Annotated in this window: 49 protein-coding genes, 2 pseudogenes and 1 riboswitch (1 of these 52 only partly in view); of the genes and pseudogenes, 24 read left to right on the top strand and 27 right to left on the bottom strand. The window is 73.0% G+C overall.

All coding sequences use genetic code 11. The annotated features are described in order from the left end of the window. Together ACIRQH_RS24085 and ACIRQH_RS24080 are read left to right on the top strand one after the other, a co-directional pair. Positions 1-152, top strand: the 3' end of a protein-coding gene (locus ACIRQH_RS24085) for a hypothetical protein (protein WP_388864822.1). It extends 541 nt beyond the left edge of the window; 152 of the gene's 693 nt are visible here — the last part of the coding sequence; the start codon falls outside the window, past its left edge; its stop codon occupies positions 150-152. Positions 153-315: 163 nt separating this feature from the next. Continuing rightward, positions 316-1,284, top strand: a complete 969-nt coding sequence (locus tag ACIRQH_RS24080; RefSeq protein ID WP_404226972.1) for a hypothetical protein — start codon at positions 316-318, stop codon at positions 1,282-1,284. Positions 1,285-1,415: 131 nt separating this feature from the next. Here the strand turns inward: ACIRQH_RS24080 and ACIRQH_RS24075 are convergent, their stop codons facing one another. Then, on the bottom strand, positions 1,416-1,871 hold the full coding sequence (locus tag ACIRQH_RS24075; protein ID WP_404226971.1) for a DUF1992 domain-containing protein: 456 nt from the start codon (positions 1,869-1,871) through the stop codon (positions 1,416-1,418). Positions 1,872-1,992: 121 nt separating this feature from the next. On the opposite strand from ACIRQH_RS24075, the gene ACIRQH_RS24070 reads away from it, so the two are divergent. Next, positions 1,993-2,388, top strand: a complete 396-nt coding sequence (locus ACIRQH_RS24070) for a hypothetical protein (RefSeq protein ID WP_358822775.1) — start codon at positions 1,993-1,995, stop codon at positions 2,386-2,388. 45 nt (positions 2,389-2,433) lie between these two features. Here the strand turns inward: ACIRQH_RS24070 and ACIRQH_RS24065 are convergent, their stop codons facing one another. Beyond that, positions 2,434-3,105, bottom strand: a complete 672-nt coding sequence (locus ACIRQH_RS24065) for an O-methyltransferase (protein WP_358822774.1) — start codon at positions 3,103-3,105, stop codon at positions 2,434-2,436. A gap of 213 nt (positions 3,106-3,318) precedes the next feature. Next, entirely contained in the window at positions 3,319-4,710 is a 1,392-nt protein-coding gene (gene proP / locus ACIRQH_RS24060) for a glycine betaine/L-proline transporter ProP (RefSeq protein WP_358815339.1), read from the bottom strand. A 402-nt stretch (positions 4,711-5,112) separates the two neighbouring features. Between proP and ACIRQH_RS24055 the strand changes: the two genes are divergently transcribed. Next, positions 5,113-7,161, top strand: coding sequence for a bifunctional glycosyltransferase 87/phosphatase PAP2 family protein (locus tag ACIRQH_RS24055; RefSeq protein ID WP_404226970.1), 2,049 nt, complete (start codon positions 5,113-5,115; stop codon positions 7,159-7,161). A gap of 124 nt (positions 7,162-7,285) precedes the next feature. Here ACIRQH_RS24055 and ACIRQH_RS24050 read toward each other — a convergent pair whose 3' ends face one another. Continuing rightward, the gene (locus tag ACIRQH_RS24050) at positions 7,286-8,530 is read right to left on the bottom strand and encodes a cytochrome P450 (RefSeq protein ID WP_404226969.1); all 1,245 of its coding nucleotides are present in this window, start codon (positions 8,528-8,530) and stop codon (positions 7,286-7,288) included. A 329-nt stretch (positions 8,531-8,859) separates the two neighbouring features. On the opposite strand from ACIRQH_RS24050, the gene ACIRQH_RS24045 reads away from it, so the two are divergent. Beyond that, positions 8,860-10,029, top strand: coding sequence for a steroid 3-ketoacyl-CoA thiolase (locus tag ACIRQH_RS24045; RefSeq protein ID WP_388864835.1), 1,170 nt, complete (start codon positions 8,860-8,862; stop codon positions 10,027-10,029). A 104-nt stretch (positions 10,030-10,133) separates the two neighbouring features. Here the strand turns inward: ACIRQH_RS24045 and ACIRQH_RS24040 are convergent, their stop codons facing one another. The 6 genes from ACIRQH_RS24040 to ACIRQH_RS24015 form a co-directional block, all read right to left on the bottom strand. Next, a complete protein-coding gene (locus ACIRQH_RS24040) occupies positions 10,134-10,553 on the bottom strand; it encodes a transglycosylase SLT domain-containing protein (protein WP_358815335.1) in 420 nt (139 codons plus the stop codon). Between the two features lie 371 nt (positions 10,554-10,924). Further along, positions 10,925-11,776, bottom strand: coding sequence for an ECF transporter S component (locus tag ACIRQH_RS24035; RefSeq protein ID WP_358815334.1), 852 nt, complete (start codon positions 11,774-11,776; stop codon positions 10,925-10,927). Then, positions 11,773-13,518 carry an ABC transporter ATP-binding protein gene (locus tag ACIRQH_RS24030; protein ID WP_404226968.1) on the bottom strand — a complete coding sequence of 582 codons (1,746 nt, stop codon included), beginning with the start codon at positions 13,516-13,518 and terminating at the stop codon, positions 11,773-11,775. The genes ACIRQH_RS24035 and ACIRQH_RS24030 overlap by 4 nt, the downstream gene beginning before the upstream one ends. Continuing rightward, positions 13,515-14,765: an energy-coupling factor transporter transmembrane component T gene (locus ACIRQH_RS24025; protein WP_358815332.1), complete on the bottom strand. Its 1,251-nt coding sequence runs from the start codon at positions 14,763-14,765 to the stop codon at positions 13,515-13,517. Before ACIRQH_RS24025 ends, ACIRQH_RS24030 begins: the two co-directional genes overlap by 4 nt. A gap of 9 nt (positions 14,766-14,774) precedes the next feature. Continuing rightward, positions 14,775-15,431, bottom strand: coding sequence for an SCO2322 family protein (locus tag ACIRQH_RS24020; protein WP_388864842.1), 657 nt, complete (start codon positions 15,429-15,431; stop codon positions 14,775-14,777). Beyond that, the gene (locus tag ACIRQH_RS24015) at positions 15,428-16,663 is read right to left on the bottom strand and encodes a prenyltransferase/squalene oxidase repeat-containing protein (RefSeq protein WP_404226967.1); all 1,236 of its coding nucleotides are present in this window, start codon (positions 16,661-16,663) and stop codon (positions 15,428-15,430) included. Before ACIRQH_RS24015 ends, ACIRQH_RS24020 begins: the two co-directional genes overlap by 4 nt. 134 nt (positions 16,664-16,797) lie before the next feature. Continuing rightward, a riboswitch (cobalamin riboswitch) is annotated at positions 16,798-16,861 on the bottom strand. Between the two features lie 99 nt (positions 16,862-16,960). On the opposite strand from ACIRQH_RS24015, the gene ACIRQH_RS24010 reads away from it, so the two are divergent. After that, on the top strand, positions 16,961-17,629 hold the full coding sequence (locus ACIRQH_RS24010) for a phosphotransferase (protein WP_388864846.1): 669 nt from the start codon (positions 16,961-16,963) through the stop codon (positions 17,627-17,629). A 183-nt stretch (positions 17,630-17,812) separates the two neighbouring features. Here ACIRQH_RS24010 and ACIRQH_RS24005 read toward each other — a convergent pair whose 3' ends face one another. Further along, positions 17,813-18,955 carry a serine hydrolase domain-containing protein gene (locus ACIRQH_RS24005; RefSeq protein ID WP_388864848.1) on the bottom strand — a complete coding sequence of 381 codons (1,143 nt, stop codon included), beginning with the start codon at positions 18,953-18,955 and terminating at the stop codon, positions 17,813-17,815. A gap of 298 nt (positions 18,956-19,253) precedes the next feature. Here ACIRQH_RS24005 and ACIRQH_RS24000 point away from each other — a divergent pair, with 298 nt between their 5' ends. Continuing rightward, positions 19,254-21,326 carry an ATP-binding protein gene (locus ACIRQH_RS24000; protein ID WP_388929889.1) on the top strand — a complete coding sequence of 691 codons (2,073 nt, stop codon included), beginning with the start codon at positions 19,254-19,256 and terminating at the stop codon, positions 21,324-21,326. Positions 21,327-21,370: 44 nt separating this feature from the next. Here the strand turns inward: ACIRQH_RS24000 and ACIRQH_RS23995 are convergent, their stop codons facing one another. Next, positions 21,371-22,450 (bottom strand): MBL fold metallo-hydrolase, encoded by a 1,080-nt coding sequence (locus ACIRQH_RS23995; RefSeq protein WP_404226966.1) that lies wholly within the window; start codon positions 22,448-22,450, stop codon positions 21,371-21,373. 198 nt (positions 22,451-22,648) lie between these two features. Between ACIRQH_RS23995 and ACIRQH_RS23990 the strand changes: the two genes are divergently transcribed. Further along, on the top strand, positions 22,649-24,106 hold the full coding sequence (locus ACIRQH_RS23990) for an aldehyde dehydrogenase (protein WP_388864854.1): 1,458 nt from the start codon (positions 22,649-22,651) through the stop codon (positions 24,104-24,106). A gap of 2 nt (positions 24,107-24,108) precedes the next feature. Next, on the top strand, positions 24,109-24,342 hold the full coding sequence (locus tag ACIRQH_RS23985) for a ferredoxin (protein ID WP_358815324.1): 234 nt from the start codon (positions 24,109-24,111) through the stop codon (positions 24,340-24,342). 62 nt (positions 24,343-24,404) lie between these two features. Here the strand turns inward: ACIRQH_RS23985 and ACIRQH_RS23980 are convergent, their stop codons facing one another. Beyond that, on the bottom strand, positions 24,405-25,118 hold the full coding sequence (locus ACIRQH_RS23980; RefSeq protein WP_358815323.1) for a TetR family transcriptional regulator: 714 nt from the start codon (positions 25,116-25,118) through the stop codon (positions 24,405-24,407). A gap of 238 nt (positions 25,119-25,356) precedes the next feature. Here ACIRQH_RS23980 and ACIRQH_RS23975 point away from each other — a divergent pair, with 238 nt between their 5' ends. The 3 genes from ACIRQH_RS23975 to ACIRQH_RS23965 are packed head-to-tail and all read left to right on the top strand — an operon-like array spanning position 25,357 to position 28,678. Next, positions 25,357-26,838 (top strand): glycosyltransferase family 4 protein, encoded by a 1,482-nt coding sequence (locus ACIRQH_RS23975; protein ID WP_404226965.1) that lies wholly within the window; start codon positions 25,357-25,359, stop codon positions 26,836-26,838. After that, positions 26,832-27,605 (top strand): class I SAM-dependent methyltransferase, encoded by a 774-nt coding sequence (locus tag ACIRQH_RS23970; protein WP_388864859.1) that lies wholly within the window; start codon positions 26,832-26,834, stop codon positions 27,603-27,605. Before ACIRQH_RS23975 ends, ACIRQH_RS23970 begins: the two co-directional genes overlap by 7 nt. Further along, a complete protein-coding gene (locus ACIRQH_RS23965) occupies positions 27,602-28,678 on the top strand; it encodes a prenyltransferase/squalene oxidase repeat-containing protein (protein ID WP_358815320.1) in 1,077 nt (358 codons plus the stop codon). The genes ACIRQH_RS23970 and ACIRQH_RS23965 overlap by 4 nt, the downstream gene beginning before the upstream one ends. Positions 28,679-28,736: 58 nt before the next feature. Here the strand turns inward: ACIRQH_RS23965 and ACIRQH_RS23960 are convergent, their stop codons facing one another. After that, the gene (locus ACIRQH_RS23960; protein ID WP_081216966.1) at positions 28,737-29,030 is read right to left on the bottom strand and encodes a hypothetical protein; all 294 of its coding nucleotides are present in this window, start codon (positions 29,028-29,030) and stop codon (positions 28,737-28,739) included. A gap of 161 nt (positions 29,031-29,191) precedes the next feature. Between ACIRQH_RS23960 and ACIRQH_RS23955 the strand changes: the two genes are divergently transcribed. Then, positions 29,192-29,755, top strand: coding sequence for a hypothetical protein (locus ACIRQH_RS23955; protein ID WP_358815319.1), 564 nt, complete (start codon positions 29,192-29,194; stop codon positions 29,753-29,755). 30 nt (positions 29,756-29,785) lie between these two features. Here ACIRQH_RS23955 and ACIRQH_RS23950 read toward each other — a convergent pair whose 3' ends face one another. The 7 genes and pseudogenes from ACIRQH_RS23950 to ACIRQH_RS23920 all read right to left on the bottom strand — a co-directional run bounded on the left by ACIRQH_RS23950 (position 29,786) and on the right by ACIRQH_RS23920 (position 37,139). Next, positions 29,786-30,796: an LLM class F420-dependent oxidoreductase gene (locus tag ACIRQH_RS23950; protein WP_388929887.1), complete on the bottom strand. Its 1,011-nt coding sequence runs from the start codon at positions 30,794-30,796 to the stop codon at positions 29,786-29,788. A 113-nt stretch (positions 30,797-30,909) separates the two neighbouring features. Further along, positions 30,910-31,689, bottom strand: a complete 780-nt coding sequence (locus ACIRQH_RS23945) for a hypothetical protein (RefSeq protein ID WP_404226964.1) — start codon at positions 31,687-31,689, stop codon at positions 30,910-30,912. Between the two features lie 206 nt (positions 31,690-31,895). Next, positions 31,896-32,873, bottom strand: coding sequence for an N-acetylmuramoyl-L-alanine amidase (locus ACIRQH_RS23940; RefSeq protein WP_388864866.1), 978 nt, complete (start codon positions 32,871-32,873; stop codon positions 31,896-31,898). Between the two features lie 103 nt (positions 32,874-32,976). Continuing rightward, the gene (locus ACIRQH_RS23935; RefSeq protein WP_404226963.1) at positions 32,977-33,828 is read right to left on the bottom strand and encodes a helix-turn-helix domain-containing protein; all 852 of its coding nucleotides are present in this window, start codon (positions 33,826-33,828) and stop codon (positions 32,977-32,979) included. A 23-nt stretch (positions 33,829-33,851) separates the two neighbouring features. Continuing rightward, positions 33,852-34,181, bottom strand: a pseudogene (locus ACIRQH_RS23930) (DUF6879 family protein); the annotation flags it as partial. Between the two features lie 423 nt (positions 34,182-34,604). Then, entirely contained in the window at positions 34,605-35,255 is a 651-nt protein-coding gene (locus ACIRQH_RS23925; protein WP_404226962.1) for a class I SAM-dependent methyltransferase, read from the bottom strand. 138 nt (positions 35,256-35,393) lie between these two features. Beyond that, complete coding sequence (locus ACIRQH_RS23920; RefSeq protein WP_388864877.1) at positions 35,394-37,139, bottom strand: MFS transporter; 1,746 nt, start codon at positions 37,137-37,139, stop codon at positions 35,394-35,396. A gap of 303 nt (positions 37,140-37,442) precedes the next feature. Between ACIRQH_RS23920 and ACIRQH_RS23915 the strand changes: the two genes are divergently transcribed. From ACIRQH_RS23915 to ACIRQH_RS23895, 5 genes are all read left to right on the top strand, one after another. After that, entirely contained in the window at positions 37,443-39,734 is a 2,292-nt protein-coding gene (locus ACIRQH_RS23915) for an acyl-CoA dehydrogenase (RefSeq protein WP_404226961.1), read from the top strand. Positions 39,735-39,747: 13 nt separating this feature from the next. Beyond that, positions 39,748-40,968, top strand: a complete 1,221-nt coding sequence (locus tag ACIRQH_RS23910) for a lipid-transfer protein (RefSeq protein ID WP_404226960.1) — start codon at positions 39,748-39,750, stop codon at positions 40,966-40,968. Between the two features lie 95 nt (positions 40,969-41,063). Then, entirely contained in the window at positions 41,064-42,491 is a 1,428-nt protein-coding gene (locus tag ACIRQH_RS23905; protein ID WP_388864883.1) for an MFS transporter, read from the top strand. Between the two features lie 51 nt (positions 42,492-42,542). Beyond that, a complete protein-coding gene (locus ACIRQH_RS23900; protein WP_358815307.1) occupies positions 42,543-43,082 on the top strand; it encodes a SigE family RNA polymerase sigma factor in 540 nt (179 codons plus the stop codon). After that, entirely contained in the window at positions 43,082-43,930 is an 849-nt protein-coding gene (locus ACIRQH_RS23895; RefSeq protein WP_404227039.1) for a hypothetical protein, read from the top strand. The genes ACIRQH_RS23900 and ACIRQH_RS23895 overlap by 1 nt, the downstream gene beginning before the upstream one ends. Positions 43,931-43,958: 28 nt before the next feature. On the opposite strand, the gene ACIRQH_RS23890 is transcribed toward ACIRQH_RS23895, so the two are convergent. From ACIRQH_RS23890 to ACIRQH_RS23875, 4 genes are all read right to left on the bottom strand, one after another. After that, positions 43,959-44,591 carry a response regulator transcription factor gene (locus ACIRQH_RS23890; RefSeq protein WP_358815354.1) on the bottom strand — a complete coding sequence of 211 codons (633 nt, stop codon included), beginning with the start codon at positions 44,589-44,591 and terminating at the stop codon, positions 43,959-43,961. A gap of 297 nt (positions 44,592-44,888) precedes the next feature. Continuing rightward, the gene (locus ACIRQH_RS23885; protein ID WP_404226959.1) at positions 44,889-46,136 is read right to left on the bottom strand and encodes a sensor histidine kinase; all 1,248 of its coding nucleotides are present in this window, start codon (positions 46,134-46,136) and stop codon (positions 44,889-44,891) included. Positions 46,137-46,149: 13 nt separating this feature from the next. Continuing rightward, entirely contained in the window at positions 46,150-46,869 is a 720-nt protein-coding gene (locus ACIRQH_RS23880; protein ID WP_404226958.1) for an ABC transporter permease, read from the bottom strand. After that, entirely contained in the window at positions 46,869-47,780 is a 912-nt protein-coding gene (locus ACIRQH_RS23875; protein ID WP_404226957.1) for an ABC transporter ATP-binding protein, read from the bottom strand. Before ACIRQH_RS23875 ends, ACIRQH_RS23880 begins: the two co-directional genes overlap by 1 nt. A gap of 300 nt (positions 47,781-48,080) precedes the next feature. Between ACIRQH_RS23875 and ACIRQH_RS23870 the strand changes: the two genes are divergently transcribed. The 3 genes from ACIRQH_RS23870 to ACIRQH_RS23860 all read left to right on the top strand — a co-directional run bounded on the left by ACIRQH_RS23870 (position 48,081) and on the right by ACIRQH_RS23860 (position 51,125). After that, a complete protein-coding gene (locus tag ACIRQH_RS23870; protein WP_388929878.1) occupies positions 48,081-48,938 on the top strand; it encodes a MaoC/PaaZ C-terminal domain-containing protein in 858 nt (285 codons plus the stop codon). Between the two features lie 52 nt (positions 48,939-48,990). Beyond that, positions 48,991-50,067: a Zn-dependent alcohol dehydrogenase gene (locus ACIRQH_RS23865; RefSeq protein WP_355877336.1), complete on the top strand. Its 1,077-nt coding sequence runs from the start codon at positions 48,991-48,993 to the stop codon at positions 50,065-50,067. A gap of 101 nt (positions 50,068-50,168) precedes the next feature. Further along, the gene (locus ACIRQH_RS23860) at positions 50,169-51,125 is read left to right on the top strand and encodes a 3-oxoacyl-ACP reductase (protein ID WP_404226956.1); all 957 of its coding nucleotides are present in this window, start codon (positions 50,169-50,171) and stop codon (positions 51,123-51,125) included. 161 nt (positions 51,126-51,286) lie between these two features. On the opposite strand, the gene ACIRQH_RS23855 is transcribed toward ACIRQH_RS23860, so the two are convergent. Both ACIRQH_RS23855 and ACIRQH_RS23850 read right to left on the bottom strand, forming a co-directional pair. Beyond that, on the bottom strand, positions 51,287-51,466 hold the full coding sequence (locus tag ACIRQH_RS23855) for a hypothetical protein (RefSeq protein ID WP_404226955.1): 180 nt from the start codon (positions 51,464-51,466) through the stop codon (positions 51,287-51,289). A gap of 1,700 nt (positions 51,467-53,166) precedes the next feature. Further along, positions 53,167-54,211 (bottom strand): annotated as a pseudogene (locus tag ACIRQH_RS23850) (hypothetical protein); the annotation flags it as partial. Positions 54,212-54,486: 275 nt separating this feature from the next. Between ACIRQH_RS23850 and ACIRQH_RS23845 the strand changes: the two are divergent. The 3 genes from ACIRQH_RS23845 to ACIRQH_RS23835 form a co-directional block, all read left to right on the top strand. Continuing rightward, positions 54,487-55,338: a Nif3-like dinuclear metal center hexameric protein gene (locus ACIRQH_RS23845; RefSeq protein WP_388864896.1), complete on the top strand. Its 852-nt coding sequence runs from the start codon at positions 54,487-54,489 to the stop codon at positions 55,336-55,338. Further along, on the top strand, positions 55,335-56,078 hold the full coding sequence (locus ACIRQH_RS23840; protein ID WP_404227038.1) for a zinc ribbon domain-containing protein: 744 nt from the start codon (positions 55,335-55,337) through the stop codon (positions 56,076-56,078). Before ACIRQH_RS23845 ends, ACIRQH_RS23840 begins: the two co-directional genes overlap by 4 nt. Positions 56,079-56,098: 20 nt before the next feature. After that, positions 56,099-56,660 (top strand): reverse transcriptase-like protein (locus ACIRQH_RS23835; RefSeq protein WP_404226954.1); only part of this gene is annotated, 562 nt, incomplete at its 3' end.

The following is a 56,660-nucleotide window of genomic DNA, read 5'->3' as shown; positions in this document are numbered from 1 at the left end:
ACCTGATGAGTTCGCACCGCGAGGAGAAGTCCTCCGGTCACGCACGTGACACGGACGGCACGGACGCCGTGGACGAGTCCCCGGACGCCCGTCCCGAGCGCACCCGGCGGTTCGGCATGACCAAGGACGACCGGCACACCGAGCCCGCGTAGCCCGTCGGCAGCGACGCGAACGCGCGAACACGCAGAGCACCGGGAGCGCGGCGGACCGCCGCGCACCGCAAGCCCCCGAGACTTCCAACCACGACACTCGCTCCCGCCTGCCCTGGTCCTTCACCAGGCTTCAGGGGAAGGGGAGTTGAGGAAGGTGAACGCGATGAAGCCCGAGCAGGACCCTGAGCGCAACCCGTCCGGCGACGCGGCCATGAAGGGCCGTGTCACCCCGGTGCCCCCCGAGCGTCCCGCGGACGACCGGGCGAAGGCGGCCGACAGTGCCTCCGACGAGGACGTCTCGCGCCGTGAGGCCCTGAAGGGACACCTGGACCCCGAGGCCGACGACCGGACCCCGGGCGACCGGGCGAAGACCGGCGACGCCGCCGCGGTCCGGCCGGCCACGACGAGCGACGGGGCGAAGACCCGCGTCGGCACCGGCACCACCACCGGCACCACCACCGGCGACGAGGGGAAGGCCCGCGTCGGCACCGGCACCACCACCGGTGACGGGGCGAAGGCCCGTGCGCCCCGGACCGGCGACGACACCGCCGCCCGGACGACCGGGACCGGCACGCCGGCCCGTGCGGGCGCGGACGTCCGTACCGGTGAGCGTGCCACCTCGCACGACGACCGGACGAGCCGTACCGGTACGGGCCCGTCCGTCACCTCCCGTGACACGGACCTCGACACCGACAACGTCAGGCCCGGCTCCGCGTCGCGCGACACCGGCACCGTGCGCGGTGACGCCGCCGCGGGAGCGCTCCCCACGAGCGGGCGCGCGGACACCGGGAACCGTACGGACGGCACGTCCTTCGGCAAGGACTCCGGCAAGGACTCCGCCGAGCACGGGGAGCGGCTGCTCCCGGGTGACGAGTACGACAAGTTCTCGCAGCGGATGCGGCACGCGGTCGGCGGGTTCGTCGACGGGCCGGAGGCGTCCGTCGAGGAGGCCGACCACGTGCTCGAAGAGCTCGCGAGCCGGTTCACCGAAGCCGTGTCCCAGCGTCGGCGTTCCCTGCGCACCGCCTGGCAGTCCGGAGGTGAGGGCAAGGCGTCGGCCTCCGACACGGAGAAGCTGCGGCTCGCCCTCCAGGACTACCGCGAGATGACCGAACGGCTGCTGCACGTCTGAGCCGCCCTCGGACACCGTAGGCACCGTGGGGCCGCGTCCCGGACCGTGTTTCCGGTACGCGGCCCCACGGCGTTCGCGCGGCCGGGACGACCGCGCCGTTCCTGCTGTCCGGGCCGCGGGTGTCCGCGGTCTCAGGCGGTTCCGCCGCTCCTGTGCCGCTCCGCCTCCGGAGGGGGAGCGGTCCGGCCCTCTCGTGCCGCGTGCCACTCCTGGACGATCTTCTCCACGTCATAGGGCTTGAGCCCGAGGGGTGGACCCGGCGGCGGCTTGAACATGACCTCGCGGATCTTGGCGTTGATGTCCTCGACGATCCGCCGCACGGTCCGCTCCGAGGGGGCCGCGGCCGCCGCGAGCAGGGCGTCCTCCGCCTCCTTGCGCAGGGCCAGCGTGGGCGGCAGCGCCGACAGGCCCTCACGGGCCATCTTCCGCTTGATCCACCAGAGTTCGTCGTACGGCGTGTCCGTGACCGCCGGCAACGGCTTGCCCGCGCCCGGGAGTTCGGCGAACTCGCCGCGGGACTCCGCCTCGCGGATCTGCCGGTCGACCCAGGACTCGAAGCTGACACCGGGTGGCTTGCGCTCCGTCATGGGTCCATTGTGCCGGAGGCCGCACCAGGACGGGAATGGTCGAATTATCATGCGGCGGCGGCGTGGGAACCACGCTCCGCGTCAGGACAATGGGACCAGCACCCTTCATGAAGGAGCGCGCGTGCTCGAACTCACCATGGCCACGATGTCCGGCGGGGACGCCGGCGCGACGGCCGGGATGCTGATGGCCGACGCGCCGAGCGACCCCGGGGCCATGCTGCGGGTGGGCCGGGACCGGGCCGTGTGCCGGCTCGCCACCCCGGACGACTGGCTGTTCGTCTCCCGGGTCCACCTGGAGTTCCTGTGCGGACCCGACGGCTCCTGGCAGGTCACCTGGCTGCAGGGCTCCCACCCGGAGCCGTCCTCCGAGGTCCGGCTGGCGCTGGTGGGGGTGCAGCCGCAGCCGCTGCCGTACGGGGGCACGGCCCGGCTGCCCGCGGGCGGCTCCGGCGAACTCGTCATCCAGGACCGCACCGGCCCCCGCACCGTGAACGTGGGGTTCTACCACGAGCCCTAGGGCGGGTGCGGGGCCGGCGGGACCCGCAGGGGTTGCCCGGTCGGCTCAGGCGTGGACGCGGGCCAGCGCGAAGCCGTCGTAGCCCTTGCTGCCCACCGTCTGGACCGCCGTGCCGTCCAGCTTGGGATGCGAGGCGATGAGTTCGAGCGCGGCCCGGGTGCCCCGCACGCTCGGGTCGGTGCTCGTGGCGTCGGTGACCGCGCCGCCGCGGACGACGTTGTCGAGGACGATCACGCTGCCGGGCCGGGTGAGGCGGACCGCCCAGTCCAGGTAGTGCTCGTTGTTCACCTTGTCCGCGTCGATGAAGACGAAGTCGAAGGGCTCGGGGTTCTCGTCCGCCAGCTTCGGCAGGGACTCCAGGGCGGGGCCGACCCGCACCTCGGCGACCTCGGCCAGGCCGGCCCGGGCGAGGTTGCCGCGGGCCACCTCGGCGTGCCGGGGGTCGTACTCCAGGGTGACCAGCCTGCCGTCGGCGGGCAGGGCGCGGCCCAGCCAGATCGTGCTGTAGCCGCCGAGGGTGCCGATCTCCAGGATGCGGCGGGCGCCCTGGATCTCGGCGAGCAGCCGGAGCAGCTTGCCCTGGTTCGGGGCGACATTGATGGCGGGCAGTCCGGCCGCGTCGCTGTCGCGCAGCGCGGCGGCCAGCGTCTCGTCGGCGGGGGCCAGGAGGGTGGTGAAGTGATCGTCGACGTCGATCCAGACCTGCGACTCGCTCATGCACCGGGCCTTTCGTATGCCTAGTTAGATGCGCTAAGTATCTCGGGGGGAAACCTAGTCGCCCGCGCCGCAGCCTGCCAGCCGGATTCGGTCCCGGCGGGCCGGTGGCGGCCGACCGGGGCGGGCCGCGGCGCCCGGCACGGCGAAGGCCGCGGTCACGGGGCGTGGTGCCCCGCGACCGCGGCCTTCGAGGTCCGGCCGGTGGACGCGGCGTCAGTGGCGCGCGGGCGCGGGCTCCACCGCGGGCGCGGAACCCGGCAGCGGGCGGCCCGCCGACTCCGACATGAACCAGACGGCCACACCACCGATGACGGCCGCGGCCATCATGTAGTAGGCGGGCATCATCATGTTCCCGGTCGCTCCGATGAGGGCGGTGACCACCAGCGGGGTGGTGCCGCCGAAGAGCGAGACGGAGATGTTGAAGCCGATGGACAGCGAGCCGTAGCGGACCCGGGTCGGGAAGAGCGCCGGGAGCGCGGCCGGCATCGCGGCGGTGAAGCAGACCAGCAGCAGACCGAGGGCGCCCATGCCGAGGGCGATGGCGACCAGGCTGCCCTGGCGGATCAGCAGCAGTGCCGGCACGGACAGGGCGAGGAAGCCCACGCAGCCCGCGGCGATCACCGGGCGACGGCCGATCCGGTCGGTCAGCGCGCCGGCGAAGGGCTGCACGATCATCATCAGCGCCATCACGCCGAGGACCACGAGCAGACCGTGCGTCTCGTCGTACTTGAGCTCGCTGGTCAGGTAGCTCGGCATGTAGGACAGCAGCATGTAGTCGGTGACGTTGAAGACCAGGACCAGACCCACGCACAGCAGCAGGGCGCGCCACTGGCCGGTGATCATCTCGCGCAGCGGCACCTTGGGGCGGTCGGCCTCGGCCTTGTCCAGCTCCGCGGTGAACGCCGGGGTCTCCTCCAGGCGCATCCGCAGGTAGAGGCCGATGATGCCCATCGGGCCGGCGATCAGGAACGGGATGCGCCAGCCCCAGGAGAGCAGGTCCTCCGTGGAGAGCAGCGCGGTCATGAGGGTCACCAGTCCCGCGCCGCCGATGTATCCGGCGAGCGTGCCGAACTCCAGCCAGCTGCCGAAGAAGCCGCGCTTCTTGTCGGGCGCGTACTCGGCGATGAACGTCGAGGCGCCCGCGTACTCACCGCCGGTCGAGAAGCCCTGCACCAGACGGGCCGCGAGGAGCAGGATCGGGGCGCCGACGCCGATCGAGCCGTACGACGGGATCAGGCCGATCGCGAACGTGCCCGCCGCCATCATGATCATCGTGACGGCGAGGACCTTCTGGCGGCCGATGCGGTCGCCGAGCGGGCCGAAGACCATGCCGCCGAGCGGGCGGACCAGGAAGGCCGCGGCGAAGGCGCCGAAGGTCGACAGGAGCTGGGCGGTCGGGTTGCCGGAGGGGAAGAAGACCTTGCCCAGGGTCACCGCGATGTAGCTGTAGACACCGAAGTCGAACCATTCCATCGCGTTGCCGAGCGCTGCCGCCTTCACAGCGCGCTTGACCAGCGCGGGGTCGGTGACGGTGACCTCTGGGGATGCCGGGCGGGCGGGGGCCGGGACGGATGTCGCGGGGGCTACGGGGGTCGCGGTGGGCAAGGGCCTTCCTTCCGCAGGGGACGGGGACGCGGCCCGCCCGGAGGCGGAACCGAGGCCTGCCCGGGGGCAGGCCGAAAAGCGACCTTAGAGCCACTCGTCCGGATGACGTGGGGTGCGCGGCAGGTCACCGAGTGTGCCCAAAAGGGGTGTATGCAGGCAGGACGCGGCTCCTCGGGACGCCCGCGGGGCGCCCCGTCTGTGAGGTATGTCGCGGCCCCCGGACGGAACCGGCCTCTCGGACGACTATCGTCATTCGGACAAAAGGGAGTCGGACGTCGGGTGAGGTGGGGGTTGCCTGCGTCTCGCGACGGGGGCGGTGTGAGCCTCGTAGGGTCCTGATAAGGACTGACATGGCGGGATAGACGGGATAGCGGAGCAGCTGGGCGGGAGGGTCGACAGGGCGTGGCGAACGTGGAGCACGGCGGACGAGCGGGAAATGCCTTCGCGGCAGGAGCGCAGACGGCGAGAGCCCGGCTCCGCGCGCTGCGCGTCGGGCTCTGGGTGATCGCCGCCCTCCTCGCCGCACGGCAGGTCGCCGCCGTCCTCGGCACCCCCAAGGCGGACCGGCTGACGGACCTGGAGACCTGGGTCGGACCCGACGGCGTGCTGCATGTGAAGGGCTCGCTGTACGACTCGACACGGTTCACCGGCACCCCGTTCGGCGGACTCGTCCTCAAGCCCCTCACCCGGGCGGCCGAACAGGCCCTCGGCTGGGGCTGGACCTTCGGCACCCTCCTGCTGGTCGTCGCGCTCGGCCTTCTCGCCGCTCGCGCCCTGCCACAGCCCGTCAGCCGCCGTACGTCGCTGCTCGCCGCGCCCGTCGCCACCAGCCTGCTGATGCTGTCGCTGCCCGTGCGCAACGCCCTCTACCTCGGCCAGACCAGCATCATCCCGGTCCTGCTCGTCCTCCTCGGCTGCTTCGCCGTCCGCGGGGAGCGGGCCTGCGGGGTCCTGATCGGTCTCGCGGCCGCCCTCCAGCCCACCGTGCTGCTCTTCGCCCCGCTGCTCTGGTTCACCGGCCGCCGTCGGGCCGCCGCCTCCACCGGCGTCACCTTCGCCGCCCTCACGGCGCTCGCCTGGGCGGCGATGCCCCACGACTCGAACACCTACTGGGTGCACCATCTGGCGGGCGTCGGCCTCGGCCGGGCCGCCGACGACCTCGCCAACCAGTCCCTGCACGGCGCCCTGCTGCGCTTCGGCCTCTCCGGCCCCCTGGAGATCGGGCTCTTCCTCGCCCTCGGCGGGGCCGTCGCCGTCCTCGGACTGCGCCGTGCGGTGTTCTACGCCCGCGACGGCCAGCTCCTCCTCGCCGTCGCCATCACCGGCTGCGTCGCCGTCGCCGTCTCGCCCACCACCTGGCAGTACCAGCTGCTGTGGGTGCTGCTCGCGGTCGTCGGCCGGGTGGGCAGGAAGACCTCGGACCGCTACATGTGGCCCGTCGCCGTCGTCCTCGTCATGACCCTGCCCGGGAAGATGATGCTGCCGGACATGGCGGCGCTCCACCCGGTGCGCGACAACGTGGTGCTGATCGCCGCGCTGGCCGCCGCCACCCTCGTACCGTTCCTGTCCCGCACCTCCGCGTACTACCGGGCGCCGATCCCCACCGACTACGCCGAGCCCGTGCCCACCCGGTGGAAGCGGGTGCCGCTGCTGCCCTTCCCCGGCCGCGTCCTCGCCCGTCCGAACCTGTTGCTCGAACTGCTCCTGATCCGCGTCGGCTACTCCGCCTACCAGCAGGTCAGGCTCGCCGCGACCGGCGGCACCAACGCGGGGGGCCGGGCCACCGCCGAGCACCACGGCGACCAGATACTCGCCATCGAGCGGTTCCTGCGCGTCGACATCGAGCACTGGGTGAACCACGCGGTGTTCACGATCGGGTTCCTGCGCGACTTCTTCGACTTCTACTACGAGTCGTTCCACTTCTTCGTCCCGCTCGCCGTCCTCGGCGTGCTCTACGTCCGCCGCCCGGCCGACTACCGCTGGGCCCGCTCCGCCCTCGGCTTCGCCACCGTGCTCGCCCTCGTCGGCTTCTGGCTCTACCCGCTCGCCCCGCCACGTCTGATGCCGGGCCTCGGCGTCATCGACACGGTGCACGGGGTGCAGGACTTCTCCAAGCCGGACTACGGCACGCTGACCGCGCTCACCAACCAGTACGCGGCGATGCCCTCGCTGCACTTCGGCTGGTCCCTGTGGTGCGGCCTCGTCATCGCGATCCTGGCGCCGAAGTGGTGGATGAAGGCGCTGGGCCTGCTGCACCCGTTCTTCACGGTCTCCGCGATCGTCGCGACCGGCAACCACTGGGTTTTGGACGCCGTGGGCGGGGCCGCCGTGGTCGCCGCGGGCTTCGGGCTGACCTACCTCCTGCAGGGCCCGCGGCCCCGGACCCTGATGAAACCGGTCGAGGCCGCCGGCGAACAGCCGGTCCCGGCGACGGGCCGTACCCGGAGCTGATCCCGCGCGCCCTCCCCCCTGCCGCCGCGGGGAGGCAGGGGCAGGGCGTGGGGGGCGCCCCTGCCTCCCGCGGGACGGGCCGGCGGATGCCGGGAGGCCGCCGGCCCGAGCGATGCGACGCCCGCTACGCCTGCCGGACCCGGAGCTCCTTGACGCCGTTCAGCCAGGCGGAGCGGAGGCGGCGCGGGTCGCCGGAGAGCCGCAGGTCCGGCATCGCGTCGGCGATCGCGTTGAAGATCAGGTCGATCTCCAGGGTGGCCAGCGACTTGCCGAGGCAGAAGTGCGGGCCGCCGCCGCCGAATCCGAGATGCGGGTTCGGGTCGCGGGTGATGTCGAAGACCTCCGGGTTGTCGAACACCTCGGGGTCGTGGTTGGCGGAGGAGTAGAAGATGCCGACGCGGTCGCCCTTGGCGATCCGCTGCCCGCTCAGCTCGGTGTCCTCGGTGGCGGTGCGCTGGAAGGCGACGACGGGGGTCGCCCAGCGGACGATCTCCTCGGCGGTGGTCCTCGGGCGCTCCCGTTTGTAGAGGTCCCACTGGTCGGGGTGGGTGAGCAGGGCGTGCATTCCGTGTGTGATGGCGTTGCGGGTGGTCTCGTTGCCGGCGACCGCCAGCAGCAGGACGAAGAAGCCGAACTCGTCGGAGGCGAGGTTCCCCTCGTCCTCCGCCGCCACCAGCGTGCTGACGATGTCCTTCGCCGGGCACTGCTTGCGGTCGGCGGCCATGTTCATCGCGTACGAGATCAGTTCGGTGGCCGAGTCGGCGCCGATCTCCTCCGTGATCGCGTACTCCGGATCGTCGTACGCCACCATCTTGTTGGACCAGTCGAAGATCTTGACGCGGTCCTCCTGCGGGACACCGATCAGCTCGGCGATCGCCTGCAGCGGCAGTTCGCAGGCCACCTGGGTGACGAAGTCGAACGCGCCGTCGGGGCCGGCCTGCGCGAGCGCGTTCGCGACGATGGAGCCGGCCCGGGCGCGCAGCGTGTCCTCCAGCGAGCGGATGGCGCGCGGGGTGAAGCCGCGCTGCACGATCTGGCGGACCCGGGTGTGTTCCGGCGGGTCCATGTTGAGCATGATGAGCCGCTGGACCTCGATCTGCTCCCGCTGGATGTGCTCGTTGAAGCGGATGACGGCCGTGTTGAGGAACGAGGAGAAGAGTTCGGGGTGCGTCGAGACGTACTTGACGTCCGCGTGCCGGGTGACGGCCCAGTAGCCGTCGTCCCCGAAGCCCGCGACGCCGTGCTGCTGCGGGATCCAGCGGACCGGTTCGGCCCGGCGCAGCTCGGCGAACTCCGGGAGGGGCACGCGGTGGTGCAGTACGTCGGGGTCGGTGAAATCGAACCCGTCGGGCAGCGCTGGACAGGGCATCGGCAACTCCAGGTCTCGCGCCTACGGTGGTGACGGTCCGTTCCTTCGCGGGATTCTGACGGTCCATCAGGAACAGGGAATCGCCGTGAAGGTAGTAACGGGTTCTACAAGTGGCAAGAGGTGCGGGGCCCCCAATTCCGTGCGGGATTCGTGCAGATCACGACTTCGGGAGCTGCACGACCCTTGCGGCGCGGGGGGTCCGCTCAGCAAACTGCACGCAGAACTGGTACGCGTTCTAGTTCTGCGCGGTGGGTGGGCCGGGACGCCCCGCGCTGCGCGGTTCAGCTGGGCCTGGCCGCCGGGCAGGCCTGAGGAGAGGACGAGCCCCCATGGCCGCGGAACCCGTGATCGTCGAAGCCGTACGGACGCCCATCGGCAAGCGCGGTGGCGCGCTCGCCAATCTGCATCCCGCCTATCTCCTGGGCGAGACCTACCGTGAACTCCTCGGCCGCACCGGCATCCACGCCGACTGCGTCGAGCAGATCGTCGGCGGCACGGTGACGCACGCCGGCGAGCAGTCGATGAACCCCGCGCGTACGGCCTGGCTGACGATGGGGCTGCCCTACGAGACGGCCGCGACCACCGTCGACTGCCAGTGCGGCTCCTCGCAGCAGGCCTCGCACATGGTCGCCAACATGATCGCGGCGGGTGTCATCGACGTCGGCATCTCCTGCGGTGTGGAGGCGATGTCCCGGGTGCCGCTCGGGTCCGGCTCCAAGCACGGACCGGGCAAGCCGTTCCCCGACGAGTGGAACGTCGATCTGCCGAACCAGTTCGAGGCGGCCGAGCGGATCGCCCGGCACCGCGGGCTGACGCGCGAGAACGTCGACTCCCTCGGGCTCATCTCGCAGGAGCGGGCCGCGATCGCGTGGTCGGAGGAGCGGTTCAAGCGGGAGACGTTCGCCGTGCAGGTGCCCACCACCGAGGACGAGCAGGGGGCCGGGCAGGGCATGTGGCGGCTCGTCGACCGGGACGAGGGGCTGCGTGACACGTCGATGGAGGCGCTGGGGCGGCTGAAGCCGGTGATGCCGACCGCCGTGCACACGGCCGGCAACTCGTCGCAGATCTCGGACGGTGCGGCGGCGATCCTGTGGGCGTCCAAACGGATGGCGCGGGCGCTGAAGCTGCGGCCCCGGGCGCGGATCGTGGCGCAGGCGCTGGTGGGGTCCGATCCCCACTTCCACCTGGACGGGCCGATCGACGCGACGCGGGCCGTGCTGGGCAAGGCCGGGATGTCCCTGAAGGACATCGACCTCGTCGAGATCAACGAGGCGTTCGCGTCCGTGGTGCTGAGCTGGGCGCAGGTCTTCGAGCAGGACCTGTCGAGGGTGAACGTGAACGGGGGCGGGATCGCGCTGGGGCATCCCGTGGGCGCCACGGGGGCCCGGCTCATCGCCACGGCGCTGCACGAGCTGGAGCGTCAGGACAAGGAGTTCGCCCTGGTGACGATGTGTGCGGGTGGAGGGCTGGCGACGGGGACGATCCTCCAGCGGCTGTAGGCGCAGTCCGGGTCGAAGAGGGCGACGGAGGCCTTGGGCCCGGGGTACGCGGAAGGCGGCGGCCCCGGGGATCGGGGGTCGCCGCCTGCTTGGGTGGGTCCGGCTCAGTACCAGCCGTTGGCCTGCCAGAAGTTCCACGCGCCGGCCGGGCTGCCGTAGCGGGACTTCATGTAGTCGAGACCCCACTTGATCTGGGTCTTGGGGTTGGTCTTCCAGTCGGAGCCGGCAGACGCCATCTTCGAGCCGGGCAGGGCCTGGACCAGGCCGTACGCACCGGAGGAGGAGTTGGTCGCGCTGGGGTTCCAGCCGCTCTCGTGCTCGACGATCTTGCTGAAGGCGTTGTACTGACCGGCGTCCGGGATCATCTTGTGCGCGATCGTCTTCGCGGAGGAGGCGCTGGTCGGCGTGGCGGCCTGGGCGGGCGCCGCGGCCAGGACCATGCCGGCGGTGGCGGCGGCCACGGCGGCACCGGCGAGGGCCTTCTTCGGGGAGGAGACGGCACGGCGGATGACAGAGACGGACACGGAGAACCTTTTTCCTCGGGGACATGAGGCCGCTCGCATGCCGTCACCACGTGAAGCGGTGGGGCGTACGTCGGCGCCGCGACCCGGGTGGGCCATCGGCGCCTGGCGACTGCTCCAGAGAAACAGGCTCGGCGGCTGTCCGCAATGACCCTATTTACTAGTGGTGGTCGCATCCGCGATGAAAGTCCCCTGTGTGACCTGGCTCTCAAACCCCAGGTCGGAGGGTCTTTCGACGAGTGCATGACACGAGGTGGGTCTACGAGGCCGCTTCGTAGGTGACCTAAGTCCTGTGGGCCGCCTCACTCCGTGTGTGACGGAGGGTGCGCGGGTCCCCACGAGGTGTCGTCCGCAGGTGTGGTGTGGGTCGCAGCTCAGCGGGGGTCGAACGTGACGGGGCTCTCGAAGGCGGCCCGGCGGGTGGCCCGGCGCAGCGCCTTCAGGAGGGTCGCGCCGAGCGTCAGGGTCAGCACGACGGTGACGACCGCGCGGCCCAGGTCCCAGCCGAGGGACGTGGCAAGGCAGTAGGCGAGGAATCGTGCGAGGTTCGCGGGCAGGGCGGCGTGCGGGTCGAAGGCGACGTTCGAGGCCAGCGCGTCCATGAAGGGCCAGCCGGACAGGTTCATGACGGTGCCGTACGCGAAGGCGGCCAGGAATCCGTAGACGGCGAGCATCAGCAGCTCCCCGCGGCCGCGCAGCCGGTCGGGCCCCGGCAGCAGACCCGCCCCCATCGTGAACCACCCCATGGCCAGCATCTGGAACGGCATCCAGGGCCCCACCCCGCCCGTGAGCAGGGCGGAGGCGAACATCGTCACGGAGCCGAGCACGAACCCGAAGCCGGGCCCGAGCACCCGCCCGCTCAGCACCATCAGGAAGAACATCGGCTCGATGCCCGCGGTCCCCGCCCCGACCGGGCGCAGCGCGGCGCCGGTCGCGGCCAGCACGCCGAGCATGGCGACCGCCTTGGGGCCGAGCCCCGACTCGGAGATCGTCGCCGCGACGACCGCGACCAGCAGGACCAGCAGCCCCGCGAACAGCCACGGGGCGTCCTGGGCGTGCGCGCCGACCCGTGAACCGGGTCCGGCGAGGAGCGGCCAGCCGAACCCGGCGGCTCCGGTCGCGCTGACCAGGACCAGGGCGGCGACGGACCGGGGGCCGAGGCGGACGGCTCTGGCCTGCGGCTGCACGGGCCGGGAGGTGGTCCCGGCCGTTTCCGGGGCGCTCATGCGAGGGCCTTTCCGACCTGGGCGACGGTGAGCCACGGCTCGGGAGCGAGGATCTTGGCGACCTGTGGGGCGAAGGACGGCGACGCGACGACCACCTCGGCCGTCGGCCCGTCGGCGACGACCTCGCCGTCCGCGAGGATCACCACGCGATGGGCCAGGTCCGCCGCGAGTTCCACGTCGTGGGTGGCCAGCACGATGGCGTGCCCCTCGGCGGCCAGTCCGCGCAGCACGGCCACCAGCCGGGCCTTCGCCGCGTAGTCCAGGCCGCGGGTCGGCTCGTCGAGCAGCAGCAGCGGGGGCCGGGCCGTCAGCACCACGGACAGCGCCAGGGCAAGCCGCTGCCCCTCCGACAGATCACGGGGGTGCGTGTCGTCGCCGATGTCCGGCAGCAGCTCCGACACCAGCGCCCGGCAGGTCCCGGCCGCGGCCCCGGCGTCCTCGTCGGCCGCCGCGCACTCGGCGGCGACCGTGTCCGCGTAAAGCAGGTCCCTCGGCTCCTGCGGTACGAGTCCGACGCGGCGTACGAGATCACGGGGTGCCGTGCGGTGCGGTACCGCGCCGCCGACCCGGACGGACCCCGTCGCCGGTTCGACCAGCCCGACCAGCGCCCCGAGCAGCGTCGACTTCCCGGCACCGTTGCGGCCCATCAGCGCGATCGTCTCGCCGGGGCCCGCGGTGAGATCCACCCGGCGGAGCGCCTCCACGCGTCCGCGCCGGACGGCCAGCGAGCGGACGACGGCCACCTCGGCCGGGGCGGACGACACGGGAGCGGCGGTGGCGCCGGGGGTGCGCCTGCCGAGGAGGCGGGCGAGGAGCGGGCGGGAGGGAGCCGGCGGCGCGGCGGCCGCAGGGTGCCCCGCCGGGCCGTGCGGTGCCGTGATTCCCGTCGGCGCTCCCGCGTCGGGGGACTGCCGCGTCTCGCGGATTGCGGCGAGGCGCTCGCGCAGGGGTTCCGCCCGGCGGCGGGCGTCGCGGACGGTCAGGGGGAGCGGGGACCAGCCGGCCAGGCGGCCCAGCTCCACCACCGGCGGGCGGACCGGGGAGACGGCCATGATCTCCGCCGGCGTGCCCAGCGTCAGAGGCGCTCCGGGCGCGGGGAGGAGGGCGATCCGGTCGGCGTACTGGACGACGCGCTCCAGGCGGTGCTCGGCCATCAGGACCGTCGTGCCGAGGTCGTGGACGAGGCGCTGGAGGACGGCGAGGACCTCCTCGGCGGCGGCGGGGTCCAGGGCCGAGGTGGGCTCGTCGAGGACCAGCACCCGGGGGTGCGGGGTCAGCACCGAGCCGATCGCGACGCGCTGGCGCTGGCCGCCGGACAGGGTGGCGATCGGACGGTCCCGGAGGTCCGTGAGCGAGAGCAGGTCGAGGGTCTCCTCGACGCGGCGCCGCATCACCGCCGGTGCGAGGCCCAACGACTCCATGCCGTAGGCGAGTTCGTCCTCCACCGTGTCCGTCACGAAGTGGGACAGCGGGTCCTGGCCCACCGTGCCCACCACGTCGGCGAGTTCACGCGGCCGGTGTGTGCGGGTGTCCCGTCCCGCCACGGTGACCCGGCCGCGCAGCGTTCCGCCCGTGAAGTGCGGGACCAGTCCGCTCACCGCGCCGAGCACCGTCGACTTGCCGACCCCGGACGGGCCGACGAGCAGCACGAGTTCACCCTCCGGGACGTCGAGGTCCACCCCCCGGACGGCGGGTCCGGCCGCGCCGGCGTACGTCACGGAGACGTCCTCGAAGCGGATCATGAGGGCTCCTCGGGGGCCGGGGTTCGCTGGGGGGACGGGGCCACGAAGGCGGGAAGCAGGCCCAGCAGGACCGCCGCCGCGGGCCCGAGCGGCAGGGCGGGAGCGACCAGGGGGACGACACCGGGGCGCAGGGCGGCGGGGTCGCCCGACGCGGCCAGGATCATCAGGGCCGCCACGGCCACGCCCGATCCGGCGACCAGCCAGGCCCGCACACCCCACGGGTCGGGCCGGTAGCGGGTGCGCAGGGAGCGCCGGCCGCCCAGCCACAGGCCACCGAGCGCCGCGGCGAGTCCGGCCAGCAGCACCGGCAGCCCGTACGTGCCGCCCTCGGCGGTCAGCAGCCCGTAGGTGCCCGCGCAGACGCCGAGCAGCCCGCCCAGGGTGAGGGCGCCGGTGGTGCGGCGGACGGCGGGCGGGACTTGGGCCGTCCGCCCGTACCCGCGCGCGTCCATGGCGGCCGCCAGTGCGACCGAACGCTCCAACGCGCCCTCCAGGACCGGCAGTCCGACGTGCAGCAGACCGCGCAGTCCCCGGTCGGGACGTCCCCGGAGCCGGCGCGCGGCGCGCAGCCGCTGGGCGTCGGCGATCAGATGCGGTGCGAAGGTCAGCGCGACGACCACCGCGACACCCGCCTCGTACAGCGCCCCCGGAAGCGACTTGAGCAGCCGCGCCGGGTTCGCGAGGGCGTTCGCCGCGCCGACGCAGACGAGGAGGGTGGCCAGCTTCAGGCCGTCGTACAGCGCGAAGACCACGCCCTCGGCGGTGACCCGGCCGCCGATCCGGATGCCCTGCGCCCAGTGCGGCAGCGGGAGTTCGGGGAGGGTGACGATCACGTGCGTGCCCGGGATGGGGGAGCCGAGGACCACCGCGAAGGCCAGCCGGATGAGCAGGACCGCGGCGGCCAGTTTCACGAAGGCGGCGTAGGAGCGGGCCCAGGGCGCGTCGCTGCGGTGGGTGGCCACCACGTAGCCGGCGACTCCGATGAGGAGGGCGAGCAGCAGGGGGTTCGTGGTGCGGGAGGCCGCGGTGCCGAGGCCCAGGGCCCAGATCCACCAGGCTCCGGGATGCAGGGCGCCCGCGCGGGCCGACCACGGCGCCCGGGCAGGGGAACCCCGGTGCCCGGTCGGTCCGTCCTCGGTTTCCCTGCCCTGTTCCGGCAGGCCGGGGTCCCGCCGCCCCGCGGGACGGCGCAGACGGCTCCGGTCCGTGGCCGCGGCGGTGGGGTGTGCACGGTCGCCGGTGTTCATGGTCGGTGCTCAGCCCCTGCGACGGCGGGCCTGCCAGACGGCCGCCCCGCCGAGCGTCGCCACCGCGGCCACGCCCGCCCACAGGCCCACCGAAGGGCCGTGGCCGGCCGGTTCGGCGGCGCCCGGACGGGCGGACGCGGTGGGCTCGGACGCCGAGACCTGGTCGCCGCAGCCCGTGCGCGGATAGCCGGAGATCGCGCACAGCAGGGCGTTGGTGTCGTAGCGCAGCGGCTTGGCGACCGCGGCCAGCGCCTCCGCGGTGGACGCGTCGGGGGCGACACGGGCACAGGCGGTGCGCGGGGCGGGCGGTCGCTCGCCGGACGGCGCGTCCGCGGCCGTACCGGCGTCGATGACCAGCGCCACGCGCTTCTTGCCCCGCTCGGCGGCGGTGCCGGCACAGATCGTGGCGAACTCCCGCTCCCCGCGCGGCTGCACGGCGTGCCGGGAGTCCTCGCTCACGGCGTAGCGGAAGCCCTCGACGTCACCGTCGGACGGCCGCGCGGTCGACGGGCCCTGGGTCGCGTACGTCCACTTCCCGCCGGCCAGGTCCCAGAAGGACCAGTAGCGGTAGCCGACCGCCCGGGCCTGCCCCGCGCCGCCGAGGACGAGGAGCAGGAGGGCGAGTGCGAGCGCCAGGGCCGGCGCGGTCGTCCGGCGGACGGTCACAGCTGTCGGCTCTTGTTGCGGCCGCTGATCAGGAAGCCGATGCCGATACCGGCGACCAGGCCGATACCGACGATCCACCACACGCCGAGGCCGCCGCCGTCGTCCTTCTTCTCGTCGTCCTTCTTCTCGCTCGGCGTGGCCGAGGCGCCCGCCGTGCTCGGCGCCGGGCCCGTCGCGTTCAGCTTCGCGACCAGGTCCTGGCCGCCGAAGTCACGCGGGTCGGTGCCGGCGCTGTGCGCGGCGAAGATCAGCTGCGCGTACGCGGCGGGGCCGGACTTGGCGGCCCAGGCGGCGGAGTTCTTCTCCAGCCACGCGAGCGGCTTCTTCGTGTCCTTCGTCGCGCCGATGGCCGACAGGGCCACGACCGCGTCCGCGGTGTTGCCGTAGTCGGGCTGGTCGTCGGCACCGGGGAGCGCGGACTTCAGGTACGAGGTCTTCGCCAGCGCCCCGGCGAGGTAGTTGGCGCCGTTTCCGGCCGCGTCCGCCATGTTGGGGGTGTCGGCGACGACGCAACCCGTGAGGGCGAACGCGTTGCCGGTCTCCGCCACAAAGCCCTGGCCCATGCCGGCCGTCACGCCCGCCGCGGTCGCGTCCGCGTTCGCCGCCAGGTCGCCCTTCTTGTCGGGCTGGTAGGCGAAGGCACCGTCACCCTGCCCCTCGCACGGCAGCGACAGCTTCAGCAGCGCGTCGTAGGGGGACTTGCCGTCCTGGGAGACGCTCTGGGGCTTCTTGCCGACCGCCTTCAGCGCGCCGATCACCACGGACGTCGAGTTGGTGTCGCTGGGTCCGCCGGCCATGTAGCCCCAGCCGCCGTCCTTGTTCTGCGCGGACTTCAGCCAGGTCACGGCCCGGCCCGCGGCGTCGTCGTGCCCGCCGAGCGCGGCGAGTGCCTGGACGGCGGCGGCGGTGCTGTTGGTGTCGACCTGCGTCTTGGCGCCGCACGCGGCCGAGGCGTCCGCGCGGAACGCGGCGAACGCGCCGTTCGCGCACTCCTGCCCGGTCAGCCAGTCCACGGCCTTCTGCGCGGGCCGGACACCGACGGTGTCCTGGGCGAGCAGGGCGAGCGACTGCCGCCACACACCGTCGTACGTCGGGTCGGTGGAGCCGTAGAGGCCGGAGGGGATCGCCGTCGACGGCGAGGGGGAGGAGTCCGCCGCGAGGGCGGCCGGTGCGAGCACCGCTCCGATCACGGTGGTGGCGGCCAGTACCGCGGCGGTGCGGCGAACGAACATGACTCTCCCTGCGGGGAGCCGGGCAGCACCGGGCGCGAAAGGTATCCCGGGGCGGCTCCGGCTCCGTATCCCTCGACGGTGCCGGCCGTCGGCGGGCTGCCGAGGGCACGAGCCGGTCACATCCCGGGCGAGGCGATCCGGCTCACCGCCTGAGCGGCTCACGGTTGCGGGTCAGCGCCGGATTTGCACCGGCTTCTCCTCGTACGGGTGTGATGACGACGGGCTCACTCTACCGGCCGTACGAAAGGACCTTCGTGCCGCCTGTGCGCCCGCCCGGGGTGGGGCTAGGTTCGGGCCATGCGGACGGGGAGACTGCTCGGCTCGGGGCGTTCGGCGGACGTCTACGAGATCGACGAGGCGTGGGTGCTGCGCCGGGACCGTGACGGCTGGGGCGACGCGACCGCCGAGGCCGCCGTCATGCGGCACGTCCACGAGCACGGCTATCCGGTGCCGGGCGTGCGGGCCGCGACCCGCGCCGATCTGGTGATGGAGCGGTTGTCGGGGCCGACCATGCTGGAGGCGTTCGGGCAGGGGCTGCTCTCCGCGCCCGAGGCGGGTCTCGTCCTGGCCCGGCTGCTGCGCCGGCTGCACGCCGTGCCCGCCCGGGTCTCCGCCGATCCGGCCGTCCGTGTCCTGCACCTGGATCTGCACCCGGACAACGTGATGCTCACCCCGGACGGCCCGAAGGTCATCGACTGGGCCAACACGGAGGAGGGGCCGCCCGGCCTCGACTGGGCCATGTCCGCGGTGATCCTCGCCCAGGTCGCCGTGGGCGGCGGGCCGATCGGCGACGTGGCGGGCGAGACGCTGGACGCCCTGCTCGACGCGAACGAGGACCAGGTGCCGGACGACGCTCTGGCCGAGGCGCTGCGGCGCCGGGCGGCCAACCCGACGATGAGCGAGCGCGAGGTCCGTTTGCTCGGGGACGCGGACGCCCTGATCCGGACGGTGCTCGGCGGGCGGTGAGACCGGCGCCCGCCTCGCCGGGCCGTGACCCTCGTGCCGCGCAGCTCGCGACGGGTACGGCCGGTGGCGTCCGGCCCGCGCGCCGCCTGAGACCTGCCCCTGCCCGGCCGCTCCGCCCCTGCCCGGCCCCTGGGCTCCGTCCCGGACCCGGTCCCTCGAACGCCGCAGGGGCCGAGCGGTGACTCAACCGGCCGTCGCGCGCCAGAAGTCGCGCATCAGCGGCGTGGGCGTCGGGCCCGTCATGCCGGTCTGGGTGAGCAGCAGCGCGACCGTGCCGGTGGACGGGACGAGGTGGCCGGTCGTGCCGGTGCCGCCGGTCCAGCCGTAGCGGCCGGGGACGTTCCACGGGTCGGTCGGGGCGATGTCGACCTGGGCGCCGTAGCCCCAGCCCTGGCCGCCCAGGAACAGCGCGCCGATGTCGCGCTGGGCCCGGGTGAGGTGGTTGGTGGTCATCCGGCGTACGGAGTCGGCGGACAGCAGGGAGCGGCCGTCCACCGTGCCGTCGGCGAGCAGCATCCGGGCGAAGGCCAGCCAGTCGTCCGCCGTGGAGGCCAGCCCGCCGGCGCCGGAGGGGAAGGCCGGCATGGCGCTCCACTCCCCGTCGGGGCCGTCGGCCAGGGTGAGGCCGCCCTCCTCGTCGGGCCGGTAGTAGCTGGTGAAGCGGTCGCGCCGGGCCGCCGGCACCTCGAACGCCGTGTCCTTCATGCCGAGCGGCTCCAGGACGCGCTCCGCGAGGAACTCCGGGAACGGACGGTCCGCGACCCGGGAGATCAGCACGCCCTGCAGGTCGGAGCAGGTGTTGTACAACCAGGCCTCGCCCGGCTGGTGGAGCAGCGGAACCCGCGCGAGGTCCGCCAGCCACACGTCCGGTGACGGGAGGGCGTCCGGCCTGCGGCCGTCCGGCTGGACCGTGAACAGTGCCCGCACCTGCGGCAGCGTGAAGTCGGAGGGGAAGCCCCAGCCGGCCCGGGAGGAGAGCAGGTCGGCGACGGTGATCGGCCGCCGCGCCGGGACCACGTCGTCCACCGGGGAGGCGGGGGTCCGCACGACCGTCGGCTTCGCCAGCTCGGGCAGCCACGCGTCGACCGGGTCGTCCAGGCCGATCGTGCCGTCGTCGACCAGCATCATCACGGCGGCGGCGACCACCGGTTTGCCGATGGAGGCGATCCGGAAGATCGAGTCCCGGGCCATCGGGGCACTGCCCTCGACGTCCAGTGACCCGACGGCCTCGACGTCGACCCGGTCGCCGCGGGCCACCAGGGCCACCGCTCCCGGCATCGTGCCGTCGTCGACGTGTCCCTGGAGCAGGTCGCGCAGGCTGTTCATCGACTCGCACCTTCCGTACCGGGCCCTGGTTCCGTCCTCTGTCGGTACTGAGACTCCCGCGGCGCGGGGGAATCATCGGTCCGGCACACGGCCGGGGAGGCGGACGGACCGGCGGGACCGGTCACGGCCGGCCCGCGCCGCGCCTCGGGGCCGCCCGTTCCGGTGATGGCGTCCGTGCGGCGGGGAGTCGACCGCATCGCGCCCGAAGGTGCCCGGAACTGGCCTCGCTGTGCGGCCTTTATGTCCGAGTGCGGGGAGCGGGACACCAGGAGCGTGTCCTGTGGTCACACTGGTGCGTGTGTCCGACAAGACGACCGGTGGGCGGCCCGGCAACCTGACCCCGCAGACGCGGAGCTTCATCGGCCGTGCCAGGGAACTCGACCTGCTGGAGCAGGAGTTGGACCCGGGGATCGGGATCGACCGGCTGGTCAGCCTGGTCGGTGCGGGCGGGGTCGGCAAGACCGGGCTCGCTCTGCGGGCGGCGGGCCGGGCCGAGCACCACTATCCGGACGGTGTCTGGCTGGTGGAGCTGTCGCCGCTGCACACCGCCGGCCTGGTCGGCCTCGCGGTCGTGGAGGCGCTGGGTCTCTCCGACCGGTCCACGCGGCCCGTCCCCGAGGTCGTCGCCGAATGGGCCGCGGGGAAACGGGTGTTGCTGGTCCTCGACTCCTGCGAGCACGTCCTCGCGGACTGCGTGGCCTTCATCGAGACGCTGCTGCCCCTGCTGCCGGGCCTGCGTGTCCTCGTCACCAGCCGTGAACCGCTCGGCCTGCCCGGCGAACGCGTCCTGCGGCTGGATCCCCTGCCGGTCGCCGACGACGCGGTGGCGCTGTTCGCCGACCGCGCGGCCGACGCCGGCTTCCCCCTCGACGCCGCCGACCGCCCGACCGCGGAGGCCGTCTGCCGACGCCTCGACGGCATCCCGCTCGCCCTCGAACTCGCCGCCGTCCGGCTCGCGGACCTCACCCTGGACCAGCTGTGCGCTCTGCTCGGCGAGCGGCTGCCGTCCCGGCTCGACCTGCTCGCCGCCCGCGACGCCGACGGACCGCCCCGCCACCAGACCCTGCGCACGGCCATCGGCTGGAGCCACGAACTGTGCGCACCGCTGGAACGGCTCCTCTGGGCCCGGCTGTCGGTGTTCGCCGGCGGCTTCTGCCCGCGGGCCGCCGAGGACGTCTGTGCGGGAGGCCCGCTGCCCGCCGGGCGGATCTCCGGACTGCTCGCCCGGCTCGTCGAGCAGTCCATCGTGCGCCGCCACCGCGACGACCCCTCGCGCTACCGACTCCTCGACACCGTCCGGGAGTTCGGCGCCGACTGGCTGCGCGCGCTGGGCGAGGAGCACACCGTACGGCTGCGGCACCGGGACCACTACCGGCGGCTGGCCCGTGAGGGCTGCGCCGAGTGGAACACCGGTCGCCAGGCAGCCTGGTGCGAGCGCACCCTCACCGAGCACGCCAACCTCCGCGCGGCCGTTGACTGCGCCCTCACCGAGCCCGACGGACCGGCCGCCCTGCAGATGGCGGCCGACGTCGCCTTCCTGTGGCGGCACTGCGGCGCGCTGCGCGAGGCCCAGCACTGTCTCGACCTCGCGCTGGCGACCGACGCGCCCGCCGGCCCCGACCGCACCCGCGCCGCGTGGACGCGGGGAGCGGTCGCGCTGCTCCAGGGCGATCTGGAGGCCGCCGCCAACTGGGCGGTGCGCTGCGCCGACGCGGCGAACGCGCAGGGCGATCCGGTCGCGGTGGTGGCCGTCGTGTACATCAGGGGAGGCCAACTCGCCCTGAGCGGAAGGCTGTCCGAGGCGATCGAGGTGCTGGACGCGGCGCCCCGGCTGCCGGTACGGCGGGACGCGCTCGGGGCCGCCCAGCTCCAGGTCCGGGTGGCGCTCGCCTTCGCGCACCTGTTGCGCGGCGACGACGAGCGGGCGCGGGCGGTCGCCGAGGAGGTGCGCGCGGCGAGCCGGGCGTGCGGGGAGTCGTGGACGGGGGCCTTCGCCGACGGCATCGTGGCACAGGCCGACCTGAACCGCGGCGATGTCGCCGCCGCCGTCGCGAACGCCCGCACCGCCCTGGCCGGGCACGCCCTGCTGCACAACACCGTGGGCGCCGCCATGGCTCTGGACGTGCTCGCCGCCGGGGTCGTCGCGGCGGGCGACGGCCGGCGCGCGGCCCGACTCCTCGGCATCGGCGAACGCGTGTGGGAGCTGACCGGGCGCGCCCAGATGGACTCGCCGGACCTGATCGCCACCCGCCGCTCGCACGAGCTGCGTGTCCGCGGCGAGATCGGCGACCGGGCCTACGAGCAGGCGTACGCGCGGGGACGTGCCATGCCGTACGAGGAGGGCCTGGACTTCGCGGCGCACGGAGGGTGAGGACCGTGGGGCCGGGGACGCCGGCAGGGGCGGGCGCGGGGGCGCTACAGCGCCACGTACGTCACCGGATCGGTGCCGGCCACCGCTTCGGCCCGGCCCAGTTTCACCAGGCGCCGTACGTGCGCCTCGGCCTCCGAGACGGCGATGTTCCGTGACCCGTAGGGGATGTCGGCCCAGGGGCGGTTCCACTCCATGCGCTCGGCGATCTGCCAGGGGGTGAGCGGGGTGGCGAGGAGGGTGAGCAGGCCGGTGAGGCGCTCTTCGTGGTGGCTGAGCAGCTCGGCGACGCGGGCGGGCGCGTCGGTGAACACGTGCTGGTGGGCCGGGAGCACCTCGGCGGGGCCGAGCCGGCCGACGCGCTCCAGGGAGTCGAGGTAGTCGCCGAGCGGGTCGGCGATCTCCGCGAGGCCCTCGTCCCCGTCCGCGTACGGGGGGCGGCCGTGGGTGTCCGGGTCCTCGTACAGGCCGATGTGCGGGGTGATCCTCGGGAGCAGGTGGTCGCCGGAGAACAGACGTCCGTTGCCCGCCAGTCGGGCGGGGTGTTCCTCCTCCAGGTGGAGGCAGACGTGGCCCGGGGTGTGGCCGGGGGTCCAGACCGCGCGCAGCCGGCGGCCGGGCAGGGGGAGGAACTCGCCGGGGACGATCTCGCGGTCGGGCAGCGCGGGGGAGAAGCCCGGCAGGGCGCCGGGGCGGCGCAGGGAGGTGCCCGCCTCGCGCAGCGGGGCGATGTGGTCCTCCGGGGCGCCGGACGCCTCCAGCTTGGCGGCCATGTAGGCGAACCAGCGTTCCGGGCGGTTCTCCCGGGTGCGCCGGACGATCGCGGTGTCGGCCGCGTGCATCGCGATCCAGGCGCCGGACGCCTCGCGGACGCGCCCGGACAGGCCGTGGTGGTCGGGGTGGTGGTGGGTGATGACGACGCCGTGGATCTCCTCGACGGACGTGCCGCAGTCCGTCAGCCCTTCGGTGAGGGTGTCCCAGGAGGCGGGGTCGTCCCAGCCCGTGTCGACGAGCACCGGCCCCGCGTCGGAGTCGAGCAGGTAGACCAGCGTGTGACCGAGGGGGTTGTCGGGGATGGGGACGCGGATCGACCGTACGCCCCCGCCGTGATCGCTCACCTGCGCCATGCGCTGCCACCCATCGCCGACTTGCGGACACTATAACTAGAACGGGTTCCAATGGGAGCCCAAGTCGACTGTCTCGTACGTGGTGTTCACCGGTCGGGTCCGCGCCGTGGACTCATGTGACCGGAACTGGTATCAGTTCTCGTATCTGATGAAGCGTCAGAAGTGCTGGCAGTGAGCGTCCCTGGGAGGCAGTCGGCCATGACCGAGCTCGTGGAACACGGACAGCTGTTCATCGGCGGGGCGTTGACCGACCCCCTGGGCAAGGACGTCATCGAGGTGATCTCGCCGCACACCGAGGAGGTCATCGGGCGGGTGCCGCACGCTTCGACGGCGGACGTCGACCGGGCCGTCGCCGCGGCACGCGAGGCGTTCGACGAGGGGCCCTGGCCGCGCATGAGCCTCGACGAGCGGATCGCGGTCGTCACCCGCATCAAGGACGCGATCGCCGTACGGCACGAGGAGATCGCCCGCGTCATCTCCTCCGAGAACGGCTCCCCCTACTCGTGGAGCGTCCTCGCGCAGGCCCTCGGCGCGATGATGGTCTGGGACGCGGCGATCACGGTCGCCCGCGGCTACACGTACGAGGAGGCACGCGACGGGGTCCTCGGCAAGCTGCTCGTGCGGCGGGAACCGGTGGGAGTGGTGGCGGCCGTCGTGCCGTGGAACGTCCCGCAGTTCGTGGCGGCGGCGAAGCTCGCGCCCGCGCTGCTGACCGGCTGCACCGTCGTCCTCAAGCCGTCGCCCGAATCGCCCCTGGACGCCTACCTGCTCGGGGAGATCGCGCAGGAGGCCGGACTGCCGGAGGGGGTGCTCTCGATCCTCCCGGCGGACCGTGAGGTCAGCGAGTACCTGGTCGGACACCCCGGCATCGACAAGGTCTCCTTCACCGGCTCGGTCGCGGCAGGCCGACGCGTGATGGAGGTCGCCTCGCGTCATCTCACGCGCGTGACACTGGAGTTGGGCGGCAAGTCGGCGGCGGTGGTGCTGCCGGACGCGGACCTCGACACCGCGGTGCCGGGGATCGTCTCGGCGGCCTGGATGAACAACGGCCAGGCCTGCGTGGCCCAGACCCGCATCCTCGTCCCGCGCTCGCGCTACGACGAGTTCGCGGACGCCTTCGCCGGCGCGGCCAACGCCCTGGTCGTGGGCGACCCGCTCGACCCGGCCACCCAGGTCGGACCGCTCGTCGCCGAGCGCCAGCGGCGCCGCAACCTCGACTACATCCGCATCGGCCAGGAGGAGGGCGCCAAGATCCTGGCGGGCGGCGGGCGCCCGCAGGGCCTCGACCGCGGCTGGTACGTCGAGCCGACCCTCTTCGGCGACGTGGACAACTCGATGCGCATCGCCCGCGAGGAGATCTTCGGCCCCGTCATCTGCCTGCTCCCGTACGGCGACGAGACCGAGGCCGTGAAGATCGCGAACGACTCCGACTACGGGCTGAGCGGCAGCGTCTGGACCGCGGACGTCGCCCACGGCATCGACATCGCCCGCCAGGTCCGCACCGGCACCTACTCGGTCAACACCTTCAGCCTCGACATGCTCGGCCCGTTCGGCGGCTACAAGAACTCGGGCCTGGGCCGGGAGTTCGGACCCGAGGGGTTCGGCGAGTTCCTGGAGCACAAGATGATCCACCTGCCGGCCGGCTGGGAGGCGTGAGGATGGGCGACCGCTGGCAGGTCGAGGTCGACCGCTCCGTCTGCATCGGCTCCGCCCAGTGCGTCCACCACGCCCCGGACGCCTTCCACCTCGACACCGCCCGCCAGTCCCACCCCACCACCCCGGAGACCGACGCCACCGAACAGATCCTGGAGGCGGCCGAGGGCTGCCCGGTCGAAGCGATCATGATCACCCTGCTGGGCAGCGGGGAGCCGGTGTTCCCGCCCGAGGAGTAGCGGGCGGGAGACGGAAGGGGGCGCCGGTGGCCCGCACGGTCCCGCGTGCGGACGACCGGTCCCTACCGTTCCTCCGGGGCCGTCAGGTCGATCAGGCGGCAGACCGTTTCGATGTCTATCTTGACCTGGGCGATCGAGGCGCGGCCGGAGAGCCAGGTGATCAGGGCCGAGTGCCAGGTGTGCTCGATGACGCGGACCGCGGAGAGCTGCGCCGGGGTCGGGTCGTCGAGGCCCATCGCGTCCAGGATGATCACCGTGGTCTGCCGGGACACCTGGTCGACCTCGGGGCTGACGCTGCGGTCGGCGAAGGTGAGCGCGCGGACCATGGCGTCGGCGAGGTGCGGCTCGCGCTGCAGGGCGCGGAACGCCCGCATCAGGGTCTCCGCCACCCGCTCCGCGGCGCTCTCCCCGGCCGGCGGCCGCTTGCGCAGCGTTCCGTGCATGTGCTCCAACTGGTCCTGCATCGTGGCGACCAGCAGATGCACCTTCGAGGGGAAGTACCGGTACAGCGTGCCGAGGGCGACCTGCGAGGACTCCGCGACCTCGCGCATCTGCACGGCGTCGAAGCCGCCCCGGCTGGCCAGCTGCGCGCTCGCGTGCAGGATCCGGCGGCGGCGCGCCTCCTGCCGCTCGGTGAGCGGCGGGGACGCGGGGCGGGAGGTGACGTGCGGGGTGGTGTGCGCGGGCGAGTGCCGCGCACCGGAGGGCGTGGCAGGCGTGCCGGCCCCCGGCGCCGGTCGCGCGTTCTTCGAGTCCGCCTTGGCTTCCGCAGACATGGGTCCGTTCCGTGACATCAGCTAGGGAGCGAGGAGTCGGCACGGCAGGACCGTCCGCCGCGCCGCGGACCAGCCGACCCCGCCGCGCGGTCGTGGCGTGAATCACCTGATCCACCGCTCACAGTGGCGCTACCTGCCGGTAGATTCAATGCTCCTTGAACGATCAAGTCTGAAACTTGTTCTAGATTAGCGTCCCGGCGTAATCTCGCGGGAATGTGCAGGGAGAAGGGGGCCGGAAGTGACCGCTGAGGCCATGGAGGCGGGCCCCGGAGAGGGCGCGGCAGCCGACGGGGAACAACCCCTGAGCATCGCGCTCCTCACGTACAAGGGAAACCCGTTCTGCGGCGGCCAGGGTGTGTACGTACGGCACCTCTCGCGCGAACTCGCCCGTCTCGGGCACCGCGTCGAGGTCATCGGCTCGCAGCCCTACCCCGTCCTCGACGAGGGCCTGCCCGACCTGAGCCTCACCGAACTGCCCAGCCTCGACCTCTACCGCCAGCCCGATCCCTTCCGCACCCCGGCGCGCGACGAGTACCGGGACTGGATCGACGCCGTCGAGGTCGGCACCATGTGGACCGGCGGTTTCCCCGAGCCGCTGACCTTCTCGCTGCGCGTCCGCCGTCATCTGCGGTCCCGTCAGGGCGAGTTCGACGTCGTCCACGACAACCAGACGCTCGGGTACGGCCTGTTGGGTGACGTCGGCGCCCCGCTGGTGACGACGATCCACCACCCCATCACCGTCGACCGGCAGTTGGAACTGGACGCCGCCGAGGGCTGGAAGCGCCGCGCGTCCGTCCGCCGCTGGTACGGCTTCACCCGGATGCAGAAGCGCGTCGCGCGCCGCCTCCCGTCGGTGCTCACCGTCTCCGGCACCTCCCGCCAGGAGATCGTCGAGCACCTGCGCGTCGAGCGGGACCGCATCCACGTCGTCCACATCGGCGCGGACACCGACCTTTTCTCGCCGGATCCGTCCGTGCCCCAGGTGCCCGGCCGCATCGTCACCACCTCCAGCGCGGACGTGCCGCTCAAGGGCCTGGTGTTCCTCGTCGAGGCGCTCGCGAAGGTCCGCGCCGAACACCCCGGCGCCCACCTCGTCGTCGTCGGCCGACGCGCCGAGGACGGCCCGGTCGCCCAGGCCATCGAGCGCTACGGTCTCGACGGCGCCGTCGAGTTCGTCAAGGGCATCTCCGACGCCGAGCTCGTCGACCTCGTCCGCTCGGCCGAAGTCGCCTGCGTGCCCTCCCTGTACGAGGGCTTCTCGCTGCCCGCCGCCGAGGCGATGGCCACCGGCACGCCGCTGGTGGCCACCACCGGCGGCGCGATCCCGGAGGTCGCGGGCGCCGACGGCGAGACGTGCCTCGCCGTCCCGCCCGGCGACTCGGGCGCCCTTGCGGCCGCCCTGAGCCGGCTCCTCGGCGACGTCCCGCTGCGCACGCGGCTCGGCGCCGCAGGGCGCGCGCGGGTCCTGGAACGCTTCACCTGGGCCCGGGCCGCCGAGGGCACGGTGGCGCACTACCGCGCGGCCATCGCGCTCTCCGCACCCCGGCCCCCGGCCCGCCGGGCGGCCCCCGCGGTGACGCCGGCCGCGGCCCCCGTCCCGTCCGTCGCCGCGGACACCGGGCGCGCGGCCGTCCCGGACACCGGGCCCGCCGACGCCGCGTCACAGACCTCCGCCACCGAACCCGTTGCAGCCAACCGCGAAAGCAGGGCCACGTGCTGACCGTCGACTTCTCCCGGTTCCCGCTCGCCCCGGGCGACCGTGTCCTGGACCTCGGATGCGGAGCCGGCCGGCACGCGTTCGAGTGCTACCGGCGCGGCGCCCAGGTCGTGGCGCTGGATCAGAACGGTGAGGAGATCCGCGAGGTCGCTAAGTGGTTCGCGGCGATGAAGGAGGCCGGCGAGGCGCCCGCCGGGGCGACCGCCACGGCGATGGAGGGCGACGCGCTCGCGCTGCCCTTCCCGGACGAGTCCTTCGACGTCGTCATCATCTCCGAGGTCATGGAGCACATCCCGGACGACAAGGGCGTCCTCGCCGAGATGGTCCGCGTGCTCAGGCCGGGCGGCCGGATCGCCATCACCGTCCCGCGCTACGGGCCGGAGAAGGTCTGCTGGTCCCTGTCCGACGCCTACCACGAGGTCGAGGGCGGCCACATCCGCATCTACAAGGCGGACGAACTGCTCGCCAAGATCCGCGAGGCGGGACTGCGGCCCTACGGCTCCCACCACGCGCACGCCCTGCACTCGCCCTACTGGTGGCTCAAGTGCGCGTTCGGCGTGGACAACGACAAGGCGCTGCCCGTGCGGGCGTACCACAAGCTCCTGGTCTGGGACATCATGAAGAAACCGCTGGCCACCCGGGTCGCCGAACAGGCACTGAACCCGCTGATCGGCAAGAGCTTCGTGGCGTACGCGACCAAGCCCCACCTCCCGCGCCTCACCGGCGCGTCGGACACCGGCGCGACCACCCCCGAGGCGGACGCCACGTGACCACTCCCCGGACAGAACACCTCGTCCTGCCCGGGGTCCTCACCGCGGAGGAGGCCGCCGTCACCGTGCGCGGCATCCTCGCGGTGCAGCGCCCCGACGGAGCCATCCCGTGGTTCCGCGGCCACCACCTCGACCCGTGGGACCACACCGAGGCGGCCATGGCGCTCGACGCGGCCGGGGAGCACGAGGCCGCCGAGCGCGCCTACGCGTGGCTGGCCCGGCACCAGAACGATGACGGATCCTGGTACGCGGCCTACGCCGACGGGACGTTCGACGACGTCACCGACCGCGGCCGGGAGACCAACTTCTGCGCGTACATCGCGGTCGGCGTCTGGCACCACTACCTCGCCACCGGCGACGACGTGTTCCTGGACCGGATGTGGCCCGCCGTCCACGCGGCCGTCGAGTTCGTGCTGCGGCTCCAGCAGCCCGGCGGACAGATCGGCTGGAAGCGCGAGGACGACGGGACGGCCGTCGACGACGCGCTGCTGACCGGGAGTTCGTCGATCCACCACGCACTTCGCTGTGCGCTCGCCATCGCCGAACAGCTCGAAGAGCCGCAACCCGACTGGGAGTTGGCGGCAGGAGCGCTGCGTCACGCGATCCGGTTCCATCCGGAGCGGTTCCTCGACAAGGACCGCTACTCCATGGACTGGTACTACCCGGTGCTCGGCGGCGCGGTGACCGGCGCCGAGGCCACGTCACGTATCGAGGAGGGCTGGGACCGCTTCGTGGTGCCCGGCTTCGGGGTGCGGTGCGTAGTCCCCAACCCGTGGGTGACCGGCGGCGAATCGGCCGAACTCGCCCTCGCCCTCTGGGTGGTGGGCGAGTCCGACCGTGCCTTGGAGATCCTTCAGTCCATCCAGCACCTGCGCGATCCGAAGACCGGCCTGTACTGGACGGGGTACGTCTACGAGGACCGGGCCGTCTGGCCCGAGGAACTCACCACCTGGACGGCGGGCTCCGTGCTGCTGGCGGTCGCCGCACTGGGCGGCGACGAACCCACCTGCGCCGTCTTCAGCGGTGAACGCCTGCCGACGGGACTGGACCCCGACTGCTGCGTCCGGGCCTGACCGGCGGATCAGGCCCGGGACCCGCTGGACATCCGGACCCTCCGGATGTCCCCGGTCGTCAGTGCCGGTGCATGCGGTTCGCGACCGCGTGGCCCACGAACAGGTAGACGACGGCGGCGAGACCGTAGCCGGCGACGACACGCGCCCACTGCTCGTCGAAGGTGAACAGGTCACGCGACCAGCCGGCCAGCCAGCTTGCCGCGTCGTGGATGAACTGCACGAGGTCGTTGCCACGGTTGGCATCGAGCAGATACATCAGAATCCAGAGACCGAGGATGACGGCCATAACATCCGCGACGATCGCGATGACCGTCCCCGCAGAATTCGAGCCGTTGCGATATCGAGGGGACATGACCAGCGTGTTGCCCGCCCTTGCCGAATGAAACCCGAACGGGTTCGGTCAAGTGGCGCACGTGTGCGAACCGGGTGAGGCTGCCGTGGAGAGCCGTGTCGCCCCGGGACCGGGGAGGACCGGCGGACCAGGGAGAACCGTTCCCCCACCCGGAGGATCCCGTGCCCGTACCCGTACGGCGCCTGTTCGTGGCGCTGACCCTCTGCTGTGCCCTGATCGGCGGTGCCACCGCCTGTGGCGGCGGCAGTTCCTCGCAGGACACCGCGGCCGTCGTCCCCGCGAAGGGCACACCCACGCCGACGACCTCCGCCGAGAAGCAGAAGTTCGCCAAGACCCGTTTCGTGGCGAACGCGGGGTTCGCGGCAGGCGCGACCTACCAGTGGATCGTCAAGCCGTACAAGGCGGGCAAGTTCAAGAAGGGCGCCAAGGGGCGCAGGCTCGCCCTGGTCAAGGCCGGACTCGCGGGCGCCTTCGCGTACAACCGCCTCAAGGCCGCCTCGAACAACGCCAAGGGCGACCCCACGCTCGCCAAGGCCGTCGCCCCGCTCACCGCGGGCATCGACGCCCTGAAGGGCCTGCCGGCCAAGCTCCGCAAGGGCGACTCCACCGACTCCGTCGCGAACTCCTTCGACGACATCATCAACAAGGTGAAGGACGCCGGTAAGAGCGCGGGTGCCGAGGTCAAGGACAAGGTGCCGTCGGCGTCGCAGCTCAGCGGCGGCTGACCGTCCCGGGTCCGTCCTCCCCCCGCCCGCCTAGGAGTTGAGCTCGGCGAGCACCCGGAGGGTGTGGGGGTCCGGGGACAGGACCAGCAGGTCGGTCACCGGGCCCTTGCGCCACGACTCCAGCCGCTCGGCGATGCGTTCACGCGGTCCGACGAGCGAGATCTCGTCCGCGAAGGCGTCCGGCACGGCCATCACGGCCTCCTCGCGGCGCCCTTCGAGGAAGAGCCGCTGGATCCTGCGGGCCTCCTCCTCGAACCCCATCCGGGCCATCAGGTCGGCGTGGAAGTTGTGGGCCGCGTGCCCCATTCCGCCGATGTAGAAGCCGAGCATCGCCTTGACCGGCAGCAGCCCCTCGGCCACGTCGTCGCAGACCCGCGCGCGGGCCATCGGCGCCACCAGGAAGTCCTCGGGCAGGTCGTCGAGCGCGGCCCCGTACGCCTGCGGGCGGTTCGGCGCCCAGTACAGCGGCAGCCACCCGTCCGCGATCCGGGTCGTCTGCGCCACGTTCTTCGGGCCCTCGGCACCGAGCAGGACGGGCAGGTCGGCCCGGAGCGGATGCGTGATGGGCTTCAGCGCCTTGCCGAGGCCCGTGCCGTCCGCTCCCCGGTACGGGTGCGAGTGGAAGCGCCCGTCCAGTTCCACCGGGCCCTCGCGCCGCAGGACCTGGCGTACGACGTCGACGTACTCCCGGGTCGCGGTGAGCGGCGACTTCGGGAACGGCCGCCCGTACCAGCCCTCGACGACCTGAGGACCCGACAGGCCGAGGCCGAGCATCATGCGTCCGCCGGACAGATGGTCGAGGGTGAGCGCGTGCATCGCGGTGGTCGTGGGGGAGCGGGCGGCCATCTGCGCGACGGCGGTGCCCAGCCGGATGCGCGAGGTCCGTGCCGCGATCCAGGTGAGTGGAGTGAACGCGTCCGAGCCCCACGACTCCGCCGTCCACACCGAGTGGTAGCCGAGCCGCTCCGCCTCCTGGGCGAGCGGCACATGGTCCGCCGAGGGGCCGCGCCCCCAGTAGCCGAGCGCGAGACCGAGCCGCATATCGCCTCCAGAGCAAGCATCCTGACGGACCGTCAGTTCACAGGTGCTGCGACTGTACGACAACGGCCCCCCGCCGGAAAGGGCGAGGGGCCGGTGCGAGGGCGAGGCGATGGTCAGCCGCGCTGGATCCCCGACGTGTCCTGGAGGACGCCACGGCGGCCGTCCTGTGTCTGCGCCACCAGGGTCGCACCGCGCTGCTCGACGGCCAGGTACCAGGTGCCCGGCGCCAGTTCGGCGATCGGCGCCTGCGCGCCGTCCTCCGAGAACAGCGGCCGCGCGACCGGCACGGCGAACCAGAACGGCGAGAAGTCCTGGGAGGGCTGCTGCTGCGGCGGCGGAGTCGACGACTGCGGCTGCGGCTGGCTCGGCTGTCCGCCGAACGGCTGCCCGGGCTGCCCCGGCTGCGCGCCGTAGGGCTGACCGGGCTGCCCCGGCTGACCGGCGCCCGGGTACCCGTAACCACCCTGCGGCTGACCGCCGTAGGGCAGAGGGGCGGCGGGCTTGGGCGCGCCGACCAGGGCGGCCTGGAGCGGCGGGAGCAGCGGGGTCGCCACGGCCGCGCCGGCGAGGACGAGGGCGGCGATGAACCCGAGGATGGTCCCGGCTGCGGCATTGGCGCTGTCCGGAACGTCCACCAGCGTCCAGAACATGATCCACGCGACGAGGACCGTGAAGGCCACGCCGACCGTGCCCAGGTCGAGACCGGCGACCTTGCGCTGCTGCGGCAGGCAGCGGTTGACGATGATCAGGGCGGCACCGATGACACCGCCCATGTAGACGCCGAGACCGGTGCCGAGGCTGTCCCATGCGGTCTGGTCGAAGTTGTACCCGGAAACGGAGTAGAGCTTCAGGAACGACGCGATGAACAGCAACACCGCTGCTCCGATCACCACGCCGTCGCCTCGAGTGAGGGAGCGGATATTCACTTCAGGTCCTTCGTCAGTCGTCTCGTCATCGGTGGAGGCATCGCTGTTCACCGTGTCGCCGTCATGGTGTCGCCGTCGGGTCCCTGTGTGCAGCGCGGGGGCGGCCCCTCATCGTACGGACGACACTATCGCCCGCCCTATGGGGGTGTCCGCCGGGTTGGACGCGTCGATCACTACCCGTGCAGGAAGCTCACGATTCCCTCAGAGATCCCCCGTGCCGCCTTCTGTCGCCAGGCGCCACTGGTGAGCAGCGCGGCATCCTTGCTATCGCGCATGTTGCCGCACTCGATGAACACCTTCGGAACCGTTGACAGATTGAGACCGCCGAGGTCCGTCCGCACGTCGAGACCGGTGCCGTCGCCGATGTAGTTGGAGGGGGCGCTTCCCGTCTCGCGGACGAAGAGGCCCGCGATGCGCTCGCCCAGTTCGCGCGAGGACGTGACGATCGGGCGGGTGTCGGCGCCGCCCGCGTGCACGGACCCCGGGAGGATCACGTGGAACCCGCGGTTGCCGGACGCCGAGCCGTCGGCGTGGACGGAGACGACCGCGTCCGCGTGCGCCTTGTTGCCGATCCGGGCCCGCTCGTCGACGCAGGGGCCCCAGGAGCGGTCGCCGTCCTGGGTCAACTTCACCGTGGCGCCCTCGTGTTCGAGGATCGTCCGCATCCGGTTCGCCACGTCGAGGGTGAAGATGGCCTCCGCGTAACCCGCGTTGGTCGACGTCCCTGTCGTGTCGCACTCCTTGCGGTTCGTGCCGATGTCCACCTTGCGGTTGATCTCGGACGTGTGCTGGAAGTTGCCGGGGTTGTGCCCCGGGTCGATCACGACGACCTTGCCCTTGAGGGGGCCGGAACCGGCGGGCTTCGCGCCGGAGGCCGACGGGGACGGCTTCGGGGACTTCCCCGGTCTGCCGTCGTCCCGCGCGGTCGCTGAGGCGGAACCCGCCGCGGAGGGGGCGCCGGAGCCGGGCGCCGAGGACGACGTGGCGGGGGCGGCCCGGTCGGACCCGCCGCCCGAGTCGTTCCCCACGGCCAGCCACACCAGCCAGCCGGCCAGTGCGCCCGGGACGAGCGCGGCGATCGCGACGGTGAGGGGTCCGCGCCGGAAACGGCGCGGCTGGGGCGGATCGAAGTCAGGGCCTACGTACGACACGTCAGCCACCTTAAGGGCCGTACGTGTACTCCGCGGACTCCTTCACGTCACAGCTGGTCCGGCGTCGGCGCGCACGGGACATCTCCGAGGCGTGACCGTGCGCTCAGCGCAGGGCGTCGATGGCCTTCACGATCAGAGCCCGGGCGTCGGCCCCGTACACGGCCATGGCGCGCAGCTGCTCGAACGCCTTCAGGTACAGGGCGATCTCGGACGGCTGGGTGATCTGGACGCGCGCGGCGAGCAATTCCACCGACACCAGGCTCTCGTCGTACACGTGGAACACCTCGTGCGGCCACATGGGGCGCGACCGTCGTGCGCTCGGGATGATGCCCAGCGACACCGAGGGCAGGGCGCCCGCGGTGAGCAGGTAGCCGAGCTGGGCGGCCATCGCCTCCTGGTCACCCAGTTGGTAGTGGAGCACCGGTTCCTCGATGACCATCACGAACCGGTGCCCGGGTTCATGGATGACGCGGGACCGGTCGAGGCGCGCTGCCACGGCGTCTGCGACGTCATCGAGGACGTCGCGGAACCGCATGATCGAGGACAGCAGGCCCGCGGCGTATCCCTCGGTCTGGAGCAGGCCGGGGACCAGGGTCGGTGAGTAGACCCTGAACAACTGCGTCGACTTGAACAGGGGAACGTAGCTGTTCTGCAGCTGCCTCAGCCCTGTGCGGACCTGCCGCCGCCAGTCCATGTACATGGACTCGGCGGATCGGGACTGGGCGATGATGTCGTCGGCCTGCCCGCCGGCGTCGCAGGCGCCGCACCAGCGGCGGATGTCGTCGGCCGAGGGAGGAGTGCGCGCCCCCTCGATCCGGTACGTCTTCGGATGGCTCCAGCCGCAGCGTGAGGCCAGCTCAGGCCCGGTGATCCCCGCGTCGGCGCGCAGTTCTTTCAGGCGGCCGGCGACTGCTTCGCGGGCGGCCTGGGCCGAGGAGGACGGAGAGACGGGCATGAGCCGGCTTGGTCACCTTCGCGCTAGTTGATCTTGTAGTGGTCGTGCGGGGTGCCGCGTTCCCACACTGTCTCGAAGGCGTCGGCGCAGAGCCTGGCGGCGGCCGGGTCCTCGCTGATCTCGCCGCCCGCGGAGGCTCCCTCGCCGGTGAAGTGGTTCCACCGGATCAGACGTCCGTCGATCAGCCAGAAGTCGTTGCCGGGCAGGGCGATGTCCGAGGCCCGACGGCGCGACAGCCACCGCACCTGTTCGCCTGCGGCGATGTTGCACGGCGGGACCACCCGGGACATCCGTCTGATCCACATCGAGCAGCCGGGCTCCGGTCCTGGCACCGGCCGCCGGCGCTTCGCCTGTCACCCGTGCCAGATCGAGCACGGCCTCGTGCCGCTCGCCGACCGGCCATGAGGGACGAGGAGAAGACGCCGGAGTGCGGTCTCGGCGAACACGCGATGTGCGACGGCCCCGGCGACGTCCGACGTACGGGAGCGCCCTCCTGGGAGGCGCCGCTCCTCACGGTCCGGTGCCGATGCTCATGTCACGGCGACAGCGCCCGGGCCGCCCGCGTCTCCCCGGGAGGAGTCCCGTGAGCGGAGTGAGCCCGGCCCGCCTGAACAGCCGGGCGTGCGGCTACTGCTGGGCCGAGCACCCGCGCGGAGCCTTCACTGTTGTCTCCCGCCCGGGCACGCGGGCACGCGTTGACACCCGTACACGACGGCGAGCGGGCAGCTCCGCCGGGCGCGAGCGTCGCGGTGAGCGGTGTCGTGGCTGCGCGCCGCTCAGATCCCCGCCCCGGTCCGCCGCAGGACCCGCAGTGAGTCCGTGGCCGCGAGCTCGGTGAACGCGCCCGACTCCAGGGCCCGGAGGTAGACGCGGTACGGGGCCTGGCCGGTGAACTCGTCGACGGGGTCCGGGAACACGTCGTGGATGACCAGGAGGCCGCCCTCGGCGACATGGGGTGCCCAGCCCTCGTAGTCCCCGCTCGCGTGCTCGTCGGTGTGGCCGCCGTCGACGAAGACGAGAGCGAGGGGCGTGCGCCAGAACGCGGCGATCTGCGGCGAGCGGCCGACCAGCGCGACGACGTGGTCCTCCAGGCCGGCCCGGTGCAGGGTCCGGCGGAAGGTGGGCAGCGTGTCCATGCGCCCGATCTCCGGGTCGACCGTCGACGGGTCGTGGTACTCCCAGCCCGGCTGCTGTTCCTCGCTGCCCCGGTGGTGGTCCACCGTGATGGCGGTCACGTCGGCCTCACGTGCCGCGTCGGCGAGCAGGATCGTCGAGCGGCCGCAATAGGTGCCGACCTCCAGGAGCGGCAGCCCGAGCCGTCCGGCCTCGGCGGCGGCCTCGTACAGCGCGAGCCCCTCGGCCGTCGGCATGAACCCCTTCGCGGCCTCGAAGGCGGCGAGGATCTCGGGCTTGGGTGCCGCGGGCATGGGGGTCCTCCATCGGTGCGAACGGCGTCAACGGTGCGAACTTCGCGAGCGGTGCAAGCGAAAGGCCGCCCCATCGTGCACCACACCCCCGCCGCGTGGGCGACGGGGGTGTGCGTGATCACGTACGGAGGAGCGGGGTCAGGCCGTGACGCCCGCGCTCTCGCCGGGCAGCGCCAGGTCGAGGTCGACCGGCCGGTCGTCGCCCGCGTGCGACGCCGACGAGGCGAGCGGGCCGTGGCCCGCGGCCCGGGCGGCGAGCACGTACGCGCCCTGCGCCGGGACGGCGAGTGCGTAGCCGCCGTTCTCGTCGGAGAGGGTGGCGCCCGCCTGCCGGCCGCGCCGGTCGATCAGGGTCACCTTGGCGCGGGCGACCGGGTCGCCGGCCGCGTTCAGGACCCGGCCGCGGAAGCCGCCGAGCACCTCGTGCGCCCGCTCCAGTGCGGCGTCCTCCTCGCTGCTCGCGCGCAGCTGCGGCGCGGAGGCCTGACGCTGGCGGGGCAGGAAGAGCGCCATGACCAGACCGACCGCGACGGCACCGGTGGCGATCATGAACGACACGCGGAAGCCGTGCATGGTCGGGATCGTGGCGCCGCCGACGTGGTTCGCCGTGTTGGCGAGCACCATGCCGATGACGGCGCTCGACACGGACGTGCCGATGGAACGCATCAGGGTGTTCAGGCCGTTCGCCGCACCCGTCTCCGAGGCCGGGACGGAGCCGATGATCAGGGCGGGCAGCGAGGAGTAGGCGAGGCCGATGCCCGCGCCGAGGACCACGGCGATGACCAGGGACTGCCAGGCGGCGCTCATCAGTCCGAGACCGGCGCCGTAGCCGATCCCGATGATCACCATGCCGAGGATGAGGGTGACCTTGGGGCCGTACTTCGCCGACAGCCGCGCGTACACGGGCGCCGTGACCATCATCGTCAGGCCGAGCGGCATCACGAGCAGACCCGCGCTCACCATCGACTGGCCGAGGCCGTAGCCGGTGGACTTCGGGAGCTGGAGCAGCTGGGGCAGGACGAGGGAGACGACGTAGAAGGAGACGCCGACCATGATCGAGGCGAGGTTGGTGAAGAGGACCGCCGGGCGGGCCGTGGTGCGCAGGTCGACGAGCGGGGCCTTCAGGCGCAGCTCCATCACGCCCCACAGCAGCAGGACGGCGGCGGACGCGCCGAACAGGCCGAGCGTGGTGGGCGCGGTCCAGCCCCAGTCGCTGCCCTTGGTGATCGGCAGCAGGAAGAGCACGAGCCCGATGGACAGGCCTATCGCGCCGAGCACGTCGAAGGTGCCCTTGGCCCGCATCGGGGACTCCGGCACGACGAGGAGGGTGAGACCGATGGAGAGGACGCCGAGGCCGGCGGCGCCGTAGAAGAGGGCGTGCCAGTTGGCGTGCTGGGCGACGAGGGCCGCGGCGGGCAGGGCGAGACCGCCGCCGACGCCGATCGAGGAACTCATCAGCGCCATCGCGGAGCCGAGCTTCTCGCGGGGGAGCAGGTCGCGCATCAGGCCGATGCCCAGCGGGATCGCGCCCATCGCGAAGCCCTGGAGCGAACGGCCCACGATCATCGGCAGCAGGGTGCTGGTCAGCGCGCTGACCAGGGCGCCGACCACCATGATGGACAGGCTGGTCAGCAGCATGCGCCGTTTGCCGAAGAGGTCGCCGAGGCGGCCCATGATCGGGGTGGCAACGGCGCCCGCGAGCAGGGTCGAGGTCAGGACCCAGGTGGCGTTGCTGGGCGATGTTCCCAGCAGTGCCGGCAGGTCCTTGATGACCGGGACGAGCAGGGTCTGCATCACCGCGACAACGATGCCCGCGAACGCGAGCACCGGCACGGTCGCGCCGCTCTGCCTCCGCGCGGGCTGGTCGGTCGTCGTGTGCGTCATTGCGTGGGGCCTCCAGGCCGTAAGAAAGCGAGCGCTCAGAAGTAGAGGTGAAGTGAAAAGGGGTGATCCGTGCGGATTCGAGGGACGGTCGGTCGGGCTGATCCATGCGGATGCGGGGACGTCGGTCGGCTGATCCGTGCGGGATACGTGCAAGGAGAACCCGGTGTGCCCGGGCAACTATTCCGATGCTTCGGCGTACTAACGAATTCTTGACCGTTCCATGGGGATCTGACCTACCGTCAGAATGGAACGTGTTCTAGTCTGGCGCGGATCCACGCACCTTGGGCCGTCGGGGAGGCACGCATGGGCATCGCGATCACGCCGGAACAGCGGGAGCTGGCCGAGGCCGTCCGCGGCTGGATCGCCCGCGCCGTGCCACCCGAGGAGGTCCGCAAACTCCTCGACGCCCCGGGCGCCGGGCGGCCGCCGTTCTGGGACGCGCTCGCCGCCCAGGGGCTGCTCGCGGTGCACCTTCCCGAGGCGTACGGAGGGGGCGGCGGCGACCTCCTCGACCTCGCCGTGGTCGTGGAGGAGGCCGCGCGGGCGGCACTGCCGGGTCCCTTCCTCGCGAGCGTCCTCGCCGCGGCGGTTCTCGCGTCGGCCGTCCCGACGTCCGCGGCTCCGGCCGCGGCGGCTGCCCCCGGCGAGGGCGACCGGGCGGCGAGCGGGCACCGCGATCTCGTACGGGCCCTGGCGTGCGGGGAGCGCGTCGGGGCCGTCGCGTTCGGCGCCGGTTCCCTGACCGCCGTCGCCGCCGCCGGCGGCGGATACGTGCTCGACGGCGTCGCACCCCCCGTACTGTCCGGCGCCGACGCGGACGTCCTGGTGCTCGCGGCATCCGTCGCGAACGGCGGGCCCGCCGGGCCTCCGGAGACGGGTGAAGCGGAGACGCGCGATCCGGGGGCCGGCGAAGAGGCAGGGTCCGGGAGCGCGCTCGTCCGCCTGGTCGTCGACGCCCAGGATCTCGTCGTACGGCCGCACGAGAGCGCCGATCCGACGCGGGGGACCGCCGAGGTGCGCGCCCAGGGGGTCCGCGTCGGCGCCGACCGTGTGCTCGCGGCGACCCCGTCGACGGTCCGGGACCTCACCGCCGTCGTCCTCGCCGCGGACGCCTGCGGTACCGCCGCGTGGGCGCTGGACACGGCGGCCGGGCACGCCCGGGTCCGCGAACAGTTCGGCCGCCCCATCGGACGGTTCCAGGGCGTGAAGCACCTGTGCGCCGGCATGCTCGTCCGGCTGGAGCAGGCCCGGGCCCTCACCTGGGACGCGGCACGCGCCGTACGGGAACCGTCCCCCGTACGGGAACTGGTGGCATCCCTCGCCGCGGGCACCGCCCTCGACGCCGCCCTCACCTGCGCCGAGGACTGCGTCCAGATCCTCGGCGGCATCGGGTTCACCTGGGAGCACGACGCCCACCTGTATCTGCGCCGGGCCCTGGTGGCGCGACAGCTGTACGGGGCCGGGAGCGGACACCTGCGCCGGGCCGCGCGGCTCGCCCGGGACGGCGTACGACGGGAACTGCGCCTCGAACTCCCGCCGGAGGCCGACAGGTACCGGTCCGAGGCGCGCCGGGTGATCGACCCGGTGCGCGGTCTCGACCCCGCGGCGGTACGCCGCTCGCTGGCGCCCACCGGCTACGCCGCCCCGCACCTGCCCCCGCCGTACGGACTCGGCGCGGGGCCCGTCCGGCAGCTCGCCGTGCAGCAGGAGCTGGCGGCGGCGGGCGTACGGATCAGCGACCTCGGGATCGCCACCTGGGTCGTGCCGTCCCTCATCGCCTACGGGACCGCCTCCCAGCAGGAGCGCTATCTGTTGCCCACGCTGCGCGGCGACCTGCTGTGGTGCCAGCTCTTCTCGGAACCGGACGCCGGCTCCGACCTCGCCTCGCTGCGCACCCGCGCCGAACGCACCGCGGACGGCCGGTGGCGGATCAACGGACAGAAGGTGTGGACGAGCGCGGCGCAGTGGGCCGACCACGGCATCCTGCTCGCCCGGACGAACCCGGACGCGCCCAAGCACCGGGGGCTCACCTACTTCCTCGTCGACATGAAGACCGCGGCCGGCATCGACGTCCGACCGCTGAAGGAGATCACCGGGGACTCCCTGTTCAACGAGGTCTACTTCGACGACGTCCTGCTGCCCGCGGACGCGGTCGTCGGCGAGGTCGACGACGGCTGGCGGGTCGCCCGCAACACGCTCGGCAACGAACGCGTGCACATGGCCGACCAGTTGACCTTCGACACGGGCTTGGAGGCGCTGATCCGGGCCGACACCGACGGAGCCCGGCTGGGCACCCTCCTCGCCGAGGCGCATGCCCTGGCCTGCATCGGGCTGCGCACCACACTCCAGCGGGTGTCCGGCACCGAACCGGGTGCGGGCGCCTCCGTGCGGAAGCTGGTGCAGACCGCCCACCAGCAGCGGGTCGCCGAACTCGCCCTCGAACTCCTGGGACCCGAAGGCGCGTCGTGCGAGGGCCCCGGCGAACGGGCCGTCCACGGATTCCTGCTCTCCCGCTGCCTGACGATCGCCGGCGGTACCACGCAGGTCCAGCTCAACGTCGTAGCCGAACGCATCCTCGGCCTGCCACGAGACTAGGAGAGCCACTGCCATGACCGCCAAGACCGCCAGGACCGCTGTGAAGTCGTACGTCGTCGGGGTCGGCACGACCCGGTTCGAGAAGCCCGAGACCCGGGACTGGCAGTACTGGGACATGGTCCGCGAGGCCGGTTCCGGCGCCCTCGCGGACGCGGGGATCGCCTACACCGATGTGGAACAGGTCCCCGTCGGCTACTGCTTCCAGGCCTCCACCGCCGGCCAGCGCGCCGCCTACGAACTCGGCCTGACCGGCGTGCCCGTGTACAACGTGAACAACAACTGCGCGACCGGCGCGAGTGTGTTGATGCTCGCGCGGCAGTTCGTCGAGGGCGGCCTCGCGGACTGCGTCCTCGCGCTGGGCTTCGAGAAGATGAAGCGCGGCGCTCTCGGATCGGGCGCGGACGGCGGGGACTTCTCGACCTCTCCCGTCGCCCGCCACTACGGGATCATGGCCGCCCGGCACGGCTTCGAGATGACCCCGCCCACCGCGCAGATCTTCGGCGACGCGGCCCGTGAGCACATGGAGCGGTACGGCACCACGGAGGCCCAGCTCGCCGCCGTCGGCGCCAAGAACCACCGGCACTCGGCGCACAACCCGCACGCCCAGTTCCAGGACGTGTACTCGGTCGACGAGATCCTCGCCGCCCGGACCGTGCACCGCCCGCTGACCAAGCTCCAGTGCTCGCCCACCTCGGACGGGGCCGCCGCCGCGGTCGTCGTGTCCGAACGGTTCGTCGACCGGCACGGGCTCGGGGACAGGGCCGTCGAGATCGTCGCGCAGGCGATGACCACCGACACCGAGGAGTCCTTCGCCTCCGGCTCCTGCATCGACGTCGTCGGCCTGCCGATGTCCCGCGACGCCGCGCGCCAGGTCTACGAACGCTCCGGACTCGGCATCGAGGACGTGGACGTCGTCGAACTCCACGACTGCTTCTCCATCAACGAGCTGCTGACGTACGAAGCGCTCGGCATGTGCGAGGAAGGCGAGTCGGGCGAACTCGTCGAGTCGGGCGCGACGACGTACGGCGGACGCTGGGTGGTGAACCCCTCGGGCGGTCTGATCTCCAAGGGGCATCCGCTGGGCGCGACCGGCATCGCCCAGGTCGCCGAACTCGTCCGGCAGTTGCGGGGCGAGGCGGCGGCCCGCCAGGTGCCGGGCGCGCGCGTCGGACTCGCCCACAACATCGGCCTGGGCGGCGCGGCCGTGGTCACCCTGCTCCGCACGGGAACCTGAACCCGCCCCCGCACACCGCTCCGGGTCCTAGGTCCCGCGGCGCACACCCCGCTGCGCCGAAATCCCGATGCCAGGAGCATCCGCCGGTTGAGAGCATGACATCCATGCTCCGAGCCGCTGAAGACACCCGCATATCCGCACCGGCCGCGCCGCCCACCTGGGTGGTGGTCGCGCTCGCCTGCGCCGGACAGTTCCTCGTCGTCCTCGACGTGTCCGTGGTCAACGTGGCGCTGCCGTCCATGCGGGCCGACCTCGGGCTGAGCGCGCCGGGGCTGCAGTGGGTGGTGAACGCCTACTCGATCGCCTTCGCCGGGTTCATGCTGCTCGGCGGCCGGGCCGGGGACCTGTACGGCCGCAAGCGGATGTTCCTGGTCGGGCTCTCCCTCTTCACCCTCGCCTCGGTCGGCGGAGGTCTCGCACAGGAGGGCCCGCAGCTCCTGGCGGCGCGGGCCGTGCAGGGGCTCGGGGCCGCCGTGCTCGCCCCCTCGACGCTGACGATCCTGACGTCCGCCGTCCCGGCGGGCGCCGCACGCGCGCGGGCCATCGCCACCTGGACGGCCGTGGGGGCCGGCGGCGGCGCCGCGGGCGGGCTCGTCGGCGGGCTGCTGGTCGACGGACTGTCCTGGCGCTGGGTCCTGCTCATCAACGTGCCCGTCGGCGCCGTGGTCCTGGCCGTCGCCGCCCGCCGGCTGGTGGAGAGCCGGGCCGGGAACGGGCGGGGCCCGGACCTGCCGGGCGCGCTCCTCGTGACGGCCGGTCTCGCCACCCTCGCCTACGGGATCGTGCAGACGGAGGCCGAGGGGTGGACCTCGGCGGCGACCCTGGTGCCGCTCTGCACCGGACTGGTCCTCATCGGCGCCTTCCTGGCCGTCGAGGCGCGGACCGGAGCACCCCTGATGCCGCTGGCGCTGCTGCGGGTGCGCTCGGTGTCCTCGGCGAACGCGGCGATGTTCGTCAACGGCTCGGCCATGTTCTGCATGTGGTTCTTCATGACCCTCTACGCGCAGAACGTCCTCGGCTACTCGCCCCTCGGCGCCGGCCTCGCCCTGATGCCCAGCTCCCTCGCGGTGGTCCTCGGCTCGAAACTCGCACCCCGGCTGATGCCGGTGGCCGGACCGCGCACCGTGGCCGTCCTCGGCACCCTGCTCGCCGCGGCCGGCTTCGGATGGCAGTCCACGATGACGGCGGACGGCACCTACCTGACGGCGATCATGTTTCCGGGGATCCTGATGATGGCGGGCGCCGGTCTGGCGCAGACCCCCCTCGCGACCCTCGCCACCTCCGGCGCGACCCCGCAGGACGCGGGCCTGGTCTCGGGACTGGTCAACACCTCGCGCGTGATGGGCGGTTCGCTGGGCCTCGCCGTCATGTCCACCATCGCCGCGGCGCGCACGGCGGACAGCGCCTCCGCCGAGTCCCTCACCGCCGGCTACGCCCTGGCCTTCCGCACCAGCGCCGCCCTGCTGCTGGCAGGCGCGGCCCTGATGCTCGTATGGCTGCCACGGAGAACGTCACGGGGATGAGGCAACGGGATCGGCCCCTCGTGGACTCCTTCACGCATCGAGGAGGTGTTCATGGGGGATCGGAAGCAGTCCCGGGACGAGGAGTTCCACCGTTTCGTCCTCGGCCGCTGGCCGCGGCTGATGCGTACGGCGTTTCTCCTGACCGGGGAGCAGCACGCCGCTGAGGACCTGGTCCAGACGACGCTGGAGCAGGTGTACGTCGCCTGGCGCAGGATCGCCGCGGCGGACGAACCGGAGGCGTACGTACGGCGCGTGATGATCAACGCACACGCGCGCAGACACCGCAGGAAGCTCAAGGAGTTCCTCGCGCCGAGGGACGACTCGGGCCTGACACGCGAGGTCCCCGACCGCGGGGACCCGATCGCGCGGGCCGACGACCGCGGCGCTCTGCTCACCGCACTCGCCCAACTGCCCCCGCGGCAGCGGGAGGCGGTGGTCCTGCGCTACTGGGAGGACCTGAGCGAGATCCAGACGGCCGCGGCGATGGGCTGCTCGGTCGGCGCGGTGAAGAGCAACACGGCCAAGGGAATCGCGAAACTCCGTGTCGTACCGGGCCTGGCCGACATGGTGACCTACGGAGGGCGGGCGTGATGGGCGCGGACCGGGAGACGAACCACGACATGGCGGCGGACAGGGACTTCGCCCTCCTGCTCGCGGAAGCGGCCGACGGGGTCAGGATCGGCGCCGTCCCGTACCAGGAGCTGGTGCGCGGTGGACGCCGGCGCCGGGCACGCCGCTGGGCCCTGGTCGCGGCGGCGGCCCTCGTCGTCGCCGGTTCCACGGGAACGCTGGCCCTGGCCGGAGGGACGGTCGGCGAAGGACGCCGGGTCGTGCCGGCCGCGACCGCCCCGGCGGCACCGGACTCCCGGCAGGTCGACAAGCCGCGGAGCACGGCCGTGGCGCGCGGGACCGACCACGGCGAGGACTGGACCGTGGAGGCCCTGGTGTGGGGGGCGCCGCGGAACGCGTCCGAGGCGCGCGCCCAGTTGAACACGATGCGGGCGTACGGCCTCGCGCCCACCGGCGTCCACGCCCCCTCGGACCTGGTCGGCAAGGGCTGGTACTACGGCCGTCTGATGCGGGACGGCGGGACGGTGGCGACGTTCATGAACGCGCCGGTGGAGAAGGGAGGCATGCCCGCCGACGGGCGGGTCGAGAGCACCTCGACGCTGCTGGCCCCGGACGCCGCGGACGGCTCCCGGCGACTCGTCGTCGGCCGGGTCGCTCCATCCGCGACGGAGGTCACCTGCACCTGGGACGACGGCACGAAGGTCGAGGCCGCGCCGGCCGCTCCGGGCACGGGTCTCGTCGGCGGCTTCGAGGACCTGGTCCGGCCGGTGGACGGGTCGCGGGCGAACTGGTTCACGTGCGTGGCACCGAAGGGCGCGGACTACCGCTCGGGGGTGGCGAAGGTGACGAAGGTGGCGGAGCGGTCCTGAGGACCGGTCGCCCTGCCGGCCGTCCGCGCTACAGCCACCCCTGCTGGCGCGCCTCGCGCATCGCCTCCATGCGGTTGCGGGTGCCCGTCTTGCCGATGGCGGAGGAGAGGTAGTTGCGGACGGTCGACTCCGAGAGATGGACACGGGCGGCGATGTCCGCGACCGTCGCGCCGTCGGCCGACGCCTTCAGGACGTCGCACTCGCGCGGGGTGAGCGGACTGGGCCCCGCGCTGAGCGCGGCGGCGGCGAGCGCCGGGTCGATGACGGTCTCGCCGGTCAGCACCCGGCGGACCGCCTGCGCCAGTTCCTCCACGGGCCCGTCCTTGACGAGGAACCCGGCCGCACCGGCCTCCATGGCCCGCCGCAGATAGCCGGGGCGGCCGAAGGTGGTGAGGATCAGCACCCGGCAGTCCGGCGCCTCCTCGCGCAGTGCGGCGGCGGCGTCCAGCCCGCTCATCCCGGGCAACTCGATGTCCAGCAGGGCCACATCGGGCCGGCTGACGAGCGCGGTGTCCACGATCTCGTCGCCCGCGGAGACCTGGGCGACCACCTCGATGTCCGGTTCCATCCCGAGGAGCAGGGCGAGCGCCCCGCGCATCATCCCCTGGTCCTCGGCGAGCAGCACGCGGATGGACTTGGCGGGGCGGTGGTCCCGGGGCATCTCGTTCACGGGCCAAGGGTAGGCGGCGGCGACCGCCACCGGCCGGCCATCGGCCCTTCCCCGGTGGGCCCGCGCGGCGACGCCGGCCGCGCAGGCCCGCCCACCGCAGCGGGCCGCCCACCGCAGCGGGCCGCCCACCGCAGCGGGCCGCCCACCGCAGCGGGCCGCCCACCGCAGCGGACCGCCCGGTTCCGGGCCCGGCATCGCCGCTCTCTCGGGCGACCGGCCCCCGTACGGTCGTCGCCGCCGGCCCGGCGTCACCCGGCGCGCACCCTCGGCGCCGAGGCCCCGCACGCCCTAGCCGGGTATCCCCGTCAAGTTCACCGCCTCCACCGGCAGTTCGGCTCTCACCCGGAAACCTCCGCGGGGCGTCCGGCCCGCTTCCAGGGAGCCGCCCGCCGCGCCGAGACGCTCGGTGAGGCCCTTGAGGCCGGTGCCGCCGCCCGCTTCGGGCGTGGCCCGGGCGGCTTCGGTGCCGTTGTCCGAGACGGTCAGGCGGACCAGGTCCGGGGTGCCGTCGACGGTGATCTCGCAGCCGGTCGCGTCACTGTGGCGCACGATGTTCGTGACGGCCTCCCGCAGCACCCAGCCGAGCAGGGCCTCGGTCTGCGGGACGAGCGGCGGCCCGGACTGCCGTACGACCGGCTCCACCCGTGCCGCGGACAGCGCCGAGCGGGCGCGGTCCAGCTCCGTGGCGAGGCTGCCCTCCCGATAGCCGGTCACCGCCTCGCGGATCTCCGTGAGGGCCTGCCGGCCCACCGACTCGATGTCCGTGACCTGCACGAGCGCCGCGTCCAGGTCACGCGGGGCCAGCCGGCGGGCCGCCTCCGACTTCACCACGATCACGGACAGCGTGTGCCCGAGCAGGTCGTGCAGGTCCCGGGAGAAGCGCATCCGCTCCTTCTCGACCGCCTGCCTGGCCAACTCCTCACGCGCCGACCGCAGTTCACGCACCGCCTCGGAGAGGGAGAGGATCGCCGCAGTCACCATCGTCGAGAGGAACGTGCCGTACGCGACGTTCACCGCGTCCCAGCCCGCCCGGACGGACGACACCACCGCGGCGAGCAGGGTCAGGGCGAGGCCCGCCCTCCCGAGCCACGGACCGCGCAGCACCGCCCCGGTGGCCAGCCCGAGCAGTGGGAAGAAGTACAGCCAGCTCCCGCCGTACCCGATGGCCAGCCCGCAGGTGATGAAGCCCATCACGACGAGCGCCACCCGCGTGGAACGGGACTCCCGCTTGTCCTTCACGAACGCCCGGAAGGTCACGTAGATGTACAGCGAGTTGAAGGCGAACAGGCCCACGGCGCCGATCCACGGCTGTGCCGTCCTGCCCTGGAGCAGGTTCGAGAAGGAGCCCAGCCCCATCAGCAGCCACGGCAGCAGCGCGAAGCCGGTGGGCGGCGGGCCCGGGTTCTCGGGCATCTTCTCGCCGTTGCGGCGGGCCGCCCGCCGGTCGGCCTTGTACCGCTCCATGCCGGCCTTCCAGTCGGCTCGCTCCGCCCGCCACGCCTGCACCTGACAGGTGAGGCCTCTCATCAAGGACATGTCCGCTCCCCGTTCAGACGGTTCGTGCGGAACGACGGTACGAGACGACGGCGTACGAGCCGAAGGCCAGCAGCCAGGCCGTCAGCACCGCCACCGCGACGAGCGACGGCGCACGGCCCTCCGTGACCGACACACCGAGCTCCCCGAACCGGTTCGTGGGCGTGTACGCCGCGACGGAACGCAGCCAGCCGGGAAAGAGGGCGAGCGGGAACCACAGCCCGCCGACCACCGACAGTCCCAGGTTGCACACCATGTTCGCGACGCCCGTGGTCTGCGCGGTCAGACGGTAGCCGTTGCCGAGGCCCAGCAGGGTGAAAGGGACCGAGCCGACCCACAGCAGCACGGCGGTCGCCGCCCACTGCCAGACGTCCAGCCGTACGCCGTTGACCAGTCCGCCGGCCGCCAGCACCGCCACGATCGCCGGCAGCACCGTCACCGAACCGGTCAGCGCCCGCCCGAGCACCACCTGGCGCGACGTCATCGGCGTGACCCGCAACTGCCGCAGCCAGCCGGTCACCTTGTCCTCGGCGACGCCGCCCCCGGTGTTGAGCGCCGAGCCCACCGCGCCGTACGCGGCCATGCCCACCATCGACGCCGTCTTCCACGTGCCGTCGTCCCCGCCGCCCAGGTTGGTGAACAGCAGGTACATCATCACCGGCATCGCCACGCCGCCGATCACGAAGCCGGTGTCGCGCAGCGTCCGGCGCACTTCGAGCCGCAGGTAGTCGAGCATCACACCGTCTCCAGAGCGTGCGAGGTGAGGGCAAGGAAGGCGTCGTCCAGCGACGCGGGGGCGACCTCGAGGCCGCGTATCGCACCCAGTGCGGCCAGTGCGATCACCGTCGCGTCCGGATCGTCCGTGCGCAGCCGGACCCTGTCCCCGCGCACCTCCACGGCCACCACGCCGGGCAGCAGCGCCAGACCGTCGGCGCCTCGCCCGGCCAGGTCGAACGCGACCAGGCCGCCGCCCGCCGAGCGCCTCAGCTCCTCCCCGGTCCCGTCCGCGACGACCCGCCCCCGGTCGAGGACGACGATCCGGTCGGCGTGCGCGTCGGCCTCCTCCAGGTAGTGCGTGGAGAAGAGCACGGTGTGGCCGCGCAGCGCGTAGGCCCGCATGGACTCCCAGAACGCGTGCCGCGCCTCCACGTCCAGCGCGGCCGTCGGCTCGTCGAGGACGATCAGCGCGGGGTCCCCGGCGAGCGCCATCGCGAACCGCACCCGCTGCGCCTGGCCGCCGGACAGCCGGTCCACCCGCCGCCCCGCCAGCTCCTCGACGCCGGCGAGCCGCAGCGTCTCGGTCACCGGGAGCGGCGCGGGATAGCGGCCCGCCACGAAGGAGACCAGCTCCCGGACGGTGACGCGCGACACCGGCCGGGTGTCCTGGAGCATCGCCCCCACACGGCCGGCCCGCACCGACGCCTCGGGCCGGCCACCGAACAGCGCGACCGAGCCGCCGTCCGGTTCGTTCAGGCCGAGCAGCAGCGAGATCGCCGTCGACTTGCCCGCGCCGTTGCGCCCCAGCAGCGCCACCGTCTCACCGCGCGCCACGTCCAGGTCGATGCCGGCCACCGCGCGCACCGCGCCGAACGTCTTGACCGCCCCCGTGAAGGACACGGCCGGTGGTGCCCCCGTCGTCTGTGTCATGACAACGACGCTAGGGGTCAGGCGAAGCCACCGACAGATGCAGTTGTCAGCAGTCCGCCGGGACAAATGTCACGGTCGCCGCGGAGTGGGCCCGTCACCCCCGGCGGGCCCACGCCACGACTCGATCTGACATACCGTCAGGAGTCTTCACAAGTGCTGGGCGCTGGGCTATACAGGGGTTCGCCGGACTGGAACGCGTTCTAGAACGGGCGGGTTCCCCGGCCCCGGTGTCGACCTCGGTGCGGCCGACGGTGCGGACGGCCGCACCGAGGTCTTTCGCGCAGTCGAGTCAGGAGCCCCATGCCCATTGACGCCGCCAAGGCCGTCGCCGCCGAACCGCGGACCGGCGAGATCGCCTGGAACCACAAGGACGTCCAGCTCTACCACCTCGGCCTCGGCGCGGGCGTTCCCGCGACCGACCTCGACGAGCTGCGCTACACCCTCGAATCCAGGCTGCACGTCCTGCCGAGCTTCGCCACCGTGGCGGGCGCCGGCTCACCGGGCGTGATCAGCGGTCTCTCCATGCCCGGCGTCGACGTCGACCTCGCCCGCGTGCTGCACGGCGGCCAGACCGTCCGGCTGCACCGCCCGATCCCCGCCGAGGGCACGGCGACCGCCACCGGCCGGATCGCCGCGGTCTACGACAAGGGCAAGGCCGCCGTCCTCGTCATGCGCACCGAAGTGGCCGACGCCGAAGGCCCCTTGTGGACGAACGACGCCCAGATCTTCGTACGGGGCGAAGGCGGCTGGGGCGGCGACCGCGGCCCCTCCACCCGCCTCGAAGCGCCGGCCGGTGAACCCGACCGGACCGTCGAACGCCCGGTCCGTGAGGACCAGGCGCTCCTCTACCGTCTCTCCGGCGACTGGAACCCGCTGCACGCCGACCCCGAGTTCGCCAAGCTCGCCGGGTTCGACCGGCCGATCCTGCACGGGCTGTGCACGTACGGCATGACGCTCAAGGCCGTCGTCGACACCCTCCTCGGCGGCGACGTGACCCGCGTCCGCTCGTACACCACACGCTTCGCAGGCGTCGTCTTCCCCGGCGAGACCCTGCGCATCCGGATGTGGCGCCACGACGGCGCGGTCCGGGTGGCGGTGAGCGCGGCCGAACGGGACGACGCGCCGGTCCTCGCCGACACCACCGTCGAACACACCTGACCGCCGTACTCACGTGACCCGTCGCACGAACCATCCCGAGGGGAGCCGCACCATGCGCGCAGCCGTACTGCACGAGATAGGCCAGGACAAGCTCGAAGTCCTCGACGACGTCGAGGCGGTGGGCTTCGGGCCCGGAAAGGTGCGCATCCGCGTCCGCGCCACCGGGCTGTGCCACTCGGACCTGTCCGCGATGAACGGCGTGCTGCCGCAGCCCGCGCCGTTCGTCCCCGGCCACGAGGGCGCCGGGGAGATCATCGAAGTCGGCGACGGGGTAGGGCACCTGAAGGCCGGCGACCGGGTCGTCGTCTGCTGGCTGCCCGCCTGCGGCGCCTGTCCGGCGTGCAAGCGCGGCCAGACCGAGCTGTGCCTGGCCGGCTTCATGAACGCGGGCACCCCCAACTTCAGGCGCCCCGGCGGCGACGTCTTCGGCTTCGCCGGCACCGGCACCTTCACCGAGGAGGTCGTCGTCGACGCGGGCTGCGCCGTCCCGATCCCCGACGACGTGCCCTTCGACATCGCCGCCCTGATCGGCTGCGGCGTCACCACCGGACTCGGCGCCGCCCTCAACACCGCCGACGTGGAAGCCGGTTCGTCGGTCGCCGTCATCGGCTGCGGAGGCGTCGGCATCTCCGCGATCCAGGGCGCCCGCCTCAAGGGAGCCGCCGAGATCGTCGCCGTCGACCCGGTCGCCTCACGCCGCGAGGCCGCCCTCCGCTTCGGCGCCACCAAGGCCGTGTCGCCCGAGGAACTCGGCGACGCCAAACAGTCGGTGACCGCGGGTGAGGGCTTCGACTACGTCTTCGAGGTCGTCGGCAGGTCCGCCACCGCCCGCACCGCCTACGACCACACCCGTCGCGGCGGCACGCTCGTCGTCGTCGGGGCGGGCGCCATGGACGACTTCCTCCAGCTCAACATGTTCGAGCTGTTCTTCGACGAGAAGCGCATCCTGCCCTCCATGTACGGCGGCGGCGACGTCCTGCGCTCCTACGAACGCACCATCGCCCTGTGGCGCGCGGGACGCATCGACCTGGAGAGCCTGATCACCCACCGGGTACCGCTCGCGGGGATCAACGAGGCCCTCGACCAGATGCGTTCGGGCACCGCACTGCGGACGTGCATCGAGATCTGACCGCTCCGAGACCGCCGAGGGCCCGCTGAGCACGAGGGGGGCGAGAGGTCCCGCGGGACACCGCCCTCCGAGGCCCTCCACGACAACCGCTAAGGACCCTCATGTCACTGCCACTTGACGGGCTGACCGCGATCGTCACCGGCGCGGGCCGCGGCCTCGGCCGGGCCGAGGCACGGGAACTCGGACGGCTCGGCGCGGCCGTCGTCGTCAACGACTTCGGACAGTCCGGACGGGACGGTTCGGGCGAGGCCTCGGCCACCCCCGCGGAACAGGTCGCCGCGGAGATCCGCGCCGCGGGCGGCCGGGCCCTCGCCCACACCGGGGACGTGGCCGACCACGAACAGGCACGCGAGCTCGTCGAGTCGGCCGTCACCGAGTTCGGGAAACTGGACATCCTCGTCAACAACGCGGGCATCCTGCGCGACCGCATGGTCTTCTCGATGACCGAGGACGAGTGGGACTCCGTCATCAGGGTCCATCTCAAAGGACACTTCAACACCACCCACTTCGCCTCGGCGCACTGGCGGACCCGCTCCAAGGCCACCGGCGCGCCGGTGTACGGGCGGATCGTGAACACCTCCTCGGAGGCCTTCCTCGCCGGATCGGCGGGGCAGCCCAACTACGCGGCGGCGAAGGGCGGGATCGTCGGGCTGACGACCTCGACGGCCCTGGCACTCGCCAAGTACGGCGTCACGGCCAACGTCATCTGCCCGCGCGCCCGGACCCGTATGACCGAGGACGTCTTCGCCGGATTCGGGCGGCCGGACGAGGGACTGGACCCGCTCGCGCCCGAGCACGTCGCCCCGATCGTCGGCTATCTGGCCTCGCCCGCCGCCGCGGACGTCAACGGACAGCTCCTCGTGGTGCACGGCGGCATGGTCGCCGTCGTCGAACGCCCGCGGGTGGCCGCCCGGTTCGACAGCAAGCAGGACACCTTCAGCCACGACGAACTCGACGCGCTGCTCACCCCGTACTACGCGGACCGGCCGCGTGGCGAGACGTTCGCCGCGGCCGAGGTGCTGGGCCTCAAGAGGGACCGGGACGGCACCGCTCGCTGATCGGTGCCGCCACGCGTCGGCGATCGCACGGCCCGACGGCCCCCACGCACACGTACCAGGCGCACGGACGCGGACAAGGACGCGGAACGGCCCCGCTCGTCATGGTGCGAGCGGGGCCGAGTGCCGTCGGATCGTCGAAGCGACGAGGACCGTCGGAGCCGTCAGATCGTCATGCCGGACTGGCCGGACTGGCCGGACGGCTTGCGGTGACGCCCCTGGGGGCTCGCCTCGTCGTCGTGGCCGGAGACCGGTCCACGGTGCTTGCCGTGGCCCTCCGACCGGGCCGTCGACGTCTCGTGGACGTTCGAGCCCCGCGTTTCCGTAGTGCTGGTGTCGTTCATTGAAGTGTTCACCCCGTATGCAAGATCCTTCTTTTCAGCCGGGGGAGTCTAACGTGCCGTCATCGACCGGGTGGCGGAGGGTGACGTTTCTTCATCCTCTCCGCCCCTTTCCTCCCCGCCTCCGGGAGCAACCGCCGCCGGATCCCCGGGTGCGGCTGCGACCGGGCTTCCGGCAACGGCCGCGATCGGGCCGAGGGCGGCGGGCAGCATGCCCTCTCCTCCCGAGCCCTCTCCCTCGGTGACCGGCCCGACAGGCATGGGCGGGCCGGCGTGCAGCGGGCGGCGGTGGGTCGGGGGCGTGCGACGGGCGGGGGTGTCCTGGTGTTCGGGACGGTCCGGTGACGCCGTACGTTCGGGGCTCTCGGGGCTCCGCTCCGCGTGGTGCGCGGGTGCCTGAGGGTGAGCCGGATGCGCGTCGCCCCACGGCTGCTCGGGCGGGAGGCCCTCGGACTCGAAGCTCCGCAGCGGCGTCTGCCCCCGGAACTTGGTGAAGTCCGTGAAGCTCCCGGGGCCGGGGGAGTCCGCGATCTTCGTGAAACCTGTGAACTCCGGCGCGCCTGCGATCCGGGCGGGACCGGGGGTCTGCTGGTGGTCCGGGAGGGGGACCGAAGCGAGGGGCCGCTGGTGGTCGGGGAGCTGGGTGGGAACGGGGTACTGCCGAGCGTCGGGGAGTTGCGGGGAGGCGGGGAGCTGCCGAGTGTCGGGGAGTTGCGGGGAGGCGGGGAGCTGCGGGGGGCCGCTGAACTCCGGCTGTTCCACCGGTAGTTCACCTTCGCCGAAGTCCGGCAGTGTCGACGGTAGGTGGCCGCCACCGAACTCCGGCTGTTCCACCGGTAGTTCACCTTCGCCGAAGTCCGGCAGTGTCGACGGTAGGTGGCCGCCACCGAACTCCGGCTGCGTCGGCGAGAGTTGACCGCCACCGAACTCCGGCTGCGGCGAAAGGAGTTCATCGTCACCGAACCGCGGCTGCGTCGACGAGAGTTGACCGGCATCGATCTCCCGGTGCGTCACCGGTAGTTGGCCTCCGCCGAAGCCCGGTCGCTCCAGCGGCGGTTCGGCTCCGCCGCCCGTGACGAACGCCGGGCGCACCTCGATCTCGCGGGGCAGTGCCGCGATGAACCCGGCACCGAGACTTCTGCCGGGCGGGGGCGTCGCGGCGACCTTGGTCCAGAGACCCGGCCTGGGCCGACGGGGTTCCGCCGGCTCGGGGGTGACCGGCGCTGCGTGCCGCTCCGGTTCGACCGGCCCGGCGTCGGCGTCGGCGGTGCCGTACGGAGCCGGGGCGCGCTGGGCCCCGACCGTCCCGACCGGTGCGGCGTGGAGATGCGGGCCCGTACGCGGCGCCTCCGCTGTGGGTACCCCCGAGACCGGCGTCCCCGCGATCGGGGCCTCCGCACTTGGTGTCTCCGCACTCGGCGTCTCCGCGCGCCGGGGTTCCGGGGCCGCGGCGTTCTGGCGTACCCCGGCGGCCGGGATCGCGGGGCCGGCGCCGGCACGCGAGGGCTGCGGGGTGACGTCCGCGTGCCGGGCCGGGTGGGCCGAGACGGTGCGGACCACCGGCCCGGCGCTCACCGCCGGGTTCCGGGAGGTGGTCAACCGGCCGTTCAGGGAGGCCTGTTGAAGGGGAACCGGCCGAGGCGCGGGGCGCTCGGAGGGAGCCGGGTCCCCCCGGTCCGGCTCCCTCGCCCCCGTGGACACCTGCAGCCGGGCGACACCGCACGGCACGCCCCCGTTCGCGTACGGCAGTTGAAGCGCGCCCTCCCGGGTCCACAGCCCCGTGCCCGCCAGCCAGCCCTCGGGCGCGGGCCGGTGGTCGATCCGGCGTTCGGACGGGCGCCACATGCCCACCCAGGTGCCGCCCGGACCGTCGATGCGCAGGGCGACCGCGCACGTCTCCGGGGTCAGCACCTGGCCCGGCTGGATGGCGAACGGCGTGATCGAGCAGCCCGTCGCCGTCAGGCACTCCGGGAAGCGGACCGGCAGCGTGCTGCCGAGCACCCCCCAGCCGAGCCGCTCCCGGCCGGGCGAGGGGGCGTCGGAGCGGATCAGCAGAAGTCCGCTGTCCGCGTCCGCGAGGAGCAGCCGGTCGTTGCTGCGCTCGGCGATCTGGAGGAGCGGCGAGACCTCTCCGCCGCGCTCCAGGTCGACGACGACGGTCTTGGTGCGGCCGCCGTGGAAGCGGTCCAGCGCGAGCAGCCGGCCCGTGCCGTCCAGCCACACCCCTCCCGAGCAGTGGCCCGGGACCTCGGCGAGATGCTCGGGGCCGAACGCGCCGCCCGCGACCAGCCACACCGCCGTGGACCCCCGTCCCACGGCGAGCGCGTAGGCCCGCTCCCCGTCCGGCGCGGGCGGCAGCAGCCGCAGCCGGGTGCCCGGGTCGGGGCACTCGACCGCCCCGAGCGGCAGCTCACCGGTGCCCGGCCCGGTGGGGTACAGGAGCGAGAACGTGTGCCGCCCGTCGGCGATCCGATGGATCAGCACCCTCCCGTCCGTCAGCGGCAGCACCTCGGTGCCGGGCTCCTCCGGCTGGTGGGCGGGCAGCGGCACGGCGTACGGCTCCGGCCCGTCCAGCGTCCAGCGCTCCGGGTACCAGGACTCGCCGTCGCTGGTCAGCCGCGCCCCGTAGGTCCCGTCCGCGGTGATGACACAGGCGGGCGGAGCGGCCCACCCACTCGCGACGTCGTCGTCCCCGTCGCCCATCCCACCCTCGCTCGCCACCACGGGCTCCGTCGCACCGGCCGTCATCGTTCGGTCACCTCCGGCGACGAAGCTAGTTTTCGCACGCACAGACGGGGGACCGACGGGCTGCGGCTTCACACATAAGGGTGGCCATGTCGGGATTCGCCTGAGGGAACGGGGGCGGATGTGCTGAACGGCGGGGGAGGGGAGGGGCGAACGCGTCCGGCGACGGGGGCGGACGGAGCCGCTGCGGGGGCCGCCGGGGACGATCGGCCGCCCGTGCACCGGCCCGGCGGTCCGCGGCCGGTCGGAGAGGCACCCGGGCCAGGTAGCCTTTCCCCGTGCCCCGTCTGTCTGAAGTCATCGCCGCGCTCGAATCCCTCTGGCCTCCTCAGCAGGCCGAGAGCTGGGACGCGGTCGGCACCGTCTGCGGCGATCCGGACCAGGACGTCACGCGCGTGCTGTTCGCCGTCGACCCGGTCCAGGACATCGTCGACGAGGCGGTGAAGCTGGGCGCCGACCTGCTGGTCACGCACCACCCGCTCTATCTGCGCGGTACGACGACCGTGGCGGCGGGCACCTTCAAGGGCCGCGTCGTGCACACCCTGATCAAGAACGACATCGCGCTGCACGTCGCCCACACCAACGCCGACCGTGCCGACCCGGGCGTCAGCGACGCCCTCGCCGGAGCGCTGGACCTGCGGGTCCTGCGACCCCTCGTGCCCGACCCCACGGACCCGGAGGGACGCCGGGGCCTCGGCCGCGTGTGTGAACTGGACCACCCGCTGACCGTGCGCGAGCTCGCGGCGCGGGCCGCCGAGCGGCTGCCCGCCACCGCGCAGGGCATCCGCGTCGCGGGCGACCCCGAGGCGCTGGTGCGCACCGTCGCCGTCAGCGGCGGCTCGGGCGACAGCCTCTTCGACGACGTACGCGCCGCGGGTGTGGACGCCTTCCTCACGGCGGACCTGCGCCACCACCCCGTCTCCGAGGCGCGCGCCCACAGTCCTCTCGCGCTGTTCGACGCGGCGCACTGGGCCACCGAGTGGCCCTGGTGCGAGCTGGCCGCAGCCCAGCTCGACGAGATCTCCGACCGGAAGGGATGGGGACTGCGCGTCCACGTCTCCCGGACGGTCACCGACCCCTGGACCGCTCACGCGGCCTCTCACAACGACACATCAGGAGCCCCCAACTGAACGCCGAGCCCGCCGACCAGATCCGACTTCTCGACGTCCAGGCATTCGACGCCCGCCTGCAGCAGCTCGCGCACCGGCGGAGGTCGCTTCCCGAGCACGCCGAGATCGAGTCGCTGAACAAGGACCTCACCCAGCTGCGCGACCTGCTCGTCGCCGCGCAGACCGAGGACAGCGACTGCGCCCGCGAGCAGACCAAGGCCGAGCAGGACGTGGACCAGGTGCGCCAGCGCGCCGTCCGCGACCAGCAGCGCCTCGACTCGGGTGCCGCCACCTCCCCCAAGGACCTGGAGAACCTCCAGCGCGAGATCACCTCCCTCGCCAAGCGCCAGGGCGACCTGGAGGACGTGGTCCTGGAGGTCATGGAGCGCCGTGAGTCCGCGCAGGAGCGGGTCGCCGAGCTGACCGAGCGCGACGCGTCCGTCCAGTCGAAGATCGACGACGCGACCGGTCGGCGCGACGCGGCGTTCGAGCAGTTCGACACCGAGGCCGCCACGGTGGCCAAGGAGCGCGCGGTCGTCGCGGCCAGCATGCCCGCCGATCTGCTCAAGCTCTACGACAAGCTGCGCGAGCAGCAGGGTGGCGTCGGTGCCGCCCGGCTGTACCAGCGCCGCTGCGAGGGCTGCCGCCTGGAGCTCAACATCACCGAGGTCAACGAGGTGAAGGCGGCGTCCCCCAGTACCGTGCTGCGCTGCGAGAACTGCCGTCGCATCCTGGTGCGTACGTCCGAGTCCGGTCTGTAGACAGTCAGGGAGTCCGGCGCGTGCGGGAGTTCATCGTCGAGGCCGACGGAGGTTCCCGGGGCAACCCGGGGCCCGCGGGCTACGGGTGCGTGGTGATCGACGCGGTCACGGGGGAGACGCTGGTGGAGCGCGCCGAGTACATCGGGGTCGCCACCAACAACGTCGCGGAGTACCGCGGCCTGGTCGCCGGACTGCGGGCGGCCCGCGACCTCGATCCCGCCGCGCGGGTCCGGGTCCGGATGGACTCCAAGCTGGTCGTCGAGCAGATGTCCGGCCGCTGGCAGATCAAGCACCCCGACATGAGGCCGCTGGCCGCGGAGGCGGGCCGGATCCTTCCGCGCTCGCAGGTGACCTACCAGTGGATCCCCCGCGAGCAGAACAAGCACGCGGACCGCCTCGCCAACGAGGCGATGGACGCCGGCAGGCGCGGCGAATCCTGGACCCCGGCCGGAACCGAAGGCGCGAGCACGGAGGCGCCCGTCAAGGGGCGCGGGGACCGGCGCGACGAGCCACAGCCGAGTGGCGGCCGGACGACGGCCGAGGGCCCCACCTCGTCACCCGGTGGCGAACCCGCGGGCACGG

The sequence above is a fragment of the Streptomyces sp. NPDC102279 genome (assembly GCF_044766365.1).
In the GTDB taxonomy this organism is placed as follows: Bacteria; Actinomycetota; Actinomycetes; order Streptomycetales; family Streptomycetaceae; genus Streptomyces.
This window is presented reverse-complemented; position numbering and strand designations above follow the sequence as displayed.

Coding starts and splice junctions, on each gene's coding strand:
- ACIRQH_RS23960 (WP_081216966.1), bottom strand. CDS start 29,030: ATGTCCCCTCGATATCGCAACGGCTCGAATTCTGCGGGGACGGTCATC.
- ACIRQH_RS24035 (WP_358815334.1), bottom strand. CDS start 11,776: ATGAGCGCCCCGGAAACGGCCGGGACCACCTCCCGGCCCGTGCAGCCG.
- ACIRQH_RS23870 (WP_388929878.1), top strand. CDS start 48,081: ATGCCCATTGACGCCGCCAAGGCCGTCGCCGCCGAACCGCGGACCGGC.
- ACIRQH_RS23935 (WP_404226963.1), bottom strand. CDS start 33,828: ATGCCCGTCTCTCCGTCCTCCTCGGCCCAGGCCGCCCGCGAAGCAGTC.
- ACIRQH_RS24080 (WP_404226972.1), top strand. CDS start 316: ATGAAGCCCGAGCAGGACCCTGAGCGCAACCCGTCCGGCGACGCGGCC.
- ACIRQH_RS24075 (WP_404226971.1), bottom strand. CDS start 1,871: ATGACGGAGCGCAAGCCACCCGGTGTCAGCTTCGAGTCCTGGGTCGAC.
- ACIRQH_RS24015 (WP_404226967.1), bottom strand. CDS start 16,663: ATGTTCGTTCGCCGCACCGCCGCGGTACTGGCCGCCACCACCGTGATC.
- ACIRQH_RS23865 (WP_355877336.1), top strand. CDS start 48,991: ATGCGCGCAGCCGTACTGCACGAGATAGGCCAGGACAAGCTCGAAGTC.
- ACIRQH_RS23910 (WP_404226960.1), top strand. CDS start 39,748: ATGACCGCCAAGACCGCCAGGACCGCTGTGAAGTCGTACGTCGTCGGG.
- ACIRQH_RS24005 (WP_388864848.1), bottom strand. CDS start 18,955: ATGAACAGCCTGCGCGACCTGCTCCAGGGACACGTCGACGACGGCACG.
- ACIRQH_RS23890 (WP_358815354.1), bottom strand. CDS start 44,591: ATGCCCCGGGACCACCGCCCCGCCAAGTCCATCCGCGTGCTGCTCGCC.
- ACIRQH_RS23880 (WP_404226958.1), bottom strand. CDS start 46,869: ATGCTCGACTACCTGCGGCTCGAAGTGCGCCGGACGCTGCGCGACACC.
- ACIRQH_RS23995 (WP_404226966.1), bottom strand. CDS start 22,450: ATGGCGCAGGTGAGCGATCACGGCGGGGGCGTACGGTCGATCCGCGTC.
- ACIRQH_RS24065 (WP_358822774.1), bottom strand. CDS start 3,105: ATGAGCGAGTCGCAGGTCTGGATCGACGTCGACGATCACTTCACCACC.
- ACIRQH_RS23895 (WP_404227039.1), top strand. CDS start 43,082: ATGGGCGCGGACCGGGAGACGAACCACGACATGGCGGCGGACAGGGAC.
- ACIRQH_RS23990 (WP_388864854.1), top strand. CDS start 22,649: ATGACCGAGCTCGTGGAACACGGACAGCTGTTCATCGGCGGGGCGTTG.
- ACIRQH_RS23980 (WP_358815323.1), bottom strand. CDS start 25,118: ATGTCTGCGGAAGCCAAGGCGGACTCGAAGAACGCGCGACCGGCGCCG.
- ACIRQH_RS23915 (WP_404226961.1), top strand. CDS start 37,443: ATGGGCATCGCGATCACGCCGGAACAGCGGGAGCTGGCCGAGGCCGTC.
- ACIRQH_RS23860 (WP_404226956.1), top strand. CDS start 50,169: ATGTCACTGCCACTTGACGGGCTGACCGCGATCGTCACCGGCGCGGGC.
- ACIRQH_RS23905 (WP_388864883.1), top strand. CDS start 41,064: ATGACATCCATGCTCCGAGCCGCTGAAGACACCCGCATATCCGCACCG.
- ACIRQH_RS23900 (WP_358815307.1), top strand. CDS start 42,543: ATGGGGGATCGGAAGCAGTCCCGGGACGAGGAGTTCCACCGTTTCGTC.
- ACIRQH_RS23885 (WP_404226959.1), bottom strand. CDS start 46,136: ATGTCCTTGATGAGAGGCCTCACCTGTCAGGTGCAGGCGTGGCGGGCG.
- ACIRQH_RS23920 (WP_388864877.1), bottom strand. CDS start 37,139: ATGACGCACACGACGACCGACCAGCCCGCGCGGAGGCAGAGCGGCGCG.
- ACIRQH_RS24030 (WP_404226968.1), bottom strand. CDS start 13,518: ATGATCCGCTTCGAGGACGTCTCCGTGACGTACGCCGGCGCGGCCGGA.
- ACIRQH_RS23855 (WP_404226955.1), bottom strand. CDS start 51,466: ATGAACGACACCAGCACTACGGAAACGCGGGGCTCGAACGTCCACGAG.
- ACIRQH_RS23985 (WP_358815324.1), top strand. CDS start 24,109: ATGGGCGACCGCTGGCAGGTCGAGGTCGACCGCTCCGTCTGCATCGGC.
- ACIRQH_RS23925 (WP_404226962.1), bottom strand. CDS start 35,255: ATGCCCGCGGCACCCAAGCCCGAGATCCTCGCCGCCTTCGAGGCCGCG.
- ACIRQH_RS24050 (WP_404226969.1), bottom strand. CDS start 8,530: ATGCCCTGTCCAGCGCTGCCCGACGGGTTCGATTTCACCGACCCCGAC.
- ACIRQH_RS24045 (WP_388864835.1), top strand. CDS start 8,860: ATGGCCGCGGAACCCGTGATCGTCGAAGCCGTACGGACGCCCATCGGC.
- ACIRQH_RS23950 (WP_388929887.1), bottom strand. CDS start 30,796: ATGCGGCTCGGTCTCGCGCTCGGCTACTGGGGGCGCGGCCCCTCGGCG.
- ACIRQH_RS24025 (WP_358815332.1), bottom strand. CDS start 14,765: ATGAACACCGGCGACCGTGCACACCCCACCGCCGCGGCCACGGACCGG.
- ACIRQH_RS23875 (WP_404226957.1), bottom strand. CDS start 47,780: ATGACACAGACGACGGGGGCACCACCGGCCGTGTCCTTCACGGGGGCG.
- ACIRQH_RS24010 (WP_388864846.1), top strand. CDS start 16,961: ATGCGGACGGGGAGACTGCTCGGCTCGGGGCGTTCGGCGGACGTCTAC.